The 42,030-nt window shown below is 60.7% G+C and carries 43 protein-coding genes; 17 read left to right on the top strand and 26 right to left on the bottom strand.

Going from position 1 to position 42,030, the window contains the following annotated elements; translation table 11 throughout:
* Positions 1–431: 431 nt before the first annotated feature.
* Positions 432–1,409, bottom strand: a complete 978-nt coding sequence (locus A6V37_RS29545; protein WP_064270139.1) for a GlxA family transcriptional regulator — start codon at positions 1,407–1,409, stop codon at positions 432–434.
* 139 nt (positions 1,410–1,548) lie between these two features.
* Between A6V37_RS29545 and A6V37_RS29540 the strand changes: the two genes are divergently transcribed.
* The 3 genes from A6V37_RS29540 (at position 1,549) to A6V37_RS29530 (ending at position 3,341) form a co-directional block, all read left to right on the top strand.
* Positions 1,549–1,839 (top strand): hypothetical protein, encoded by a 291-nt coding sequence (locus tag A6V37_RS29540; RefSeq protein WP_064270103.1) that lies wholly within the window; start codon positions 1,549–1,551, stop codon positions 1,837–1,839.
* Positions 1,840–1,877: 38 nt separating this feature from the next.
* Positions 1,878–2,585 (top strand): GNAT family N-acetyltransferase, encoded by a 708-nt coding sequence (locus tag A6V37_RS29535; RefSeq protein ID WP_064270104.1) that lies wholly within the window; start codon positions 1,878–1,880, stop codon positions 2,583–2,585.
* A gap of 183 nt (positions 2,586–2,768) precedes the next feature.
* Positions 2,769–3,341 carry a hypothetical protein gene (locus A6V37_RS29530; protein WP_064270105.1) on the top strand — a complete coding sequence of 191 codons (573 nt, stop codon included), beginning with the start codon at positions 2,769–2,771 and terminating at the stop codon, positions 3,339–3,341.
* A 246-nt stretch (positions 3,342–3,587) separates the two neighbouring features.
* On the opposite strand, the gene A6V37_RS29525 is transcribed toward A6V37_RS29530, so the two are convergent.
* Positions 3,588–4,547, bottom strand: coding sequence for a GlxA family transcriptional regulator (locus A6V37_RS29525; protein WP_064270106.1), 960 nt, complete (start codon positions 4,545–4,547; stop codon positions 3,588–3,590).
* 107 nt (positions 4,548–4,654) lie between these two features.
* On the opposite strand from A6V37_RS29525, the gene A6V37_RS29520 reads away from it, so the two are divergent.
* Both A6V37_RS29520 and A6V37_RS29515 read left to right on the top strand, forming a co-directional pair.
* Positions 4,655–4,960 carry a putative quinol monooxygenase gene (locus A6V37_RS29520; protein ID WP_064270107.1) on the top strand — a complete coding sequence of 102 codons (306 nt, stop codon included), beginning with the start codon at positions 4,655–4,657 and terminating at the stop codon, positions 4,958–4,960.
* Positions 4,961–5,003: 43 nt separating this feature from the next.
* Positions 5,004–5,753, top strand: a complete 750-nt coding sequence (locus A6V37_RS29515; protein WP_064270108.1) for an alpha/beta fold hydrolase — start codon at positions 5,004–5,006, stop codon at positions 5,751–5,753.
* 46 nt (positions 5,754–5,799) lie between these two features.
* Here the strand turns inward: A6V37_RS29515 and A6V37_RS29510 are convergent, their stop codons facing one another.
* The 5 genes from A6V37_RS29510 to A6V37_RS29490 form a co-directional block, all read right to left on the bottom strand.
* Positions 5,800–7,326, bottom strand: a complete 1,527-nt coding sequence (locus tag A6V37_RS29510; protein ID WP_064270140.1) for an agmatine deiminase family protein — start codon at positions 7,324–7,326, stop codon at positions 5,800–5,802.
* A 211-nt stretch (positions 7,327–7,537) separates the two neighbouring features.
* On the bottom strand, positions 7,538–8,650 hold the full coding sequence (locus A6V37_RS29505; RefSeq protein WP_064270109.1) for an agmatine deiminase family protein: 1,113 nt from the start codon (positions 8,648–8,650) through the stop codon (positions 7,538–7,540).
* Positions 8,651–8,698: 48 nt separating this feature from the next.
* Positions 8,699–9,811, bottom strand: a complete 1,113-nt coding sequence (locus A6V37_RS29500) for a polyamine ABC transporter substrate-binding protein (RefSeq protein WP_064270110.1) — start codon at positions 9,809–9,811, stop codon at positions 8,699–8,701.
* Between the two features lie 10 nt (positions 9,812–9,821).
* Positions 9,822–10,736 (bottom strand): N-carbamoylputrescine amidase, encoded by a 915-nt coding sequence (gene aguB / locus A6V37_RS29495; RefSeq protein ID WP_064270111.1) that lies wholly within the window; start codon positions 10,734–10,736, stop codon positions 9,822–9,824.
* 36 nt (positions 10,737–10,772) lie between these two features.
* Positions 10,773–11,810: an agmatine deiminase family protein gene (locus tag A6V37_RS29490; protein WP_064270112.1), complete on the bottom strand. Its 1,038-nt coding sequence runs from the start codon at positions 11,808–11,810 to the stop codon at positions 10,773–10,775.
* 102 nt (positions 11,811–11,912) lie between these two features.
* Here A6V37_RS29490 and A6V37_RS29485 point away from each other — a divergent pair, with 102 nt between their 5' ends.
* Positions 11,913–12,821 carry a LysR family transcriptional regulator gene (locus A6V37_RS29485; RefSeq protein WP_064270113.1) on the top strand — a complete coding sequence of 303 codons (909 nt, stop codon included), beginning with the start codon at positions 11,913–11,915 and terminating at the stop codon, positions 12,819–12,821.
* An 87-nt stretch (positions 12,822–12,908) separates the two neighbouring features.
* On the opposite strand, the gene A6V37_RS29480 is transcribed toward A6V37_RS29485, so the two are convergent.
* The 4 genes from A6V37_RS29480 to A6V37_RS29465 form a co-directional block, all read right to left on the bottom strand.
* A complete protein-coding gene (locus A6V37_RS29480; RefSeq protein WP_064270114.1) occupies positions 12,909–14,453 on the bottom strand; it encodes a DUF3138 family protein in 1,545 nt (514 codons plus the stop codon).
* 249 nt (positions 14,454–14,702) lie between these two features.
* Complete coding sequence (locus A6V37_RS29475; protein ID WP_064270115.1) at positions 14,703–15,824, bottom strand: polyamine ABC transporter substrate-binding protein; 1,122 nt, start codon at positions 15,822–15,824, stop codon at positions 14,703–14,705.
* A 416-nt stretch (positions 15,825–16,240) separates the two neighbouring features.
* The gene (locus A6V37_RS29470; protein ID WP_064270116.1) at positions 16,241–17,098 is read right to left on the bottom strand and encodes an NmrA family NAD(P)-binding protein; all 858 of its coding nucleotides are present in this window, start codon (positions 17,096–17,098) and stop codon (positions 16,241–16,243) included.
* A 113-nt stretch (positions 17,099–17,211) separates the two neighbouring features.
* The gene (locus tag A6V37_RS29465; protein WP_064270117.1) at positions 17,212–17,553 is read right to left on the bottom strand and encodes a DUF4148 domain-containing protein; all 342 of its coding nucleotides are present in this window, start codon (positions 17,551–17,553) and stop codon (positions 17,212–17,214) included.
* A 160-nt stretch (positions 17,554–17,713) separates the two neighbouring features.
* Here A6V37_RS29465 and A6V37_RS29460 point away from each other — a divergent pair, with 160 nt between their 5' ends.
* Positions 17,714–18,628, top strand: a complete 915-nt coding sequence (locus tag A6V37_RS29460; protein ID WP_064270118.1) for a LysR family transcriptional regulator — start codon at positions 17,714–17,716, stop codon at positions 18,626–18,628.
* A gap of 226 nt (positions 18,629–18,854) precedes the next feature.
* Positions 18,855–20,516 carry an alkaline phosphatase family protein gene (locus tag A6V37_RS29455; protein ID WP_064270119.1) on the top strand — a complete coding sequence of 554 codons (1,662 nt, stop codon included), beginning with the start codon at positions 18,855–18,857 and terminating at the stop codon, positions 20,514–20,516.
* 147 nt (positions 20,517–20,663) lie between these two features.
* Here A6V37_RS29455 and A6V37_RS29450 read toward each other — a convergent pair whose 3' ends face one another.
* On the bottom strand, positions 20,664–21,191 hold the full coding sequence (locus A6V37_RS29450; RefSeq protein WP_064270120.1) for a GNAT family N-acetyltransferase: 528 nt from the start codon (positions 21,189–21,191) through the stop codon (positions 20,664–20,666).
* A 36-nt stretch (positions 21,192–21,227) separates the two neighbouring features.
* Here A6V37_RS29450 and A6V37_RS29445 point away from each other — a divergent pair, with 36 nt between their 5' ends.
* On the top strand, positions 21,228–21,797 hold the full coding sequence (locus tag A6V37_RS29445) for a helix-turn-helix domain-containing protein (protein WP_064270141.1): 570 nt from the start codon (positions 21,228–21,230) through the stop codon (positions 21,795–21,797).
* 34 nt (positions 21,798–21,831) lie between these two features.
* Here A6V37_RS29445 and A6V37_RS29440 read toward each other — a convergent pair whose 3' ends face one another.
* Positions 21,832–22,848 (bottom strand): SGNH/GDSL hydrolase family protein, encoded by a 1,017-nt coding sequence (locus tag A6V37_RS29440; RefSeq protein WP_064270121.1) that lies wholly within the window; start codon positions 22,846–22,848, stop codon positions 21,832–21,834.
* 241 nt (positions 22,849–23,089) lie between these two features.
* Between A6V37_RS29440 and A6V37_RS42615 the strand changes: the two genes are divergently transcribed.
* A complete protein-coding gene (locus tag A6V37_RS42615) occupies positions 23,090–23,191 on the top strand; it encodes an energy transducer TonB (protein WP_242665882.1) in 102 nt (33 codons plus the stop codon).
* 5 nt (positions 23,192–23,196) lie between these two features.
* Here the strand turns inward: A6V37_RS42615 and A6V37_RS29435 are convergent, their stop codons facing one another.
* Positions 23,197–24,081 (bottom strand): LysR substrate-binding domain-containing protein, encoded by an 885-nt coding sequence (locus A6V37_RS29435; protein ID WP_064270122.1) that lies wholly within the window; start codon positions 24,079–24,081, stop codon positions 23,197–23,199.
* A gap of 78 nt (positions 24,082–24,159) precedes the next feature.
* On the opposite strand from A6V37_RS29435, the gene A6V37_RS29430 reads away from it, so the two are divergent.
* Positions 24,160–25,461 (top strand): aspartate aminotransferase family protein, encoded by a 1,302-nt coding sequence (locus A6V37_RS29430; protein ID WP_064270123.1) that lies wholly within the window; start codon positions 24,160–24,162, stop codon positions 25,459–25,461.
* Positions 25,462–25,539: 78 nt separating this feature from the next.
* On the opposite strand, the gene A6V37_RS29425 is transcribed toward A6V37_RS29430, so the two are convergent.
* From A6V37_RS29425 to A6V37_RS29410, 4 genes are all read right to left on the bottom strand, one after another.
* Complete coding sequence (locus A6V37_RS29425) at positions 25,540–26,001, bottom strand: MarR family winged helix-turn-helix transcriptional regulator (protein ID WP_064270124.1); 462 nt, start codon at positions 25,999–26,001, stop codon at positions 25,540–25,542.
* Positions 26,002–26,203: 202 nt separating this feature from the next.
* Positions 26,204–26,479 carry a hypothetical protein gene (locus A6V37_RS29420; RefSeq protein WP_064270125.1) on the bottom strand — a complete coding sequence of 92 codons (276 nt, stop codon included), beginning with the start codon at positions 26,477–26,479 and terminating at the stop codon, positions 26,204–26,206.
* A 50-nt stretch (positions 26,480–26,529) separates the two neighbouring features.
* A complete protein-coding gene (locus A6V37_RS29415) occupies positions 26,530–26,976 on the bottom strand; it encodes an Ohr family peroxiredoxin (RefSeq protein ID WP_064270126.1) in 447 nt (148 codons plus the stop codon).
* Positions 26,977–27,197: 221 nt separating this feature from the next.
* Entirely contained in the window at positions 27,198–28,124 is a 927-nt protein-coding gene (locus A6V37_RS29410; RefSeq protein ID WP_064270142.1) for a LysR substrate-binding domain-containing protein, read from the bottom strand.
* Positions 28,125–28,233: 109 nt separating this feature from the next.
* On the opposite strand from A6V37_RS29410, the gene A6V37_RS29405 reads away from it, so the two are divergent.
* From A6V37_RS29405 to A6V37_RS29395, 3 genes are all read left to right on the top strand, one after another.
* Positions 28,234–29,328, top strand: coding sequence for a tartrate dehydrogenase (locus A6V37_RS29405; protein ID WP_064270127.1), 1,095 nt, complete (start codon positions 28,234–28,236; stop codon positions 29,326–29,328).
* A gap of 51 nt (positions 29,329–29,379) precedes the next feature.
* Positions 29,380–30,690 carry an MFS transporter gene (locus tag A6V37_RS29400; RefSeq protein WP_064286600.1) on the top strand — a complete coding sequence of 437 codons (1,311 nt, stop codon included), beginning with the start codon at positions 29,380–29,382 and terminating at the stop codon, positions 30,688–30,690.
* Between the two features lie 85 nt (positions 30,691–30,775).
* Entirely contained in the window at positions 30,776–31,708 is a 933-nt protein-coding gene (locus A6V37_RS29395; protein ID WP_064270129.1) for a patatin-like phospholipase family protein, read from the top strand.
* A 20-nt stretch (positions 31,709–31,728) separates the two neighbouring features.
* On the opposite strand, the gene A6V37_RS41555 is transcribed toward A6V37_RS29395, so the two are convergent.
* Together A6V37_RS41555 and A6V37_RS29390 are read right to left on the bottom strand one after the other, a co-directional pair.
* Positions 31,729–31,872: a hypothetical protein gene (locus tag A6V37_RS41555; protein ID WP_165614469.1), complete on the bottom strand. Its 144-nt coding sequence runs from the start codon at positions 31,870–31,872 to the stop codon at positions 31,729–31,731.
* Positions 31,873–31,901: 29 nt separating this feature from the next.
* The gene (locus A6V37_RS29390) at positions 31,902–32,957 is read right to left on the bottom strand and encodes an AraC family transcriptional regulator (RefSeq protein WP_064270130.1); all 1,056 of its coding nucleotides are present in this window, start codon (positions 32,955–32,957) and stop codon (positions 31,902–31,904) included.
* Positions 32,958–33,020: 63 nt separating this feature from the next.
* Here A6V37_RS29390 and A6V37_RS29385 point away from each other — a divergent pair, with 63 nt between their 5' ends.
* Entirely contained in the window at positions 33,021–33,656 is a 636-nt protein-coding gene (locus tag A6V37_RS29385) for a hypothetical protein (RefSeq protein WP_064270131.1), read from the top strand.
* Between the two features lie 102 nt (positions 33,657–33,758).
* On the opposite strand, the gene A6V37_RS29380 is transcribed toward A6V37_RS29385, so the two are convergent.
* Positions 33,759–34,703, bottom strand: a complete 945-nt coding sequence (locus A6V37_RS29380; protein ID WP_064270132.1) for a LysR family transcriptional regulator — start codon at positions 34,701–34,703, stop codon at positions 33,759–33,761.
* A gap of 172 nt (positions 34,704–34,875) precedes the next feature.
* Here A6V37_RS29380 and A6V37_RS29375 point away from each other — a divergent pair, with 172 nt between their 5' ends.
* Complete coding sequence (locus A6V37_RS29375; RefSeq protein WP_064270133.1) at positions 34,876–36,093, top strand: FAD-dependent monooxygenase; 1,218 nt, start codon at positions 34,876–34,878, stop codon at positions 36,091–36,093.
* Between the two features lie 38 nt (positions 36,094–36,131).
* On the opposite strand, the gene A6V37_RS29370 is transcribed toward A6V37_RS29375, so the two are convergent.
* On the bottom strand, positions 36,132–37,121 hold the full coding sequence (locus A6V37_RS29370) for a LysR family transcriptional regulator (RefSeq protein WP_082902799.1): 990 nt from the start codon (positions 37,119–37,121) through the stop codon (positions 36,132–36,134).
* Between the two features lie 189 nt (positions 37,122–37,310).
* Here A6V37_RS29370 and A6V37_RS29365 point away from each other — a divergent pair, with 189 nt between their 5' ends.
* Positions 37,311–38,084 carry an SDR family oxidoreductase gene (locus A6V37_RS29365; RefSeq protein WP_064270134.1) on the top strand — a complete coding sequence of 258 codons (774 nt, stop codon included), beginning with the start codon at positions 37,311–37,313 and terminating at the stop codon, positions 38,082–38,084.
* 42 nt (positions 38,085–38,126) lie between these two features.
* Here the strand turns inward: A6V37_RS29365 and A6V37_RS29360 are convergent, their stop codons facing one another.
* The 4 genes from A6V37_RS29360 to A6V37_RS29345 all read right to left on the bottom strand — a co-directional run bounded on the left by A6V37_RS29360 (position 38,127) and on the right by A6V37_RS29345 (position 41,888).
* A complete protein-coding gene (locus tag A6V37_RS29360) occupies positions 38,127–38,822 on the bottom strand; it encodes a phosphatase PAP2 family protein (RefSeq protein ID WP_064270135.1) in 696 nt (231 codons plus the stop codon).
* A gap of 135 nt (positions 38,823–38,957) precedes the next feature.
* Positions 38,958–39,143 (bottom strand): hypothetical protein, encoded by a 186-nt coding sequence (locus A6V37_RS29355; protein ID WP_064270136.1) that lies wholly within the window; start codon positions 39,141–39,143, stop codon positions 38,958–38,960.
* 822 nt (positions 39,144–39,965) lie between these two features.
* Positions 39,966–40,349, bottom strand: a complete 384-nt coding sequence (locus A6V37_RS29350) for a hypothetical protein (RefSeq protein WP_064270137.1) — start codon at positions 40,347–40,349, stop codon at positions 39,966–39,968.
* An 81-nt stretch (positions 40,350–40,430) separates the two neighbouring features.
* Positions 40,431–41,888 carry an NCS1 family nucleobase:cation symporter-1 gene (locus A6V37_RS29345; protein ID WP_064270138.1) on the bottom strand — a complete coding sequence of 486 codons (1,458 nt, stop codon included), beginning with the start codon at positions 41,886–41,888 and terminating at the stop codon, positions 40,431–40,433.
* Between the last annotated feature and the right edge of the window lie 142 nt (positions 41,889–42,030).

Here is a 42,030-nt window from a genome sequence, read left to right as displayed (position 1 = left end):
GCTCACCCGCTTGCCAACACATCGTGCCGCTGACATTGATGCGTTGCTCCCTCATCTCTGGAAACCCTACGCTAGCGCACTATAGCTTACGCACGGGCTGGACAAGGTGCCTTCACCGGGTGCTTACTTCTTATGCGGTCATTAGAGACATCATCGCCGCCAACCTGCCCCTAGTCCGCGGCTGCAATTGTCTGATGGTATTGTGAAACCTTGATGGCATCGCTAAGCCTAGGCACGAGATACGGCGCCCCGCCTTTCTCAAATGATCAGTATCACTTAACATGGCCACTGCGCGGCCAGAATAAACGCTGACGCATTTCGTCATGGTAACGTGGAGGAACTTCACCGCTCAACGTCTCATACGGGCCTATCCATTACAGTCCCCCGGTCTCGCCACGCTTATTGCCACATCCATGCCAGGAACACGACCTTCACATATCGTCCACCCTCGCGACACGCAGTTCGCGCACTCCACGCCCAAGGCGCCGGCGCAATAGCGTGCGCAACGTCGCGCCGTCGACATAGCCCACTTCCGAGGCAATCGCCTCAATGTCGAGACGGCTCGTGCGCAGGAGATGAACGGCTCGCTCGACGCGAAGGTCCTGGAAGTATGACAGCGGAGATTTTCCAAGCACAGCCTCGATGCGGCGTTGCAGTGTTCGCGTACTGGTCGCCAGGGCGCTCGCTGCGGCATCAAGCGAGAAGCCCTCAGCGAGCCGGCCTCTTGCCCAACGCTCGAAGCGCTCGACGAGCGGATCTGCGCGCGCGAGATGATCCGGGATCATGTAGGGCGCTTGCGATGGTCGCGCGTCCACCAGCAGATAGCGGGCTACAACCGATGCCAGATCGGGACTCGCCTGATTCAACAGCCAAAGAGCGAGATCGAGGTGCCCCATCGCGGCGCCCGCGGTGGTGAAGTCGCCCGACGGCACCACCATGCGAGCGCTGTCCAGGCGAACCTCCGGGTAACGCTGACGAAACAGCGGCGCGAGCCACCACGTGGTGGTGGCTTCCTCGCCATTCAGCAAGCCAGATTCCGCAAGCACGAAAGTGCCAATGCAAGCGGTGGCGATCTTCACGCCATCCGCGTGACTTTGACGGAGCAATGCCAGTGCATCGAGCACGTCGCGCCGCGCAAGCGCCGGCACCAGTTGCTCCGGCGTTTTCTTGGCGAGTGCCGGCACGACCAGCCAGTCCGGCCGGTCCATGGCGCTCGCCGGCTTGACCGGCACGCGCATGCCCAAGCCGGTCCGCACATCGCGCCGCATACCGATCACGTCGATTTCAAAGTGCGGACCGACGCCGGGCTGTTGGATCGCGGCCAGATCGTTCGCGGTGGTGAAAGCGTCGAGCACCGCGGAAAGCCCCGTGTCGAACACGCCATCGAGTGCGAGAATGGTCAGCTTCATGTCGTAAATGACCTCAAAAATGTCATTTACGACAATAGTACGCATACCCGTTCCTGTCTACAGTAGCCCTCAATCCGGGTGCAACCTGCGAACTTTTCCCGGACAACATCCTGAGCAACCTGTGTAACCGGAGCAGACCATGAAAGTGATGGCGATTGGCACACTCAAGCCGCTTACCCTCGAGCAACAACAGGCCTATATGCCGAAGGAAGTGCCCGCAACCCTGCAGCTCTACCTTGATGGCAAGATGGAGCAATTCTGGCTACGGGACGCAATGAAGGGGGTCATTTTCCTGATGAACGTGGATTCAGTCGACGAGGCCGACAAGCTTCTGAAGGCATTGCCACTCGGCAGGGATAACCTCCTGACGTTCGACTTGATGCCAATCGGACCGCTTGCACCGCTCGGCATGCTGATGAACGCCGTTTGACGGTGCTGCAGGAAGTGAAGCGGTCAAAAGGAACCGGTATGAACCACTCAACACAATCCAGCCTCGACCGCCCCATCTGGGGCGCCCTGACAACCAGACAGGCGCATTTGCGGCAAGGCGATCTGCTTGCTCGCCGCTTTCACCCCGACGTCGCTCCGTTCGCTGCGGTCGAGTGCGAAACCCCTGCTGCCTACCAGGCGCTCCACCAGCTCCTGCTGCCTGATGAGCAGGTCGCGTTGCTGTCCTTCGATCCTGTCGTGCCAGGCGATGCGCTGCGAGCAGAACGTGTGGGCGTGATCCATCAAATGGTAGGCACTCGCCACGAAACCCGCGACATGGACGACCCGGACGTGATCGCCCTGAGTAGCGCAGATGCGGAAGACATGCGCGCGCTGGTTCAAAAGACCAAACCCGGTCCCCTCGGCAAGCGAACTCACGAGATGGGCAACTACATCGGCATTCGAGACGGCGGGCGTCTCATTGCGATGGCCGGAGAACGAATGCGCCTCGACGGATACGTTGAAATAAGCGCGGTTTGCGTGGATGACGACTGGCGCGGCAGAGGCCTCGCTGGCAGGCTTGTGAGTCTCTTGTGCAGGGACATCAAGCGTCGTGGGGAAACGCCATTCCTGCACGTACTCAGTGACAATCAATCCGCGGTCGGACTGTATGAACGTCTTGGATTCGAGTTGCGGCGCACATTCGTCCTCACCCGGATCATGAAGGCTGACCCAGCATCGGCGTGATGCGATTTCCTGTTGGTGCATCGGGGGCGTAGCCGTGTGCCTCCTTGCGCCGCGAGTTGCCGATTGGCGGCCGGGAAGCTTGGGCGACGATGTGAAACCCGTTGGGAAACGGTTGGGGAACGCTGGCCTCATTAAATAAAGGTGCGACTTAAATATCTTGCCCCTTTTTAACGAGGACACATCATGCCAAGACTATTGCAAAAGAAAGGCATCACCGAAGTCTTGTCGATGTACAAGCAAACGGTTGCCTATTTTCCTGGCACGGCCGATACGCCGATCATTCAGACAATCACTCGGGAAGACCTGGTGGACTTGCTAAACAATGCGACGACCAATGATGCCGTCTCCGGGCCTAGCGCGGATCTACTTCACTATATGCGTGAATACAACTGGTGCATCACCGCGGGTGTTCATGAAGGCGGCCTGGGCGGCGCCGCGGGTGGAGCGGACCCGGAGCCGCACATTTCTCTTTCAGTGAATGGGTACGGCTACCATTTGCGCGTCGTGAAGAAGAACAAATTGTGGGTGCTCTGGGATATCACCGGGCCTGCGGAGGGAACGCCCGGCGGAATCAGGCTAAGCAAGGGGAAACAGGCCGCGGCGGCAAGGAACGCCCCGCCCGTGGTCACGACGATTGACGAATTTCAACAAGAGTTTGCGTTGACGGAGAAAGAGGCGCTCAGAGCGGTATGCCATTGGAAGAAAGCAGGCGGCACAAGGCCACAGGCAGTCGCTTGGCTGAAGGCTCAAAAGTGATGTTAGAACCTGTTCGAGATTCTTGCGGTCAATCCCGCCGCCATAGCGAAGCGCGGAATACCTCGCACACCGCCGACCCATCCGGTTAGCCCACGCCCTAACGACTGCAATCAAGTCACAACAGTCGTAGCCGAAACCGCGCCACCAATTTTTCGCAGTGCTATCCCAGTTTGGATCAATGTCGTTGCGATGCGCTCGCACAGGTCACGTTGAAGTTGATGCTGAAGATTTTCGTCGATTCCGGACTCAGGACGCCCGCAACTCACGGACGCCTTTACCAAGCCGCCGCCGCAGCAGCGTGCGCAGTGTGACGCCGTCTGCGTAGCCGACACGCTCGGCGATACGATCCACGCTGTCCTTGCTCGTTTTCAGCAGATGGACGGCGCGCTCGATTCGCAGATCCTGGATGTACTCGACGGGCGTTTTACCCAGCACTTCGTTCAGACGTCGCGTCAAGGTCCGTTTACTCGTCGCCAGGGCGTCTGCAGCGTCGTCGAGCGCGATTGCCGCGTCGAGGTGTTCGCGCACCCAGCGGTCGAAACGTTCGACGATCGGGTCCGAATGGGACAGGTGATCGGAGATCGCAAAAGCGGACTGCGAAGGCCGCGAATCGAATACGAGGTACTTGGCCACCAGCGCCGCAACCTCGGGGCTGTTGTTGCGGATCAGCCAGAGCGCCAGGTCGAGATGGCTCAGTGCGGCCCCTGCCGTCACCGTGCTGCCGCTGGGCACGAGAATGCGATGCGCGTCCAGGTGCACGTCGGGGTAACGCTGCCGGAACACGGGCGAGAGCCACCAGGTTGTCGTGGCTTCGCGCCCATCGAGCAAGCCACTCTCGGCCAGCACAAAAGTGCCCGTACAGGCCGCTCCGATGTGAGCGCCGGCATCGTGCCACGTGCGCAACGCATCTAGCGCGTCGATCACGTCAGCCCGGCCGAGCGATGGCACCAGCAGATCCGTCGTGGTCCTGTTCAGCGCGGGTACAACGACCCAGTCTGGAGTGGGGGCGCCGGCCACATCGCACACGGGAACTTGCAGCCCGAGCGCGGTGCGCACCTCCGGACGCATCCCCGCGATCGTGATTTCGAAGCCCGGCATGGCAATTTCCGTCGAGCGCGCAAGTTCGTTGGCCGTCGCCAAGGCATCGAGTACCGCGGTAAGGCCGGTGTCGAATACCCCTTCGAGCGCGAGTACAAAAATTCGCATGGCAGTATCGATATCAAAATTGTCGATTGGGACAGTGTTCTCCTACACACCGCGTTTGTAAAGTGCATCTATCGCGTGGCCCCTCACGCGGACATTGGAGAACACAGATGATCAAGCATGCTTTATTTGTCAGACTTGAAGCCAAACCCGGAAAGGAGCAGGCGGTCGCGGACTTTCTTGCCGACGGCCTGGAAATGACGAATCGGGAGGCAACCACGCCGATCTGGTTCGCTCTCAGGCTGTCGCCCAACACGTTCGGTGTCTTCGACGCCTTTGCGAGTGAAGAGGATCGCCAGGCGCATCTGGCCGGCAACATGGCGAAGAGCCTGATGGCGCGGGTCGATGAAATGCTGGCGCACCCTCCTACGGTTGAGCCGTTCGACGTTCTGGCCATAAAGAACACGCTGGCCTGACACCCCTGTACACGCGTATTTGAAAGTGATTGTGGAGATTAAAATGTTCGCACTGCGAAAAACTCTTCTTGCCGCCGCCCTGGTTGCCATGGGTAGCACGATGGCCCACGCCGAGGCCGGAACCGCGGCAAAAGATATCGTCATTGTTCACGGAGCGCTCGTGGACGGCTCTGGCTGGCGCAACGTCTACGACATCCTGTCGAAAGACGGCTACCACGTGAGCATCGTGCAGGAGCCGCTGACCAGCCTCGACGAGGACGTCGACGCGACCAAACGCGTCATTGATCGGCAGCAGGGCCCCGTCGTACTCGTCGGTCATAGCTATGGTGGCTCCGTGATCACGGATGCGGGCGCCGACCCGAAGGTGAGCGCACTCGTCTATGTAGCCGCAATTCAACCCGACAAGGGCGAAGCCACCGGCCAGCTCCTGCAGAAGTTTGCCCCGCCAAACGATGCCATGCGCGCCTCGCCGGACAAATATTTCTACATCCCGCCGGCGAGATTCCGCGAGACCTTTGCGCAGGACGTTCCGCCGTCAGAAGCGCAATTCCTGGCTGACTCGCAACAGCCACTCGCACAGAAAGCCGCGGCAGCACCTCTGCCTGTCGCTGCATGGCGGACCAAGCCTAGCTATGCGGTGCTGACCACACAGGATCACGTGGTGAGCCCACAGCTCCAGCGCTGGATGTATCAGCGCTCGGGCGCCAAGGTCACCGAAGTGAGCGCAAGTCACGCGGTCTATATCTCACATCCTGACGAGGTCGCCCGGGTCATCGAGGCTGCCGCGAAGTAGGCCCGCGGGGGGGCGCCGTCATGGCACTCGCACTCGATACTCACCTCTAAGCAGGGAGTTCACGAGTCGAGCAATGCACGCCGCCCCCACCCGACGCAATACCCAGAATATCCACCTGGACAATCGCTCGTGAGCCGGCATACGGTCGGATAGTCGCCACAGCGGCGGCATCGGCCGCAACATCGTTGAACTTCGGAACGATGATCGCCCCGTTGCATTTGTAGAAGTTGATATAGCCCGCGGCAAAATTCGTCATCTGCCTGTCGCTCAACGTGACGCCGTTGGAGGTGCAGTAGGTGCCTGGCGCATTCAACGCAATCAGGGTAAGTGGCCGCCCCTTCGCATCCGATTGACCCGACAGGCGGCTGAAGTTGGCGCGCATCAGTGCCTGTTCATAGGTCGAGTTGGCCGGATCGGCCGCGTACGCGACAACTCCGGGCGCGAGGAATTTCGCGTAGAAGTCGACATGCCCATTCGTGATGTCGGTTTCCTTGTCAGGCGTCGCCGCGCCGCCTTGAGCGCCGACGCCGGCGCCTTGCGGAAAGGTTGCCGTGCCCGGGATCCAGATGATCTTCTGCACCCCGAGCGTGCGTCGCAACTCCGCAAGCACCGTGTCTTTGGCCGTTGGCAGCAGCTTCGCATTGGCGACTACACCGTTCGGAATGGCGAACAGTTGTGGATTGCGATTGACGTGCAGCACCGCGGATTCCGTCAGGATCGCCGTCGCCTCGCCGTCGAATTCAATCGCCCCGCCTTCGAGTGTCAACGTGCTCTGGATCAGCGTCGCGTTGCTCGCCTTCGCCATCCACGCTGCCAGCGTGTGGTCGTTCGCAAACGGCTGGAAGAATTTGCCTGCTTTCGATTTGTTGCTGCTTGCGGCAACCGAAGCGGTCACCGTCATGCCGGGGGTGAGATTGACGCCGTCCGTATTCGCGTTGCCCCAGCCGTTGAAGTTGAAATTCACCGCGCACAATGCGTTGCTATTGGCCGTGTCCTTGACGAAGACGCAGCCCGTGTCGCGCGTCCAGAAATCGTCGAAGCCATTGGCTAATGCGATAAGTTTGACGCCGCCCACGCCGGTGCCACGCGCCAGGTAGTTCGCATGGATGGCGGGATTCGCGCCGCTCGGCATCGTCAGCAAAGCCTGCGCGGCGCTCAGGTCGACCGGCAGCACCAGCATGTTGACCGGCTCATACGTGCCGATTGCTTTGGCCACGTCCATCAGGTCAGCACGAACCCGATCAATGCCCGCGTCCGTGCTCTGTGCTGTGACCGGTGCCCAGATCCCTTCCGAACCCGAAGCGAATGCCATATACGTTGCTGTATGCAGTGAATCCTCGCTCGGCATCAGATACGGAGCCTGGAGCGCGACGGGTGGCTTCTGTGACGATGGCGGCGACGTCGAAGATTCCGATGACGAACCCGGCGATTCACCGCCACCGCCACAAGCCGCCAACGTGCCCACCAGTGAAAATCCCAGCAACGACGCTGATCCTTTGATAAAGCCGCGACGCGTCACCGGCTTACGCTTGATCGATGCGTCCAACGTCTGATTGTCTTTGTTTGCCGCCATGTCCATTTACCTCTTATTGCTCGCGGCATCCCGGGAATAGCTCGGTGGTTTTTCGCGGATACGAAACGCCGGCCGACAGCTCTCCCTGCCAGGACATGTGCCCACGGCATGATTTCAATCATCAGGGAAACCGCTTCAGTGTTCGGTCGAAAATTCGACCACGAAATCAATCACAAGCGAGCCGCCGTCCCACGGCAGCTCGAGAATCTGATCACCTGGGTTGCTGTTGTGTCGTGCAGTGGATTCCTCCACCACCGGCTGCCACGCCATCGATATTCAGCTGAATCACATCCCGCCCGGGAAAAAGATCCGCGAGAATGTCGCGCGTATTGCGGTCCGCTTTGCTGTCGCCGAACTCCGGGGCAATCACCGCGCGATTGCACACGTAGAAGTTGACGTAGCCGGCGGCGAACTGATCGTTCTCATACTTCCGGCGCACGGTCGTCGGGCCTTGCAGCACCACAACTCTCAACGGGCGGCCCTTCGCATCGGTGGACTTTCGCAGGATGTCCAGGTGACGCTTCGTCACCGCGTGGTCGTAGGAAGACGGATCCGGATCGAGCCCGGCAACCACCACGCCAAGGCTCGTAAAGCGTGCGTAGAAATCAGTATGGCCATCGGTAATGTCTTTGCCTGCAATGCCTGGCAGCCAGATGATTTTCCGCAGCCCGAGCAGGCGGGACAGTTCCGCTTCGCACTGCGCTTTGCCAACACCGGGATTGCGATTGGCATTCAGCACGCAGCTCTCGGTGATGATGGCCGTGCCTTCTCCGTCTACTTCAATGCCACCGCCTTCCAGGACCAGACGCGTGTCGAGCAGCTTCGCCCCGGCTCTGCGCGCGACGAACGACGCGACTTCCGCGTCCTGCTCGTGTTCCTGCTTGTTACCCCAGCCGTTGAAGTTAAAGCCCACCGCGCCAAGCTGCCCTGCGGGTCCTTTGACGAACACGGGCCCGGTATCCCGCATCCACAGGTCATCGATTGGTTGAGGCACGAGTTCGACCGCGCCGCCGCACAGGCGGGCGGCGATGTCGTGGTCCTCCTCCCGCACCAGCATTTTTACCGGCTCGTGTGCCGCGATGGCCTTCGCAATGCCAGCCAGGTTCTCTCTGACCACGGGCAGCAGTTTGCCGCCCCAGATTTCCTCGCTGGGACCGAACGCCATCCAGGTCGCCGCGTGAGCGCCGCCCTCGTCCGGCATGTTCCAGTTGGCGCTTTGCGCGAACGCGGTCGCGCCGAAGAAGCTGCTGCCCAGCGCTCCAGAGAACAGCGCACCACCGGATGCCATGAGTCCCCGCTTCAGAAAATGACGTCTAGTCGTCATGTAAAACACCTCATATCAATCGGTACAGCTTGCGGCATAACCCTTTTCTCAGGGCTTGCTCGCCTTGAGACCAAGCCAGATTCGACCCTCCAGACGAGCAGTGGCGGGCGCTTCGGCCACCGGCGTAAACAAAGTCCGCTTCTTTTGCTCATCGGGATAGATGTTCGGATTGTTGATCAGCGCGGGGTCCATCAACCTCAGCGCGCCCTGATTGGCATTCGCGTATCGCGTGGCATTGGAGATCTTCGCCACGACGTCCGGCCGCAGAATGTAGTTGATGAACGCGTGCGCATTGTCCGGATGCTTCGCCGTCTTGGGGATGACCATGGCGTCGAACCACATTAGCGTGCCTATGCTCGGGATGTCGTAGACAACGTCGCGCTTGTGGTCCAGCTCTCGCGCCTTTTGCGCGGCCAGGTTAATCGCCCCTGAGTAGCCGACCATGACGCACAGTTCGCCGTCGATCAACTCGTTGGCGCTAGCCGAATCCACGAACAGACGAATATTAGGCCGCGCCTTCAGCAGCATGGTCTGCGCAACCGCATAATCCAGCGCGGTCGGATTCACCGGATCGCGGCCAACGTAGCGCAGGGCCAACGGCAACACCGTGCTCGCGGAGTCCTGCAAGCCGATGCCGCAGTGAGCGGCGATGCGCGACGCGATTGCCGGGTTAAACAGCAGGTCCATGCTGTCCGCCGGCATATCCTTGCCGAGGATCGCGCTGACTTTGGCGCGGTCGTAGCCCACGCCCACCGTCCCCCACATGTAGGGGACGCCATACTGATTGCCCGGATCGGACTGCGCCATCAGTTTCAGCAGCGCGGGGTCCAGATTCCTGAGATTCGGCAGCTTGCTCTTGTCGAGCTTGCGAAACGCGCCGGCCTGGATCTGCTTCGCCATGAAATCGTTAGTCGGCCACACCAGGTCGTAGCCACTGTCGCCCGTCATCAGCTTGGATTGCAGTGTCTCGTCGCTGTCGTACGCGTCGTAACGGACCTTGATGCCGGTTTCCTTCTGGAACTCGGACAACGTGTCGGGGGCGAAATAATCGCTCCAGTTGTACAGGTTCAGTACTTTCTCTTCCTCGGCATGGGATTGCCCTGCGAACAGACACAGACAGAAACCAAGACCGGCGAACGATAGGCGCCAGTGTTTTTTCATAACGTACTCCTTAGCGATAGCAGGAAGAAGCGCCGTCGCTGGTTAGCAGCGTGCGATACATCTCCGGGCGGCGATCGCGGAAGAATCCCCACGACTGCCGGTCCGCGCGAATGGCGTTCAGATCGAACGTGTGCAGAAGAATGGTTTCGTCCGTGCGATTGGCCTCCGCCACCTTCGCGCCCGTATGATCCGCAATGAAACTGGAACCGTAGAACACGCCGGTGAGTCCCTGCTGTTGTGGATTGCCGTTGCCGAAGCCGACCTCACGGCCAATCCGGTTGGCAGCCACCACCGGCACCATATTCGCTGCCGCATGACCCTGCATCGTGCGTTGCCAGTGACCCGCCGAGTCGAACTCGCTGCTGAACGGCTCCGACCCGATGATGGTCGGAAAGCACAGGACTTCAGCGCCCATCAGGGCGAGGCTCCGAGCCGTCTCCGGATACCACTGATCCCAGCAGATGCCGATGCCGATCTTGCCAAAGCGCGTGTCCCACACCTTGAAGCCGGTGTCGCCCGGCGTGAAATAGAACTTCTCGGTATAGCCGGGACCGTCCGGAATGTGAGTCTTGCGATACACGCCGAGTACTTTGCCGTCGGCATCAGCTACGGCAATCGAGTTATAGGCGGCATTGCCGGCCCGCTCGAAAAACCCAATGGGCAACACAATGCCCAGTTCGCCGGCAAGTTTCGCGAAGCGGGCAATCCGCGGATTGTCTGCAAACGGTTCGGCCAGTTCCAAATGCCGCACGTTCTGATCCAGACAGAAGTACGGCATCGTGAAAAGCTCGGGGACCAGTACGAGGTTGGCGCCCTGCGCTGCGGCCGCGCGGATCAGTCTTTCCGCGGTGGCCATATTGTCTTCAAAGGTCCAACTGCCCGATGCCATTTGCACCGACGCTACGGTGATGTTTCGCGACGACATGTGACGTCTCCCTTCGATGATTGGATCCGGTCCGGATCAGTGAGTGGTGGCTGGCTGCTGCTGCGTCGAACAATGGATGCTACCGCCGCCGATCGACAAAGTGGGAATCGGCAGCAGTTCGACGCGCCGCTCCGGAAACGCCTGAGCGAAGACCTCGCGCGCGGCCTGATCCTGCTCCACACCAAACGCGGTCGAGATCACCGCGCCGTTGACCAGAATGTAGTTCGCGTAGCAATCGCAGTAGCGCTCGGAGCCATAGCGTTCGCTGACAATCGGCGAGGGCAGATCGAGCAGTTCGAAGCGGCGCCCGGCTGCGTCGGTGGCCAGCTCCAGCGCGCGGCGATTCTCACGCATCACATGAAAGTAATCGCCCTGCACCGGGCTCGCGCTCTGGCACAGCATCTTGCCTGGCGCAATAAACGACGCAATGCCGTCCACATGCCCGCTCGTTTCAATTTCATCAGGATTACCAGGCAGCCAGACAATTTTCTCCACTCCCAGCATACGCCTGAGTTCGGCCTCGATTTCCGCGCGACTCATGTGCGGATTGCGATTCGGATGCAGCAGGCAGCTTTCCGTGGTGATCAGCGTGCCCTGTCCATCGACATAAAAAGCGCCGCCTTCCAGCACCATATGAGAGTTGAAAATTTGCGCTCCGGCCGCGCGGGCAATGTCCTGCCCCACCTGCTGGCAACCGTCGTAAGGCTGGTATTTCTCGCCCCAGCAGTTGAAGCGGAACGAAGCGGCGCCCAGCCGGCCACCCTCGCCCACCAGGAAAATCGGCCCGCAGTCGCGCAGCCAGTTGTCTTCCGCCGCGACGGCGAGCACTTCGACGCTGCTACCGAGCAACTCGCGCGCTGCATCCGCCTCACTGTGATGAGCCGTCACCACGCAACGCTGATAGCGGGCAATGGTCTGCGCGACCAGCGCGAACTCCCGGCAAACCCGCAGATAATGCGGTCCCCACAGGTCTTCGCGGCCTTCCAGAATCGGCCATCCCAACCAGGTGGTGTGCATCTTTTCCCATTCAGCGGGCATCCGGTAGCCATGTTGGCGAGCGTCAAAGCGACTCATTCCTGTGTCTCCATCGTTAGGTGGTGAGGTATTGTGATACGGGTTACACTTGATGAAAAATGATGTTTATTGCCTTAACCGATTAATTTTCCTCATATCTCAATGCAACGTGTCCCCTCCCTGAAGCTGCTGATGGGCTTCGAAGCGGCCGCCAGACTGGGTAATTTCTCGCGCGCGGCCGACGAACTGCATCTGTCGCAATCAGCCATCAGCCATCAGATCCAGCAGCTCGAAGAGCAACTGGGGCAACCGTTGTTTCGCAGAATCGGCCGCGGCGTGGAACTGACGGTCGCCGGCGAGGTGCTGCAGCGAAGCGTGCAGCGCTCCATGGAAACGCTGCGCAGCGGGCTCGGACGGATCGCCACGTACCTCGACCCTGGGCTCGTCGTACTGGTGTGCCCCGCTCCGTTGCTGCACGGTTGGCTGCAACCGCGTCTCGATCAGTTGCAGCAGGTACTTCCCGATCTATGTCCATTGCTTTCCACTGATGAGAGCGCGCGTTACGTCGATGAGATCGACGTCGACTTAACGATCGGAGCGCGGCCAATGCAACAGGCCGGGCTATTGGAACTTCCGTTTCTGCAAGACGAGTGGGTGACCGTGTGCGCCACGGCACTGGCGGCGAAATTAGACCGCGTGCCACGCGCCAAGCATCATTTGCATACGGGCCTCATCTGCCTCGAGGAAAACCTGACCAGCGAGAGCACCGCGCCGATTTTCCGCGCGCAACTGTCGGCCTTTCGCATGAGCGCGATCTATGACGATCAGCGTCTCGTGCTGGACGCGGCGTTGCGCGGACGCGGCATTGCTTGCCTCTCCCGGCTGGTGGCGCAAGGCAGTATCGATGAAGACGCTTTGACCATCCTCGACGATTACCCGCGTTTGCCGGGCATGACGTGGTGGATATCGCGCGTGTCCGGGCCTTCGCGCTCGCCCATCGTCGAGCAGATGTTCGAATGGCTGCTCGCGCAGGGTCAGGAAGGCAATTCCGGCCGCGGCCCCGAAGCCTGATCTGTATCGGAGCCACGGCCGGCTCGATCACGCGGGAAGCTATAATCTATGAATCATCTGCACTAATCCCGGCAGCGGTGAATCGTGCTAGAACGAATAGATAAACTGCGTGGCGAGAAGATCGTTCGAACTGCTATACGACCCATCGTTACGCAGGAACACCTTGTTATTGGCCCAATCGTGCCGGTACTCGAACTTCACCGTAATCTGCTCAGTCGGGAAAAACAGCAGATCGAGCGCGACGTCCTGACGATTTGAACCCTTGCACTGCAACCCCAGGCCGCCGCTCGCCTGCGAATTGGCGAAGCAGTCCGCGCCGATGCCGAACCCGTTGTAGGGGTCGCGGCCCTGGCCGTTCAACGCAATGCCGCCGCCACCGCCGCCGTTCTTGCTGTTTGCGAGGAAGTCGTAGCGCAACGTCGCGCCCATCCGCCCGACGCCGGGCAAGCTGAACTTGCGATGCGCAAGCAGCGAGACGCCATACCATTGCGCCTGGCCGCCATTGAACGCGGCGTTCTGTTGCTGGCCATAGTCGAACTCGACGTTGTACTGGACGTCGGCGAGCAGGTAGGTCAGGTCGGCTTCCGAGAAGAAGAACGTGCCGAAACCGCTGGGCGCCTGGCCGCTCACGCCATAGCTCACCGCCCCTGTGGTCGGATTGATGGCGCTCGGCAAACTCTGGCGGCCGATGTTGATCGACGCCCCGATATCGAGTGCGCTCGACCACGTATAGTCCGCGCGTGCTGTGAAGGTCGGCACCTTGTTGCTGGTCGTGATCGGATCGCCCAGCGCGTTCGTGCCGGTCTGCGTGATGGCGCCATTGGTCCGGTACTGTTCATTGCCGAGCAGGAATTTCCACGCCCAATTGCCCTTCGAGTAGTTCGCGCCAATGCCGATATAGCTGCCGGGGTCGGAGAAGTCATACAGCAGGTTGTGGGTCAGCGTAAGCATCTGATTCGACTGCTGCACTTCGTAGCCACCGAAGCTCGACATCAGACCCGCGACGAAAGTCGTCGTGCCGGACAGCGGCACACTGACCACTGCCGTGTTCAGAATGTTGTTGCCGATCTGCCCATGCTCGTTCTGCAACAGCGTGATGCCGTTGCCGCGATTGGGCATCAATGTAATTTCAGCCGACGGCGCCATCGGCCCGACGCCGAAGGTCTTCTTGATGTCGAGGTACAGGTCGCCGAACGTGCTGTTGAAGTAGCCACCGGTGCTTTCGTGGTTCGCGAACAGGAACGAGGAACTGCTTTGCGCGCGGTTATATACGTAGGTCGGATCGATATAGCCCGTCACCGAAAGACCGGCAATCGGTCCGGTATTCGCGGCGTCTTCGAGCGAATTCACCTTCAATTGCTGAACGGCAAGCTGCTGCTTCATGGCGGTAACGTCGTCGTTGGTCAGCGTCGCCTGCGCTTTTCCATACGCGGATGACGAAACATCGACGGGAGCGGCGGCGGGCTCGGCGGCTGCCGGCCCGGCCGGCGGCTGCGTCTGCAATCGCTTCACCTCTTTTTGCAGCGCGTCGAGTTGCGCCTGCAATGCACCTATTTGATCGGCCGTGGTGTCTGCCAGCGCGATGCCGGGCAGACAGCCCGCCACCAGCAGACACATCAGTTTCTTTCTCACACGAAGTCTCCTCGTTTTTGTATTGCGATTAACTTGCCGATGCCTTGGCCGCCGCATGCCTTCCGCTCACGGAAAACGTGCACGGGCGTTCCCATGCGAGGCGCGCGAGGCGGCTCACAAAACGTGCTGAGATCAGGGGAAGGTTGCCGGCGCGTTACCGGCGCGGGCGGTCTGGCGTGGCCTTAGCGTGGCGGCGGTTTCATACGGCGTGGCGATCGGTGCTCGCTAAAACCACGCCATTCGACACCATCAGCGTCCCGCCTTAAGCTGCGCCCAAAGGCGGTTTTCCAGCCGGACAATCTCGATGGGCAACGGCTTCATCAACGTCATTTTGCGCAGCACGTCGTCGGGCGGATAAACGCTCACGTCCTGCGACACGACCGGGCTGACGAGCGGCCGCGCGGCACGGTTCGCGGTGGGATAGAACACCTCGTTGGTGATCGCCGCATTGACCTTCGGGTCCTCGATATAGTTGATCCACTTCATGGCCGCTTCGGGATGCGGCGCGTCCTTCGGTATCACCATCATGTCGAACCACAACAGGCCGCCCTCCTTGACGTTCGAGAAGCGGATCTCGTAGGAGCGTTTCGCATCCGCCGCGCGCCGCCGTGCAATGCCCACGTCGCCGGACCAGCCCAGCGCCACGCAGACATCGTTATTGGCGAGATCGTTGATGTAGCCCGACGAGTTGAACTGGGTGATGTATGGGCGCACCTTCTTCAGCAGATCGAAGGCCGCCTGATAGTCCGCGGGATTCGAGCTGTTCGGATCCTTGTGCAGATACTGCAGCGCGGTCGCGAATGCGTCGCCGGCCTGATCGAGGAACGAGACGCCACAGCTTTTCAGCTTCGACACGTTTGCCGGATCGAAGATGAGGGCCCAACTGTCGACGGGCGCGTTGTCACCCAGCGCTTTCTTCACTTCCTGCACGTTGTAGCCGATGCCATCGGTGCCGTACGCCCAAGGCACGCCGTATTGCGCGCCCGGATCGGCATCCGCGACCATTTTCATAAGGACCGGGTCGAGATTCTTGAGATTCGGGATCTGCGACTTGTCGAGCTTCTGAAGGATGCCCGCCTGAATTTGCCTCGCCATGTAAAGCGACGACGGCACGACGATGTCGAATCCCGAACTTCCCGCCAGAAGCTTGGCCTGCAGCGTGTCGTCACTGTCGTAGTTGTCGTATCTGACATGAATGCCCGAGTCTTTTTCGAAGTTCGGAATCGTGTCCTTGGCGATGTAGTCGGACCAGTTGTAGACATTGAGTTCGGCATCGGCCGCCATAGCAAGCGGCGGGCAGAACAGAAGAAGTCCGGTGAACGCAACAAGGGCCGCAGCCGCGACCTCATGACGAAGATGACAAAAGCGCATTGTTGTTTTCCTTGAAGGTAGAAGATCGGCGTGAAGGTTGTTTGTAATTTTTAAAATGCCAGATAACAATTTGCTTTCTACTCCTATCTATTTTGATGATCTGAGTAGCGACGGGAATGAATGGAAGTGTCGATGCGGGATCGCGTCTCTCGCCTTGCCGACGGGTGAACCATTGTGGGTCGAACAATATCTGATGAGAATTGATGTTTTTTGTTTGATTTAATCAATTTCTCTCATATCTCTGCGGCGAGCGGCAGACGAGACAGAAAGCCGGCCAGATGCGCAGCCTGGCCTGCCGAGTGGCCCCGGCTCCAAAGCGAATCTCTGGACGTGGAGACCTTGATGAACAATGAGCGGTAAACACCCTGCAGCGCGATTTCCGGCACGCGCCACAGGGTGCCATTGCATTAACCAGCTTACGCGACGAGTCCTCGCAGAACGGTTTCCAGATCCACGTCGCCTTTGACGATGTCGGCTGGATCACCTTCAAAGTCGATCCAGCCTTCATTGAAACCGTCGAGCATGCGCATTCGTGGCAACGGCTCTTTCATTCCTTGGGACCGGAACAGCGCCTCCCATGTGTCGCGCGCCACCACCTCCGCACGAACCGGACGACCTAGCAGTTGGCCGAACACCTTGGCCAGATCGTTGGGACTCACACGTTGCGGCCCCTCCAGTTCGACGACACGCACGCCGCGCCAGGTTTCCTGAAGCAGTTGTGCGGCGACCCGGCCGACGTCCGCCGTCGCCACCATCGACACAGCTTTGTCGAGTGGCTGCAGAAAGCTGGGGATCGTTCCTGTGTCCCGCGCCGGCGCAACGTTCCACGCGGCGTTTTCCATGAACCAGCCGGGGCGCAGAAATGTCACGGGCATCGGCAAATCGCGAAGCACCTGCTCCATCAACGTACGTTGCGTGAGCAGATTGGTCTCGGTGGCTTGCGCGCCGATCGTCGACAGGCAGACAACCTTGCCAGGCGCCGCCGCCTGAAGTGCCCCGCGTACGGCGTCAATCACAGCACTTGCCTCGGGAAAGCCCGGCGACGGATCGAACTCGGACGGCGGCAGAATGAAGACGCCTTGCATGCCCTTGAACGCGGCGGTGAGAGACACCGCGTCCTCCATGTCGGCTGTCACTACTTCACACCCACGCTCAGCCCACAAACGTGCCCGAGCGGCATCGCGTACCACCGCGCGTACCTGCTGACCCGCGGCGAGCAACGTGCGCGCCACCGCACCGCCGACCTTTCCTGTTATTCCTGTGATTGCGTACATTGCTGCTTCTCCTTGCATAGATAGAACAGGTCGCGGCGAGTGAGTTGAACGGTCATCTCCCGCTCCCTGGGAATTGGAAATTGGCATCAACAATGATTGGTGTCAGATGCCAATCAGCGATGCGTGTACAGCGAATCGAACCGTGCATTCGCGCGGGCCGGCTCGCCGGTGCCGCGGTTGCCGGACCCGGACGAATCACTGCGCACACCGCCCACGCTGCTGTCGATGTTCGGCCCCGCGCCCCTCTGTGCAGCCACAGCCGCTTCGGCTGCCTGAATGTCGGCGGGGTAATGGGGATCGTTAGCGCGGCCGGGCTGATAGCCCACGCTTTCCAGTTGAACAAGCTCTGCGCGCACCTGCGCACGCGTGACAGTCGAGCCAGATTCCTGAGCGTATCCAGCAACAGGAAAGGTGATGACTGCCGCGACGGCAAAGACGAGATGACGGGTATTCATGGCAATGCTCCTTTGGGCCGTTGAGGACAAAACGTCCTGTTGGGATGCATTGTGGGTAAACGCGACAAGAAACTAAATGATATGAATGGCACTTGTTAAATGACATCCGGTTACTAATGAGTCATAGTGCCGTTTTTGACGCACTGAGCAGGGAGCGCCTATGAGATCGTCCAGCGAGAATCTCTCCAGCGGCATCAGCGTATTTGCCGCGGTCGTCGATGCAGGGACGTTCGCAGCCGCGTCCGAAGTGATGGGTATGTCGCCACCCGGGGTTAGCCGGGCCATTGCCCGGCTCGAAAAGCGCCTAAAAATACGGCTCTTCAATCGGACGACCCGTGCCGTTTCGCTGACTGAAGAGGGTCGACGGTTCTACGAGCAGGTCATGCCGCATTTAAGGGGAATGGAGGCAGCAGCAGCAGCCGCGACAGGAGGCGCCGCGACCGTGCGCGGGAAGCTGCGAATCAATCTTGACCCGGTTTTTTCGCGAATCATTCTGGGCCCTAAGCTCGACGAGTTCATGGACGCGCATCCTGATCTCGAACTCGAGTTCATCGCGAGAGATCAGCTCGGCGACCTCATCATGGACGGCTTCGATCTGGCCTTGCGATTTGGCGAACCTCGCTCATCGAGTCTGATTGCGCGAAAGCTCCTTGACACCGCGGTTGTCACTGTCGCATCGCCCTCGTACCTCGCACGTCGGGGGCGGCCCGCGGAGCCTCAAGAGCTGGCGCACGGAGCGCACAGGTGCCTCGAATTCCGGAACCCGGAAACCGGAAAGCCGTTTACGTGGGAGTTTCATCGCAAGCGTAAAAAGCTCGTTGTCGAAACGAATGGACGGCTTACGGTGAATGATCCAAGCGCACTCCTCAACGCGTGTCTGGCCGGCTCCGGCGTCGCGCAGATGCTTCTGCTCGGCGCCGAACACCTGATCCGCAAGGGGCGGCTCGTCAACCTGTTCCCGGACTGGACGGATGAGCGCTTCCCGCTCTATGCGTACCATCCATCCCGGCACCAGATGCCAGCCAAGACAAGGGTATTTCTTGACTTTATCGTCGCTCTGACAAGTACGAGTTAAGCAAAGCTTAAGGTCAGTTTATTCAGGCGCAAATGACTTCTGCCTTTCGACCTGCCTTAAAAGCACTCGGCCGATACAATTTATTACACTCCCTCAAACGCCCGCCCCTTGGGCGTCCCAGCCCCCTCCGGAAGACAAACGAAAGCGACCCTTCACCGTACTTTCTCATTTCGATCCTTACCCTTCCTTGGGCACGACCGTGCCCAATCAATTTACGAGGTGAAGAATGGACGAAATCAGGAGATGGGTTGGCGTCGGGGCAATATTCAGCGCGAGCGTTCTGGCGTTCGCGAGCATGGCCGCGATGGCGCAGGACCATGATGACGATCATCACCACCAGCAGTACACGCACATCTTGCTGATCAGTGTGGACGGGATGCACGAGGCCGATCTGGTCAACTACGTCAAGGCACACCCGGGATCGACCTTCGCGAAGCTCGTCAAGCATGGCGTCGAGTACACCCATGCTTCGACCTCCAGGCCCTCGGACTCGTTTCCAGGGCTTCTGGCCTTTGCAACCGGCGGCAGCCCCTTGAGTCATGGCGTCTTCTATGACGATACCTACGACGCGACCCTGTACCCCCCGGGCAGCAATTGCACCGGCACGCCGGGCACGGAAGTCAGCAACTTCGAAGCACTCGACTGGGATCTCACCAAGCTCGACGGCGGATCGCCGCCACCCGGCGCAGCGTTCGATCCACGCAATCCGCACATCAATCCCGCGAACCTCGCGCTGCGCAAGACAGCCAACGGCTGCGAGCCGGTCTGGCCGCATCTGTACATGAAGCACCATACGAACACGATCTTCGAGATCATCCATGAAGCCGGCCTGCGCACCGCATGGTCGGATAAGCATCCGGCCTATGAGATTCTCAACGGGCCGTCGGGGTTGGGGCTGGACGAACTCTACGCACCCGAGATCAACTCGACCTCCCTGCAGGCGAACGGCTATCCGAACGCGCCCGCGACCGCCGACTGGACCACCGACCCGACGTATACCCGGACGTACGATGGGTTCAAAGTCAAGGTCGTCCTGAACTGGATCCACGGACTGGATCAGACCGGGACGAAGCAGGTCGGTGTGCCGGCGATCTTCGGCATGAACTTCCAGGCTGTCAGCGTCGGACAGAAAGTCACGGTGGCCATGGAAGGCAAGACCACGACCCGTGGTGGCTATCTCGATGCGGCCGCGACCCCGACGTTGCCTTTGGCGCAATCGCTGGACTTCGTGGATGACTCGCTGGGCAAGATGTACGATGCGCTCAACGCAGCGCATCTGCTGCAATCGACACTGTTCATCGTCGGTGCCAAGCATGGCCAGTCGCCGATCGATATCACGAAGCTTCACATGCTGAGCGGTTCGAAAAACGCTTATGCGACCGCCGACGTGAGCGATCCCGCCACGCTGCTCAGCAATGGCGGCGTAGCGGTCGCCCAGGAAACGGCCGACGACGTGTCGCTCTTATGGCTCAAGAACCACAGCGATCGGGATCAGGCAGTATCGATCCTCAGCGCCGACCAGGGGAGCGTCAATTCCACCCGCATCCAGACGCTCTATGACGGCGCAACGTTGAAGTCGATCTGGGGCAATCCTGCGGAAGGCCGTGTTCCTGACATCATCATCCAGCCGATACATGGAACGATTTACAGCGGAAGCGCGGCCAAGCAGGCCGAGCACGGCGGCCTTTCGGATGACGACACGAACACGCTGCTGGTGGTCTCCAATCCGAAGCTGGACGGAAAAGTGGTCGATACGCCGGTGACGAACATGCAAGTGGCGCCGACCATTCTGAAGGCCCTCGGCCTCGACACGCACAAGCTCGTTGCCGCTCAGCGTGAAGGCACCCATAGCCTTCCAGGCCTCGAGAGCCACGGGGACGACGACTGATGAGCAGTAACGGTTCGCAGTAACAGCAGCAGTACGAGCGCCGGCGACCGCTTTTAGCTTCAGGCTGCCGGCGCGGACGCGGGTGCGGGTGCGTGGCTGACTACCGCGCGCCCGCTCCGGCCAGCCAGCCCAACGGCAAAACCAGCATCATCTCGTTTGTACTGCGTCGGGCGATGGACGAGCATCCAGCTTGAGCTGCATGAAGGCCAGATCGAGCCACGCGCCGAACTTCATGCCGACTTCCTTCAGGTGGCCCACGTGCTCGAAGCCGAGCTTTTCGTGCAGCTTGATGGAACCGGCGTTATTCGCCTCGATGCCTGCCACCATCACATGCTTGCCGATCGACTGGGCCCGGCCGATCAGCACCTGCATGAGCGCCCGCCCAATGCCCTTTCCCTGCTGATCGCTACGCACATAGACCGAATGCTCGACCGTGTGATGGTAGCCGTCAAAAGCGCGCCAGTCGCCGAACGACGCATAGCCGAGCACCTCGCCGGCTTCGCCCGCGGCAACGAGCACCGGATAGCCCGCCTTCTGACGATCGGACAGCCACGCCGCGCGGTTCGCATGATCCACGGTTGACTCGTTCCAGATCGCGGTCGTGCGTGTGACGGCGTCGTTGTAGATTGCCGTGATACCTTCGATATGATCCGCACCCGCATCACGGATTTCCATTATCATGCTCCCTGTCAGTCCACTATAGTGAAACAAGTGTACACCATAATAGACGATATAGATCAACGCGTCGGTGCGCGTATTCGGGCCGAGCGAGAGAGCCGCGGTTGGTCGCTGACCGGTCTCGCCGAGAAGTCCGGCGTCTCGCGCGCCATGGTCCACAAGGTCGAGCGTGGGGAGAGCAGTCCGACGGCCTCGTTGCTGGCAAAGCTTGCTGGGGCGTTTGGCATGACCATGTCGGCGCTGCTGGCGCTCGCCGAGCTTGAAGATGGGCGCCTGCTGCGTGTGACGGACCAACCCGTGTGGGTCGATCCGGAGAGTGGGTATCTGCGGCGGCACGTCTCGCCGAAGTCAGCGTCTCCGTTGAACCTGGTGGAGATTGATCTGCCTGCGTCAGCGGAGATTCCGATGCCGGCGTCGGCCTATTTGCAAACACGGCAGTTGATCTGGGTGCTAGACGGGGAACTGGTGTTTATCGAAGGTGGCGAGCGTCACGAACTCGGCGCGGGCGATTGCCTCGAACTCGGACCACCGAGCGACTGCGTATTCAAGAACGAAAGTTCACGGACGTGCAAATACGCGGTCATCGTCGACCGGAAAGCGTGACCGTCGAAGCGCAAACGCCGGCGGCTCCGCAAGATCAATGACCGAGACCGCTGGCGGCGATCTGCTGCTCCACGAATTGAGCGAAAAGTGTATGCAGATGCGTGGTCGGATGAAGGTCGTCGGCAAACATATACGTCTGATCGGCATTGGACGCGACGTACGTCGGCGGCGAGCATAACAACGACGTGTTATCAGGCGTCTTCGTGGGAGAGCAGGCCTGAGCCGTGTTGGACACGGAAAAACCATTGGCCTGAAAGTTCGCAATAACCTGGTCGACCCAGGTGTAAGAATCGATCAGGATAACTTTGCTTTGCAAGCCGTTGCTTTGCAAAGCAGTGTTCAACGTACCGTTGAAGAGTTGCGACAGCTGAGTCAGATTCGCCCCGCCGTCGGACGAAGCAATACCTTTTGGCGAGAGACCGACATTCGGCACATTGATCACGACAACATGCGTGGCGCCGCTCTGGATAATCTGCCCGATAACCTGCGCCAGCGCGGTCGCCGCCGCCTGCACGGTAGGCACTGCGGCCGGCGGCGAGCCGGCGCGAAGCACGTCGTTCGCGCCGACCCAGACCAGCACCAGTTGCCCGGAGTTGAAGCTCCCATGCGCGGACAGATAGCTTGAAACCTGCTGGTTGACGGGCATTTCAATATTGCCGATCACGTCGGAGAGAAAGTCGTACTGGTTCGCCGGCGTCGCGACGGTGGAGCCGCCCTCTGCATAGCCGAAGCCGCCTTGCGCGCTCAATTGATGAGTCAAGCCGATCGTGAACGCAGCGGTTAGCGTATCGCCGTAGTACTGCGCGACATCCTGCGTCCATACCTGCCCAGGATTGGTCGTGAAACGCCCCCCGCCCACTACGCTGGCGATCGGCGCATAGGTCCCGACGTCCGACAGGCTGTCGCCGAACGAGACGATTTGCAGATGAACACCGCCGGGCGGATTGCTTGCGTTACTGCTTCCACCTCCGCCGCCACCTCCGCATGATGCAAGCAGTGCAATCAGTACGGCAGAAATTGCAACACGAACCCTGTTTTTGATTGCTGGCATATCGGCTCCCGAACGCTCAACTGGGCGGCTACGCCCGCGTGGGTCACTCGCCGTTACCCGCGTGGCGAGATCACATCGGGTGGGCAAGCAAGAAGAGTGCACGCTTCGCGCCGCAGTGCTGCAGCGCATTGGCCGAGGAAGGTATCAAACGTACCGGTGGGAAGGATTGCCTTGTTAGGCGTTGCCGACGTTGAAAAAATGCCTGTGACTCCACAGTGCCGATCATCGGAATGACGCTGTTGTGCTGACCGCCTTGCACCAGTGGCGCTTCTTCCCCGCCATGCAATCGGGGCATCCGGTCGAAAGCCGGCTGGATATTCGCGTGCACTTCAACGTCGACTAGCGAACTCACAGCAAGGGCAGCGTCTGCCGGATGTGCTCCGCGAAGACCGTGGTCAGATGGGCGGGGCGCTCACGCTCGAACTTGAGGGTAATGACTACGCCGGGCAAAGGCGGAAGCGCAGGATCGCCATTGAGTATGGCGAGATCCGGAGCGACAGCAGTCTGTGTGATGACCGCCACCGCCTGCCCCGAGCGGACCAGGGCAGTGAGGCCGGCCAGACTGCTGCTCGCATAAGCAATACGGTAGGCCGTGCCCGCGCGTTGCAGCGCTTCGCAGGCGGCCACGTGATCGAGCGTGTCTGGATCGGAAAGCGCCAGCGGCAACGGATCGAAGTGTGCGGGATCGAGTCCCGGATAGCCCACCCAGACGAGCGATTCGCGGCGAATGATGTCGACGTTCGGGGTGTCCTCGGGCAACGAGATCAGGGCAAGGTCCAGCGCATGCCTTTCCAGTTGTTCGAGCAAGCGCGGCGTGGGAGCGCAAATGACCTCCACCAGCGCGCGCGGGTGCTGGCTCGAGAACTGCCGCAGCAAATGCGGGAGGAAGACGGCGGCGTAGTCGTCCGGGCAGCCGAAACGGATCGTCCCCGACAGGCTTTTACCGGAAAGATCGGCCATCGCTTCGTCGTGCAGCCGCAGAATGCGTTGGGCGTGGATCAACAGGCGTTCGCCGGGATTCGTCAGCACCACCCCGCGCCCGGTACGCTGAAACAGCGGCTGATCGACAATTTCTTCGAGGCGCTTCATCTGCTGACTCAGCGCAGACTGGGTGCGGCCGATCCGGCTGGCCGCGCGGCTCAGCGCCCGCACTTCGGCAATGACGATAAACGAACGCAGCAGATCGATTTCGAGGGAGAGACTCAAGATATAAGGCCCGTTTCTAGCTTCCATAAGAACTATTCGATTCTATGAAAGCAGAGAGCCAACTAGACTGCAAGTTATTCTCGCCACCCGCCAAGGAGAAGCAAGGTGTCCCTCAACCACGATGAAATTTTCTGGCGCAACGCCAGGCAGCACCTCATCCGCTATGGCGGCACCTTCGAGCCGATGATCGTCGAGCGCGCCCTGGGCAGCTTCGTCTATGACGCGGACGGCCGCGCGATCCTCGATTTCACCTCAGGGCAGATGAGCGCGGTGCTGGGGCACAGCCATCCCGACATCGTGTCGGTCATCAACGAATATGCGGGCAAGCTGGACCACCTCTTCAGCGGAATGCTGTCGCGACCGGTAGTCGACCTGGCGACCCGGCTTGCCGACATCACACCCGACGGACTCGACCGGGCGCTGTTGCTTAGCACCGGCGCGGAGTCGAACGAGGCGGCCATTCGCATGGCGAAGCTCGTCACCGGCAAATATGAAATCGTGGGTTTCGCGCAGTCATGGCACGGCATGACGGGCAACGCAGCCTCCGCCACCTACAGCGCCGGCCGCAAGGGTGTTGGCCCGGCAGCCGTCGGCTCGTACGCGATTCCCGCGCCGTTCCCGTACCGGCCGCGGTTCGAGCGTCATGGCGAATACGATTACCTGGCAGAACTGGACTACGCTTTCGATCTCATCGACCGGCAGTCCAGTGGCAATCTCGCCGCTTTCATCGCCGAGCCGATCCTCAGTTCCGGCGGGATCATCGAACTGCCGCAAGGCTACATGGCCGCGCTGAAGCGCAAGTGCGAGGAGCGCGGCATGCTGCTGATCCTCGATGAAGCGCAAACCGGGGTCGGGCGCACGGGCACGATGTTCGCCTGCCAGCGCGACGGCGTCACGCCCGACATTCTCACGCTATCGAAAACGCTGGGGGCCGGCCTGCCGCTCGCGGCCGTCGTGACCTCCGCGCAAATCGAGGAGCGGGCCCACGAACTGGGTTTCCTGTTCTATACGACCCATGTGTCCGATCCGCTGCCTGCCGCAGTCGGTCTGCGGGTGCTGGACGTGGTCGAGCGCGACGGGCTGGTTGAACGTGCGAACGTGATGGGCGCGCGGCTCAAACGAGGCTTGCTCGATCTGATGGAACGCTTCGAGTGCATCGGCGACATTCGCGGGCGAGGGCTGCTTCTCGGTATGGAGATCGTCAAGGACCGCCGCACGAAAGAGCCGGCAGATGGGCTCGGTGCAAAAATCACGCGCGAGTGCATGAACCTGGGGCTCAGCATGAACATCGTGCAGTTGCCTGGCATGGGCGGGGTCTTCCGGATCGCTCCTCCGCTGACTGTTAGCGAGGAGGAGATCGACCTGGGTCTCACGCTGCTTGGACAGGCGATTGAGCGTTCGCTGTAGCCACCTCGATGCGCTGAGCCGGAGCGGCTTGCTGTAGAGCGGCGCGAAAGAGTTGCGTCAATCGAAGCCGCTCGCCACTCAATCGCCGGTTTGAACTGACTCGATGAGATTGTTGCGCAACTTCACGATCGCCTTCTGCACATTGTCGAACTCATCGGGCGCCAGGCCGGTTGCTTCGACAAGGTCCATCTTCAGGCCGTCTTCCCGCAGCCGCCGGCCGGTTTTCGTGAGACTGACGCGCACCTGGCGCTCGTCCTCGGGATCACGCTGCCTTTCCAGATAACCCAAGGCCTCGAGTTTCTTCAGAATCGGAGTAAGCGTGTTGGATTCAAGAAACAGCTTCTCTCCCAGACCGCTGACAGTCTGATTGTCCTCCTCCCACAACGCAATGATCGTGATGTATTGCGTGTAGGTGAGCCCAAGCTTTTCGAGGATCGGCTTGTAGCCCTTGCCGAACGCCAGGTTCGCCGAGTAGACCGCAAAGCAGAGGAAATCCGAAAGCATCACTGTGCCAGGCGCCGGTTGATTCGTGGGTTTCATCTGCATACTCCTTGGCTAAAGTCCAATGTCTCATGTATCTCACGCATCGAGATATATATCGCATGCGATTATATCGCAATAGAACTAACCATGCCTGGCGACCGGGCAGAACGTAAGCAAATGGACGGCATATCCGATGCCGTGACCGGCGCGCAAGACGAACCATGTTGCGCGACGGCCCAGCAGCGGAGAGATGCACGATTTAGTGATGTGCGAAGGGGTTGTCGCGAGGCGTCACCACGGCACGGCTCCCCGACTGTGAGAGCCCCGAAACGACACCGCCGTAAGCCGCTTGCGAGCCGGTTGCTTCATCGCGTTCGGCGGCGACCGTTTGTGCGCTCTCGCCGCGTTGCGACGCCGGCGCGCCAACCGAGGGCCGGTAAAACGGGGCCGGTCCGTAACCGCTGGCAAATGCGGGAGCGGCAGCGGATGCAGACAAGGCGACGAGCAGTGCGGCGATAAATTTGGTGGTCTTCATGATGAGAAATTCCCTAAAAGGTGTTGGATAAAAAAACGTGTCTTACTGGATCAAGCGGTGATGACGTTCACGACGACTTCGATGTTTCCGTGCACAGCCTTCGAATACGGGCAGATTTGATGAGCCAGGTGCGCGACCGCCTCGGCGGCGTCTTGCGCCACGCCCGGTATGCGGACGGTGAACTCGGCGCCGAGGAACCAGTTGGCACCGGTCTGGCCGACGTCGACCCGGATATCCACCGAATGGTCCGGCGGCAGCGTGACCTTCTTCAGCGAAGCCGCAATGCCGAGCGCCGAGATGTAGCAGGCCGACCATGCACCGGCAAACAGCTGCTCGGCCCGCGGGTGCGGTTCTGTCGCGATGATGTCGAGGTTGTCGCCGGCCGGTGTCGACAGCTTGAGGTCGACGACGCCGAACTCGCCACGCTGCACGCTAGGGTCGCGATTCACCGTGGTGTGGGTATTGCCGGAAAAAAGAACTTTGTCGATCTTGGTCATGATGGATTCCTTGATGAATAAGGGTGCTCAGCTTTTTAATCGCACGCGATTGAATCGCATGCGTCGTATGATGGACGAAACAAAACCCGGTGTCAAGCGCATAAGATTAAATCGCATGCGATATTTAATAGGGCCAGCCAGAACCCAGCGAGAACCATGAACTGTTGCGTCACGACGATCCGACACCCGAACGGCGGCCGCCGCGCCACAGCGCAAGCCTTCTACGCCGCCGCGCCGGGCTCGCTCCCAAGCTCCTGCGCGATGAAATCGACAAACGCGCGAATCCGGTTGGACATCTGATGCCGTTGCGAATAGACCGCGAAGATATCGGCATTGGGCGTGTCGTGCTCAGGCAAGACCCGCACCAGCGAACCATCGGCGAGGTACTGCTTGATGTCCCACTCGGCGCGCATCAGGATGCCGTGCCCTTCCAGCGCCCACTTCACCGCGATTTCGCCGTCGTTCGTCGTCAGCGACCCGTTGATGCGCACGGCCTCCGTTTTACGCGACGCGCCTCTGCCCGAAGTCAGACGCCACACGCCGTAGGCTTCGTCACCCTGGCGGATGCCGATGCAGTTGTGCCGCGTCAGATCGTGCGCGGTCATCGGCATCCCACGTGCCGCGATGTAGGAAGGCGCGGCACATAGCAGGCGCCGGTTCGTCGCAAGACGACGCGCGACCACCCGCGTATCGGGCGGTTCGCCGAACCGGATGCAGACGTCGAACGTATCGTCCGTGAGTGGAGGAGGCTTGACCGATAGCTGAAGTTGAACCGACACCTGCGGATATTTCGCGACAAAGCGCGAGATCGCCGGCGCGACATGGCTGCGCCCAAAACCGAGCGTCGCGTTCACGCGCAGCAATCCCTTTGGATTTTTCTTCGCCGTCCCCAGCAGTTCGGCCAGTTCGTCGATCTGATCGAGGATCCGGCGCGCGTGCTCGAGATACAACTCGCCGTCCGGCGTGAGTGTCATGCGCCGCGTGGTTCGGTTGACGAGCGGCACGCCCGCGCGACTCTCCATCTGCCGCAAATGCTTGCTGACCGCCGCTGCCGTCAGCCCCAGCTCCCGTGCGGCGGCGCTCAGGCTGCCGGACGCGGCGAGCGTCGAAAAGAAACTTAAATCAGACGGTTCGACGGTCTCGCGCATCGCTTTCACTTGTGAATCAAAGTTAAAGATGCTTTGAGTTTAGCACCGGTTTTTTCTTGCGGAGATGGGTAGAGTTCACTGACACCCCCAACACCTAGAGGTCGGAGACATGAAAACCTATCGCATCGCAACCATTCCCGGCGACGGCATCGGCAAGGAAGTCGTACCCGCCGGCGCGCAGGTCCTCGAAGCGCTCGCCAGGACCACCCGGTCGTTCGCATTCGAGTTTGAAAACTTCGACTGGGGTGGCGACTACTATCGCGAGCACGGCGTAATGATGCCGGCCGACGGGCTCGACGCCCTTCGCAACAAGGACGCAATCCTGTTCGGCTCGGCAGGCGACCCGGACATTCCTGACCACATCACGCTGTGGGGTCTTCGCCTCAAAATCTGCCAAGGCTTCGATCAATACGCCAACGTGCGTCCGACCCGCATCCTGCCGGGTATCGACGGGCCGCTGAAGCGCTGCAAGCCGGAAGATCTGAACTGGGTCATCGTCCGCGAAAACTCGGAAGGCGAATATGCGGGCGTCGGCGGCCGCGTCCACCAGGGGCATCCGATCGAAGCCGCAACGGACGTGTCGATGATGACCCGCGCCGGTGTCGAGCGAATCATGCGCTTCGCGTTCCGCCTCGCGCAATCGCGTCCGCGCAAACTGTTGACCGTGATTACCAAGAGCAACGCCCAGCGTCACGCCATGGTGATGTGGGACGAAATCGCTCGCGAAGTCTCGAAGGAATTTCCGGACGTCACGTGGGACAAGGAACTGGTGGACGCATCGACGGCCCGCATGATCAATCGCCCTGCCAGTCTCGACACGATCGTCGCCACCAACCTGCACGCCGATATTCTCAGCGACCTCGCCGCCGCTCTCGCCGGCAGCCTCGGCATCGCACCGACCGGCAACATCGATCCGGAGCGCCGCTATCCCTCGATGTTCGAGCCGATCCACGGTTCCGCGTTCGACATCATGGGCAAGGGTCTCGCCAATCCGGTCGGCACCTTCTGGTCGGTTGTCATGCTGCTCGAACATCTGAGCGAATTCGACGCGGCAAAACGCGTGATGCAAGCCGTCGAAGCGGTGACTGCGGACACTACCCTTCACACCCGCGATCTTGGCGGCACGGCAACGACGGCGCAGGTGACCGCTGCCGTCTGCGCATTCATCGAGAAAGCCGAAGTGCCCGCCGCGAACGCGGCCTGATAGAGCACGAAGAGCACATAGAGCACGGCTAAAACCTCCAAGGAGGAGACAATGAATTCCGAACTCGAACGCCGGGTGTCCCGCAAGCTCATGCTGCGGATTATCCCGTTCGTGATGTTGTTGTATTTCGTGAGTTTTCTGGACCGGGTCAACGTAGGTTTTGCCGCGCTGTCGATGAACAAGGCCATTGGCCTCTCGCCGACGGCCTTTGGTCTCGGCGGCGGCCTGTTCTTCATCGGCTACTTTCTGTTCGAAGTGCCGTCGAACCTGATCCTTCACAAAGTGGGCGCACGCCGGTGGATTGCTCGCGTGATGGTGTCGTGGGGGATCGTGTCGTTCGCGTCGGCGTTCGTGGTCGGTCCGAACAGTTTCTACGCGCTGCGCTTTATTCTGGGTGTCGCCGAAGCGGGCTTCTTTCCGGGCATCATTCTGTATCTGAGCCTGTGGTTTCCGTCGCGCCAACGCGCCGCCGCCGCGGCGTGGTTCATGGCGGCCGCGCCGCTCTCGATCGCGATCGGCTCGCCGATCTCCGGCGCGATCATGAATCTGCATCCCATCGCCGGACTGGCCGACTGGCAGATGCTCTACATCATCGAAGCCGTGCCGGCCGTCGTTCTCGGCTTTTTCGTGCTGAAGTACCTGACGGACACGCCGGCGAAAGCGCAATGGCTTCAGCCTGAAGAACGCGAATGGCTGATCGCGAAGTTGAAGCTGGAAGCGGACGCGAGGCAGTCGCATGCCGGCCACACCGCGGGGGCGTTAAGCGCGTTGCGCGATCCGCGCGTCCTGGCGCTGGCGTTGATCTACTTCGGCACGTCGGCGGGGTTATACACGCTCGGCTTGTGGGCGCCGCTGATCATTCGCCAATACGGGTTCGGGCCGTTCGAGACAGGTCTGCTCGCAGGCGTGCCGAGCGTTCTCGCCGTGATCGCGATGGTCCTCTGGGCAAAGCATTCGGACCGCAGCGAAGAGCGCACCTGGCACGTTGTCATTCCCTGCGTGGTGGCGTGCCTCGGATTCATTTTCGCCGGCAGCGCGACGACGGCATTGATGATCATCCTGGCGCTCGTCATCGTGAACGTCGGCATCAGCGCGGCCAAGGCGCCGTTGTGGGCGATGCCCAGCGTGTTTCTGTCAGGCGCCGGGGCGGCGGCGGGCATCGCGATGATCAACTCGATCGGCAACCTCGGCGGCTTCGTCGGGCCATTCATGATTGGATGGCTCAAGAACGTCACGGGCGGTTATTCAGCGGGCTTGTATGTAGTGGGTGCGACGCTGGCGGTATCCGCCGTCGTCACGCTGATGCTGAGCCGGCAAGCGAAACAGACGCCGGTTGCAGTCGGCGGGCGGCACGGGCATTGAGTTGGGATTTCATGGCATATGATAGAAATCCGCGCGTACCTAAGAATTGCCCAATAAGGACGCTCGACGTGTCGCGGAGACCGCCATGTCATCGATTCTCACCACGAATCCGGATTCGCCGGCGAACCCGCCTCGTGCCCCCTTGACCGCATTTGTCTTCGCCGGCGGCGGCAGTCTGGGAGCGATCGAAGTCGGCATGCTGCGAGAATTGCTCAAGCGTGGTGAGCATCCAGGCTGTGTCGTCGGTGCATCCGCGGGCGCGATCAACGCGGCATATCTCGCGGGCTACCCGAGCGCCGACGGTGTCGCCATGCTCGAGGCGCTGTGGTGCCGGATTCGCCGGCAGGACATCATGCCGTTCTCGTTGCTCGGCTTACTCGACATCATATTGAGGCGGCGCCCCCATCTCGTCGAAGCAACAGCGCTGCGCAAACTGCTGGAGAAGAATCTCTCGTTTGCGCGTGTGGAGCAGGCCGCGCTACCCTTGCATATCGTCGCGACCGAAATGCTGTCGGGCAACGAAATCGTCCTCTCCTCCGGCTCGGTGGTGGATGCGGTCCTGGCGAGCGCGGCGATTCCCGGTGTATTTCCACCGGTCCGAATCGGCGGCGTGGACCTGGTCGACGGCGGTGTGGCGAACAACACGCCCATTTCCGTCGCCATCGGGTTGCAGGCCACACGTATTGTTGTGCTGCCCGCCGGCTTTGCCTGTGCGTTGCGCACGCCGCCGAGCAGCCCGATCGCTCAGGCCATGCATGCGTTGACGCTTGTCATTGCTCGCCAGCTCATTCGCGATCTCGAGTTCTACACGAAGCAGGCCGATATCTTTGTCGTGCCGCCGCTATGCCCGCTCGACATTTCCCCCTACGACTACACGCAATGCGGTCGCCTGATCGATCGTGCGGCCGAGAACACTCGCGCCTGGCTCGATAACGGTGGACTCGAACGCGTTTTCATTCCCGGCGAATTGCGGCAGCACACGCATGCCGACCATTCGCATCACTTAGCGGATGCTTGATCTGTCGACGTTATCACCAACTAATCCAAACGCTTCACCATAAATACCCGCTTCAGACCTTTCTCCTCGGCGCGGTGCGTCTCCGTATAACCGATGCGCGAGTAAAGCGCGATATCGATCGCTGGACGGTCGGTGACTACGGCGGCTCGGGGATCGGGATGCATTGTCGTGTTTCTCAAGTGCTCGATTGGAGTCAAGGTCGTTGCCGCGCCTGGAAGTCGCGCGGACTCATGCCGGTCCAGCTTCTGAACGCGGCCGAAAACGCGCTTTGTTCGGTGTAGCCCAACAGCAACGCGACATCGAGCACGCTCAACATGTCGTCAGCCAGATAGACGCGCGCCAGTTCTTCACGTACCTGCGCGATCAGCGCTCTGAAATTGCAGCCTTCCTCCTGCAACTGCCTGCGCAAGCTGCGCTCGCTCGTGCCCATCGCTCGGGCAATCGCGGCGCTGTCAGACTCCCCACGAGGCAGACCGGAACGGATCGCGTCCAGCACGCGCGAACCAACGGAACGATCTGCATGCAGCCGAATCAAGAGGTTTTGCGCCTGTTGCTCCATCAGTTGACGCAGACCATCGTCGTGCTGGATCAGCGGTAGTTCCAACAGCCCCCGATCGAAAACCAGTGCATTGTCGGCGGCGCCAAAGGTCGGGACACAACCGAACAAGGCGCGGTAGTCATCCAGCGCGTCCTGCGCCTGATGCTGAAAACGCACCGCTTTGACGTTGGCATGCAACCCCGTGATCCAGCGGCCATAGGTCAACCAGCCGGCAACGATCGCTTCGTTCAGGGGCTGCATCCGGGCAGCGTCCGCTGTCGGAAGTGTCGGTCGCCAGGCAATGGTCGCGTCGTGCTGGCCCAGCGTTACGGTCGTGGTGGCTCCTGCGTAGACCACCGCTTCGTATCGCGGGATCAACGAAACCGCCTCGCCCAGCGTTTTGCATCCCATGGCGGCGTAACCGAGCGCGCTGAACATTCGCGGCTTGGCGGCGCAGCCCAGGCGCAATCCGATCAGCCGGTCGCCCGTCGCATCACGGGCAGCGTCGAACAGTGCCAGCAGATGGCCCACCGGCACGTGCAGCGCGGCCTGATCGCTGGTTGGCAGCGTAATGTCCGCCTGTTGCAACAGCGCCTGGCGGTCGGCACCGCGCGCCTCCGCGACGTCGAGCAACGCCTGTACATAGCTCGTGGCAACGCTGCCGGGCGAACCTGGCTGGCCGCTTTCCGTTAAAGATTGGCCGCGTTTCATAAGCAAACTAGTCCTCCCTTTTTCATAATAAGGTAACCACAATCCCCAACGGAACCACTGCGCATGACAACTCCCTCCGCAGCCCAGGCCTATGCTCTGGTGCGTGACCCCAGTCACTTTGCCTGGTATGTGATCCCCCTGATGCTGATCGTGCTCTATCTCTACAGCGAGCAGGTCGCGGAACGCCGCTGGAACGTGGTACTAGGCGGCCTGGCATTCTGGCTGATGGACTGGGTCAACGAAATCTGGAATGGGCTGCTGTTCCATTTCAATCAGGTCGCACCGGCCTGGGCCACGCCTGGCGGTTCAGCCTATGTCGTGCTGATCGGTCTCAACATAGAGATCACGTTTATGTTCGCCGTGATGGGACTGCTGGCCGTGCGAACGCTACCTGCCGATCGAAACCTGCGCATTGCCGGCATGAATAATCGCTGGTTCATGGCAATCGTCAATTCGGTGTTGTGCGTACTGACGGAACTCTTCCTCAACCATATCGGCGTCCTGACCTGGGATTTGCCGTACTGGAACGCTTCGTTTCCCTGGTTGATCTTCCTGATCGGATATTTGCCGTTCTTCCGCGTGGCCTACTGGGTTCACGACATGGTGGAGCGCCGCAGACAAGTGCAAACGGTCGCCGCGCTGGGTGGCGGTGTCGCTTCGGCATTGCTGATATTCGGCGGCGTTCTGGGCTGGATTTGAAGGCGCGGAGTGCGCTTTCAGCTCCGGTCTTCCATGTCGTGCTCGATCGGAGCTAATTCCAAACAGCAATTCCGCAACCCGGAGATTCCGCGGAACCAAGCGCTACTTCTTTCTCACAGACCCCGTTTTGCGCGCATGCGTTGCCGTGTCCGCGAACAGTTCGATCACCACCCCGCGCAGCCAGCGGCTCCCTTCGTCCTGGTGCACGCGTGCGTGCCAAAGCAGATGGATGGGCGCGGCGGGCAATGTCATGGGCAACGCGCGCACACTGAGCGAAAACGGCGCGACCAGCTGCATGGCGAGTCGCTCCGGCACCGTGGCAATCAGATCGGTGCGTTGCAGGATGTTACCCACGCTCATGAAGTGCGGCACCGTTAGTCGCACGTTGCGCCGCACGCCGCGCTGCTTGAGCCATTCGTCTACCTGCCCATGGCCCGTGCCGGCCGACACCACGACCAGATGCCCGGCCTCGCGCCAGGCGGCGAGCGTCAGCGGTGTGTCTTCAAGCGGGTGGCCGCGCCGGAAGAGGCACACATACCGCTGATCGAACAGCCGGCGCTGATAGAAGCCGCCCTTGAGTTGCGGCAGCAAGCCTATGGCGAGATCGACCCGGCCATCGGCCATCTCATCGCTCAAATTGACGCTCGCGTTGCGGACGGTATTGAGTGCAATGCCCGGCGCCACTTGCGAAAGGCGTTCGACCAACGCAGGCAGGAATACGACCTCGCCGATATCGGTCATGCCGATCGTCATGGTGCGCGTGACAAGTAGCGGATCGAAACCGGTCGACGGATTGAGCGCAGCGTGCAGCGTCGCAAGTGCCTGCGAAACCGGTTCGGCCAGACGCAGCGCGAACGGCGTGGGCACCACACCACCCGGCCCGCGCACGAACAGCGGATCGCCGAGCCGGCGGCGCAGCTTGGCGAGTGCATTGCTGACGCCCGGCTGACTCATGTTCATCTGCTCGGCGACGGTCGACACGCGCCGCTCCCGCATCAACCGTTGAAAAAGCAGCAGCAGGTTGAGGTCTACATCGCTCAGTTCCATATCTTTGGCGTTGCCCCTCTCATTCAAATCAGTGATGAAGCAGATTCCTTCCATTTTATTGCGGGATGAACGTCCGGTACTGAGAATACAGACACAGCGCACACATTCGGTATGACCTTAGCGCACAGCACATCAGCCCAGACCTATAAACCTGGATATTGGAGACACAGTCATGAAGCAGATGGATCTGAAAATCGCCATCGTCGGTGCGGGCATCGGCGGCCTTACGCTTGCGCTCGCACTGCGAGAGCACGGAATCGATGCGACGCTCTACGAGCAGACCGACGAGCTGCGCGAGGTAGGGGCAGCCGTCGCGCTGTCGGCCAACGCAACGCGCTTCTACGAGCAAATGGGACTGCGCGCGGCGTTCGACACAGTGTGCGCGGACATCCCCGCCCTGATCTATCGTGATGGCCGCAGTGGCGCGGTCATCGGAGATCATCGCGGCGTACCCAGCTACCGCGAGCAATTCGGCGGCTCGTACTGGGGTGTTCATCGTGCGGATCTTCAGGCCGTGCTGTCGAAGGCGGTCGGCCTCGAGCGCATCAAGCTCAGCCATCGGCTGGTCGATCTCGCGCAACTGCCAGATCGCGTCAGCCTGGCGTTCGACAACGGCGAGCGCATCGAAGCCGATCTGGTGATCGGCGCCGACGGAGCGCGCTCGATCACGCGGCGCTGGATGCTTGGATACGACGACGTCCTATACTCGGGCTGCTCAGGCTTTCGCGGCGTGGTGCCGGCCGAGTGCATGAACCTGCTGCCCGATCCCGAGACCATCCAGTTCTGGGTCGGACCACACGGCCATTTGCTGCACTATCCGATCGGCGACAAGGGCGACCAGAACTTCCTGCTGGTTGAGCGTCATCCATCGCCGTGGCCGTCGCGCGACTGGGTCATGCCGGCCAGCGAGGGCGAGCAACTGCGCCTGTTCAAGGACTGGCACCCGGCCGTGGTGCAGATGATCACGGCTGTGCCGATCAGCCAGCGCTGGGGGCTCTTCCATCGTCCTCCGCTCGGCCGCTGGAGCAAGGGCCGCGTGACGCTGATCGGCGATGCCGCACATGCACTGGTGCCACATCACGGCCAGGGCGCGAACCAGTCGATCGAAGATGCTGTCGTGCTGGCCGAGCAGCTTGCCAAGGCCGGTCCAGGCAATTGGCGCGAGGCACAGGAATCCTACGAGCGCTTGCGCCGGGGCCGCACGCGCAAAGTGCAGTACGCGTCGATCTCCGCCGCGGACGTGCTGCATCTGCCCGACGGGCCGGCCGCGCAGGCGCGCAACACGCGCCTTGGAGCGCGCGACAGTGTGCTGCATCATCTGGACTGGATTCATGATTTCGACGCCCTCACGCAGGAGCCGAACGAACGTCAGGGCGGCACGTGGCTGTGAGCCAACGCTTCAGCCCCATGGTTGACGCTTGATCCACGTTACCGGCCACCGTTTTTCTTGCCGCTCCTAACATCGAACAGCTCGGTTGACCCGCCTTGAATGGCACGTTCTTTAGCGCCGCCAAGCTCACAACCGAGTTGTCCTTTCAACAGTACGTCGAGCCAATCAGCGAACACCTGAACCCTGCGCGACAGATGTTGCCGATGTGGATAAAGCAGGTTCATCGGCATAGGGGCGGCCCGGAATTCCGGCATCACTTCGATCAGTTCTCCAGAACGTATATGCTGCTGCACGTCATAAGCGGGAATCTGGATCAAGCCGAGTCCCGCGAGGCAGCATGCAATGTACGCCTCCGCGCTGTTGACGCTCACGCGCCCTTGCGTTGTCAGCGTTCTGACCGTCTCGCCGTCGAGCCATTCCCACGGCGTGGCGCGCCCACTCGATGGCGACGCGTACTGAACGACCTGATGCGTTGCCATATCGCCGGGCCGGCGAGGCGTACCGTGACGGGATAAATAGACAGGACTCGCAACATTGATCAGCGGCAGATTGCCAATGGGACGCGCGATCATGCCGGAATCGTGCGGCTTGCCTATGCGCAGCACGCAGTCGGCGCGTTCTTCGACAAGGTCGATCGCGCGATCCGTCATGCCGAGCGTAATGTCGATTTTCGGATAGGTGGCAAGGAATTCGGGCAGCGCGGGGGCAATAATCAGCCGGCCTATCCGGCTTGGCACGTCGATGCGCAACACGCCGCTCGGTCCCACCGAGGTCTGCCGGAACAGGTTCTCGGTTTCCTCGACGTCCGCGATCAGGCGCAGGCAGCGCTCATAGAGCGCGGTGCCGTCCTGGGTCGGCGACACCTTACGCGTGGTCCGATGCAGCAAACGGGCACCGATCCGGCCCTCCAGCTCCAGGATCGCCGCGGATACCGACGAGCGCGGCAAGCCGAGCGTGTCCGCCGCGCGCGTGAAATTCGCGCACTCGACAACGCGCGCGAAGACGCGAAACAGGTCGATACGATCCACGTTTGCTCCCACCTGCACGAGCGCGCTGCTCAACGTTGCACTGAGCTTTCTGCGCGAGAAACGCCTTGCCACTGTTCGACTTTTCTGACCAGTGATGTCAGAAACAGCAGATTTACACGGCTTTTCTGGAATATATCATCCAACAGGATGAGAGGCTGCATCGGGCGGCTTCGGCACTGGGGATGAACCATGGCAAACCACAGCATCAAAGGCAAAACCGTCGTCATTGCGGGCGGCGCGAAAAATCTCGGTGGATTGATTGCACGGGATCTCGCCGCTCAGGGCGCCAAGGCGGTAGCGATTCACTACAACAGCGCGAGCTCGAAGGCCGCAGCGGACGAGACCGTTGCCGCGATCGAATCGGCCGGTGCCAGGGCAGTCGCGTTCCAGGCCGATCTGACCTCGGCCGGCGCGGTAGAGAAACTGTTTTCGGATGTCGTCGCCGCGGTCGGCCGTCCCGACATTGCCATCAACACGGTAGGCAAAGTGTTGAAGAAGGCATTCGTCGACATCACCGAGGCCGAATACGATGAAATGACGGCGGTGAATTCAAAGTCGGCGTTCTTCTTTCTTAAAGAGGCAGGCAAGCACGTCAACGACAATGGCAAGATCGTCACGCTAGTCACGTCGCTGCTCGGCGCATTCACACCGTTTTACGCTGCCTATGCGGGCACCAAAGCACCGGTCGAGCATTTCACGCGCGCGGCGGCCAAGGAATTCGGCGCGCGCGGCATCTCCGTCACGGCTATCGGCCCCGGGCCCATGGACACGCCGTTCTTCTATCCCGCCGAAGGGGCGGACGCGGTGGCTTACCACAAGACCGCCGCGGCGCTCTCGCCGTTCTCCACGACTGGACTAACCGATATCGAGGATGTGGTGCCTTTCATCCGCCATCTGGTCAGCGACGGATGGTGGATTACCGGGCAGACCATTCTGATCAACGGCGGTTATACGACCAAGTGATCGAGACATTGATCGGCCGTTCCTGGCCGATCACTTGTGTACTTACAACGCCTTCCAACCGGCCCTGACGAACAGGAACACTTCGTCGAACTGAGTGATCAGCTCAAAAGCCAACAGAAACGCGAGCGTATAGCCGGGGCCCGGATAACCGTTCATCCATCGCAGGATCGGTCCCGCGAAACGTGTGCGGAAAAAATCACGCGTCGCGATCCACGTGATCGCGACGCCGATGGCCGCTCCCGCGAGAACGTCAGTCGGATAATGCAAACCAAGGTACACCCGCGGCAAGCAAATGAAGATCGCTGTGTACAACAGCGCGAGCGCGCCAACGCGTCGTGAGACAAGAAAGATACCTGTCGCAATCGACATCCATAGCATCGCGTGATCGCTGGGAAAAGAACTCCACGTGCGCACAACGGCGTCATGCAGGCCGACAGAGGGGAAATTGAGGCCCAGATCCGGGTTGTAGAGCGGCCTCTGCCGGAACGGCAAGCAATAGGCGAGAAGCCTGCCGCTCGCAAGCGACAGAAGACCGCTTGCAACCGTCGCGATGATCATCTCGCGCGTCCTCTCACTACGCGGTCCCGGTTTGAACCACATCCACCACAAGACGGGTATCAGGACGAGGCCTTTGAAGATGGCCTGGCCCGCTATCACCCTTATCGCGTGATTGATTGCTTCCGAATGGAAAGCGTTGTGCGTCAGGAATATCTGGATTGCTGTATCGAAACTGTTCATTGCAGCGCTGAGCCTTCGGTTCTCAACTGAAAACGCCCCATTTAGGGCAATGGATTGGAACCGTCAAAAAAGACTGCCCTGCCTGTATCCGGCTCGCGCGACACGTTCGTCAGCGGAGCCGGTGCCGCAACGAAACTATCGCCGCCAGCCGTGCCCGTAATATCCGCCGATACCGATGCCGACATCGACGGCTGGCGCCGCGTAGTATCCAGGCGCGTAACCATATCCGTAGGCCGGCGCAGGTGCGTAGGCGTACGGCGGAGCGACAATGCAGCCGGACAGGCCGGCCGCAAGCGCAACTGCACACAAAATTCTGATCATGATTTGCCTCCGTGCGCGGATTGTAGATGGCGCGCGGATCCCGATTCGCAACGAAGTGTGTCCGAAAGTAACCGGTCGGTAAGAGGCAATTCGTCGGAAGATTGGCGTTTTTTCGTTTCGGCTGGCTGCTACGGTTTGCAATCGCCGTGAGCGCGTCATGCCGGCGTAGGCCGTGGGAAACGGTTGGGGAACGCTAGCCCCATAAAGTACAGGTTCGCAGCTTGTTCCGAACGATGCGCAATTTGACTACGTGGAGATGCGAACTATGCCAACAGTGACTTGCCATTATCCAGACGCGACACACGGCAACATTGAAGAGTCGGGCGACAATGCGTCAGTTCGAGGCCCAGTTGACGTCGCCACTCCGATTCAGTTGGCATCTAATCGGCTCCATAGCTACATGCTGGGGCTGAATAAGGTGTTCCCTACCCGGAGCGCTTTCGCTTGCGCGGAAGCCCACGCTCTGTCGCTTGTGCTCACGCGACTTACCCCCGGAAACGTGGACTGGGAAAAATTTCAATTCTCCCCGGCTAGCAGCGATGGCGGGTACCTACTGTGGAAGCCTTGCGGGAATTGTTGCGAATGGCTGTCCCCTATCTGGGGAGGGAGTCGCTACAGACTTTCCGAAGCGGCTTTGCAACAGATAAAAGGCCCAGCCCAACCCGCTGCCCCGCTGAACATTAACGATCCGGGCCAATTTCCCGCACTGGGGGCAAAGGTGAAAAAGTAGGCACCGGTTGTTACGCGGATCTTAGCGGCCGTGGACCGGCCGTCAAGATCCGCATACGATGCGCGCGGCCGAATGCAGCGCGCCCCGTGCGACTATGCGTGCTGCTGCAACCAGTCCGCCGCGATGGACTTCGCATGCGCGACGGCTTCATGCGCATCGGGGAACACGCCGAGTTCATCCCAATGCTCTTCCACCGCGTACGTCCCCCTCACGCCGAGCGCTCGTTGTACGCGCAACTGTGCCGCATACCTGCCGTCTTCCAACGGCCGTGCAGTCGCGACCACTTTGTGCGGGAGATCGGATCGCTCCGGCTGAACCAAGTCGATAGGACCACCCGGCGCGCCAATATCCTTCAACGCGTTCCTCGTTTTGCAGTCCGAGCAGTAGAAGCACCACCCTGCGTCTTCGCGAGCGGGTCTGACCTGTCCGCGGGCCAGCACAGCGCGACATTCAACGTTTTCGCAGATGAACGGCATAGCAGTCTCCGAAGTTGTCTGCGGGAAATCCTAGCATGACCACCCTCGGCATTGTTGCCCTACTTCTCCCCAGGAAAACCCTCAGGCGCGGGTCGGCGCAATCGCGGCACGCGGCCGCAGCGTCGCCATGATCAGGTACATGCCGCCGCCGATCACCACGCCGAAGAACCAGCCATAGGTATTCCACCAGGCCGGCAACAGGCTGGTGAAATTGGGCAGGAAGGTGGAGAACACGCTTCCCACCGCTGCGGAGACCAGCGCGTTGACATTCCAGCCGCCTTCGTAGCGGTACTCGCCATGCTCCTGGTAGAGCGCCGCGACGTTGATGTTGCCCTTGGCCACCAGGTAGTAATCCACCAGAATGATCCCCAGCAGCGGGCCCATCGTGGCGCCGATGGCGTTGACGAAGTGCGCGGCGTTGCCTTCCCACGGCGCGAACGGGTAGAGCACCAGCGCGATGGCCGCGGCGATATAGCCGCCCTTCTTGAAGCTGATCATCCTGGGGAACGTGTTCGAGATGTCGAACGCGGCCGACACGAAATTGGCCACCACGTTAATGCCCAGCGTGGCAACGGCGAAGGTCAGCGCCGCGATGAATGCCAGCAGCCAGCTGTCGAACTTGGCCGAGATCTGGTCGGGGTGAAGCAGCACTTCGCCGTACACCTTGAAACCGGCAATGGTAGTGACGCCCGCGACCAGCGAGAATGCGATCAGATTGACGGGCAGGCCCCATAGATTGCCTTTCTTCACAGCGCTACGGTTCTTCGCGTAGCGCGAGAAGTCGCAAAAGTTCAGATAGAGCGCCGCGAAGTATGTGATCCACGTCGCGCCCACGGCCATCAGCGCCCAGAACGAGCCCGGCTCGCCGCTGACGCCGGCGTCGCTGGTCTTCTCGAGCAGCACGTTCATCGGTATGCCGTGACTGAACGAGAAGCCGCCGGCTTTGACGCACAGGCCGATCGCGAGGATCAGCATGGCGACCCACACTGCGGGACCGGCCCAGTCCTGGAATTTGCGCACCGTCTCCATACCCTTCTGGATGATGAGCAACTGCAGCGCCCAGATGATCACGTAGCAGATCACCTCCAGCCCTGAGTGGCCGAGCCAATGCGTGCCTTTGTGGAACGCCATCAGGCCGTCGCTGCGGATCAGCAGCGCGACCATCGCACCCGACGCGGCAGCCGTCTGCGCGCCGTACCAGAAGCAGGCCACCACGGCGCGCACCAGCGCGGCCAGGTTGGCGCCCCACACGCCGAACGAGGCGCGCGCCAGAACCGGGTAAGGCACGCCGGTCTTTTCGCCCGCGTAGCCGATCAGATTCATGAGCGCGAAGATCACCAGCGAGCCGAGCCCGATGGCCAGCAGGAAGTTGACGAAGCTGCCGCACAGCAAGAACAGACTGGCGGCGAGGTAGTAGCCCCAGAGACTGTGCACGTCCGAGGTCCAGACGTTGAAGATGCTGAAAGCCCCCCAGTTGCGCTGCCTGGCGGGCGCGAGATCTTCGTTGTAGAGGCCGGGGGAGGGGTCGCGGATTTCCATCTGTCATCTCCTTTGAGTTCGTGGAACTGAGGAAACACCGCTGGGCCCTCCCTCGCCGGAGGTGGCCTTGCGTTTGGGGTCAGGTGGTATGTTGGAACTGTATTTGGTTTGGAGCGCGGAAAATAATGGGTTAACCCTGGGT

It is taken from the genome of Paraburkholderia ginsengiterrae, assembly GCF_001645125.1.
GTDB classification, from domain to species: Bacteria; Pseudomonadota; Gammaproteobacteria; order Burkholderiales; family Burkholderiaceae; genus Paraburkholderia; species Paraburkholderia ginsengiterrae.
This window is presented reverse-complemented; position numbering and strand designations above follow the sequence as displayed.

Coding starts and splice junctions, on each gene's coding strand:
- A6V37_RS29410 (WP_064270142.1), bottom strand. CDS start 28,124: ATGCGCGAGACCGTCGAACCGTCTGATTTAAGTTTCTTTTCGACGCTC.
- A6V37_RS29490 (WP_064270112.1), bottom strand. CDS start 11,810: ATGAGTCGCTTTGACGCTCGCCAACATGGCTACCGGATGCCCGCTGAA.
- A6V37_RS29535 (WP_064270104.1), top strand. CDS start 1,878: ATGAACCACTCAACACAATCCAGCCTCGACCGCCCCATCTGGGGCGCC.
- A6V37_RS29415 (WP_064270126.1), bottom strand. CDS start 26,976: ATGACCAAGATCGACAAAGTTCTTTTTTCCGGCAATACCCACACCACG.
- A6V37_RS29440 (WP_064270121.1), bottom strand. CDS start 22,848: ATGCCAGCAATCAAAAACAGGGTTCGTGTTGCAATTTCTGCCGTACTG.
- A6V37_RS29385 (WP_064270131.1), top strand. CDS start 33,021: ATGACAACTCCCTCCGCAGCCCAGGCCTATGCTCTGGTGCGTGACCCC.
- A6V37_RS29405 (WP_064270127.1), top strand. CDS start 28,234: ATGAAAACCTATCGCATCGCAACCATTCCCGGCGACGGCATCGGCAAG.
- A6V37_RS29380 (WP_064270132.1), bottom strand. CDS start 34,703: ATGGAACTGAGCGATGTAGACCTCAACCTGCTGCTGCTTTTTCAACGG.
- A6V37_RS29530 (WP_064270105.1), top strand. CDS start 2,769: ATGCCAAGACTATTGCAAAAGAAAGGCATCACCGAAGTCTTGTCGATG.
- A6V37_RS29365 (WP_064270134.1), top strand. CDS start 37,311: ATGGCAAACCACAGCATCAAAGGCAAAACCGTCGTCATTGCGGGCGGC.
- A6V37_RS29540 (WP_064270103.1), top strand. CDS start 1,549: ATGAAAGTGATGGCGATTGGCACACTCAAGCCGCTTACCCTCGAGCAA.
- A6V37_RS29510 (WP_064270140.1), bottom strand. CDS start 7,326: ATGGCGGCAAACAAAGACAATCAGACGTTGGACGCATCGATCAAGCGT.
- A6V37_RS29400 (WP_064286600.1), top strand. CDS start 29,380: ATGAATTCCGAACTCGAACGCCGGGTGTCCCGCAAGCTCATGCTGCGG.
- A6V37_RS29500 (WP_064270110.1), bottom strand. CDS start 9,811: ATGAAAAAACACTGGCGCCTATCGTTCGCCGGTCTTGGTTTCTGTCTG.
- A6V37_RS29460 (WP_064270118.1), top strand. CDS start 17,714: ATGAGATCGTCCAGCGAGAATCTCTCCAGCGGCATCAGCGTATTTGCC.
- A6V37_RS29470 (WP_064270116.1), bottom strand. CDS start 17,098: ATGTACGCAATCACAGGAATAACAGGAAAGGTCGGCGGTGCGGTGGCG.
- A6V37_RS29355 (WP_064270136.1), bottom strand. CDS start 39,143: ATGATCAGAATTTTGTGTGCAGTTGCGCTTGCGGCCGGCCTGTCCGGC.
- A6V37_RS29450 (WP_064270120.1), bottom strand. CDS start 21,191: ATGGAAATCCGTGATGCGGGTGCGGATCATATCGAAGGTATCACGGCA.
- A6V37_RS29350 (WP_064270137.1), bottom strand. CDS start 40,349: ATGCCGTTCATCTGCGAAAACGTTGAATGTCGCGCTGTGCTGGCCCGC.
- A6V37_RS29505 (WP_064270109.1), bottom strand. CDS start 8,650: ATGACGACTAGACGTCATTTTCTGAAGCGGGGACTCATGGCATCCGGT.
- A6V37_RS29455 (WP_064270119.1), top strand. CDS start 18,855: ATGGACGAAATCAGGAGATGGGTTGGCGTCGGGGCAATATTCAGCGCG.
- A6V37_RS29520 (WP_064270107.1), top strand. CDS start 4,655: ATGATCAAGCATGCTTTATTTGTCAGACTTGAAGCCAAACCCGGAAAG.
- A6V37_RS29345 (WP_064270138.1), bottom strand. CDS start 41,888: ATGGAAATCCGCGACCCCTCCCCCGGCCTCTACAACGAAGATCTCGCG.
- A6V37_RS29435 (WP_064270122.1), bottom strand. CDS start 24,081: ATGGAAGCTAGAAACGGGCCTTATATCTTGAGTCTCTCCCTCGAAATC.
- A6V37_RS29525 (WP_064270106.1), bottom strand. CDS start 4,547: ATGCGAATTTTTGTACTCGCGCTCGAAGGGGTATTCGACACCGGCCTT.
- A6V37_RS29360 (WP_064270135.1), bottom strand. CDS start 38,822: ATGAACAGTTTCGATACAGCAATCCAGATATTCCTGACGCACAACGCT.
- A6V37_RS29390 (WP_064270130.1), bottom strand. CDS start 32,957: ATGAAACGCGGCCAATCTTTAACGGAAAGCGGCCAGCCAGGTTCGCCC.
- A6V37_RS29395 (WP_064270129.1), top strand. CDS start 30,776: ATGTCATCGATTCTCACCACGAATCCGGATTCGCCGGCGAACCCGCCT.
- A6V37_RS29465 (WP_064270117.1), bottom strand. CDS start 17,553: ATGAATACCCGTCATCTCGTCTTTGCCGTCGCGGCAGTCATCACCTTT.
- A6V37_RS29485 (WP_064270113.1), top strand. CDS start 11,913: ATGCAACGTGTCCCCTCCCTGAAGCTGCTGATGGGCTTCGAAGCGGCC.
- A6V37_RS29475 (WP_064270115.1), bottom strand. CDS start 15,824: ATGCGCTTTTGTCATCTTCGTCATGAGGTCGCGGCTGCGGCCCTTGTT.
- A6V37_RS29545 (WP_064270139.1), bottom strand. CDS start 1,409: ATGAAGCTGACCATTCTCGCACTCGATGGCGTGTTCGACACGGGGCTT.
- A6V37_RS29515 (WP_064270108.1), top strand. CDS start 5,004: ATGTTCGCACTGCGAAAAACTCTTCTTGCCGCCGCCCTGGTTGCCATG.
- A6V37_RS29420 (WP_064270125.1), bottom strand. CDS start 26,479: ATGAAGACCACCAAATTTATCGCCGCACTGCTCGTCGCCTTGTCTGCA.
- A6V37_RS29425 (WP_064270124.1), bottom strand. CDS start 26,001: ATGAAACCCACGAATCAACCGGCGCCTGGCACAGTGATGCTTTCGGAT.
- A6V37_RS41555 (WP_165614469.1), bottom strand. CDS start 31,872: ATGCATCCCGATCCCCGAGCCGCCGTAGTCACCGACCGTCCAGCGATC.
- A6V37_RS29375 (WP_064270133.1), top strand. CDS start 34,876: ATGAAGCAGATGGATCTGAAAATCGCCATCGTCGGTGCGGGCATCGGC.
- aguB (WP_064270111.1), bottom strand. CDS start 10,736: ATGTCGTCGCGAAACATCACCGTAGCGTCGGTGCAAATGGCATCGGGC.